Origin of the sequence: Streptomyces sp. NPDC127092 (assembly GCF_042722475.1) — a bacterium.
In the GTDB taxonomy this organism is placed as follows: Bacteria; Actinomycetota; Actinomycetes; order Streptomycetales; family Streptomycetaceae; genus Streptomyces.
The window spans coordinates 1-56,964 of the sequence record NZ_JBHXFE010000025.1; the positions used below are offsets into that span (position 1 = coordinate 1).

Here is a 56,964-nt window from a genome sequence, read left to right on the forward strand (position 1 = left end):
GTCGTCGAGCGTCCGCTCCTCCAGGTCGCCAAGCGCCTCTCGATGGCGCTCGTCGTCCTGATCATCACCGTCCTCATCGTCTACCTGGACCGCGACGGCTACGGCGACGGCGCCGCACTGCCAGAGACCGACGGCGGAGTTGTTGGCCGTGGCCTCGCTGAACACGTTCACGCACTGGTCGGGCTTCACCGCGCTGGCGATCGTGGTGCCGTCGTAGTTCCACTTCTGCTCGGCTCGGCCGTCGCAGGGCTCGGCCGTCAGACGGGAGGTCTGCGGGGCGCCGGGCTCGGCGGTCAGGCAACTGGTGCCGTTGTTGGTCCGCAGCTCCTTGGCCGCGGTGTAGTCCCACTGCTGGTTGGCACCGCCCCAGCAGTCCCAGATCACGGCGTTGGTGCCGTTGAAGTCCAGGCAGCGGCCGGACTGCTCACCGCGCAGGCTCAGGCTGCTCCACCGCGGGCCGCCCTCCTTCCAGCGCACGGTCAGGCTGCCGTTGGCGTCCAGGGTGGCGTAGGAGCCGGCACCGTTCCAGGTGCTGGTCGACCACAGGGCCCCGCTGCCGTTGCCGGTGCCCCGCTTGTACTGGACGAGGTTGCCGTCGTTCTGCATGTGCAGGTACGAGTACCAGTCCCAGGTGTACTTGCCCCACAGCTCACGTCCGGTGGCCAGGTCACGGATCAGGACGTTGCCCTGGATGTCCATGATCAGCGCCTGCTTGCCGTTGGTCAGCCAGGACCCGGGCATCAGCTTGCCGTCGGCGGGGAGCTTGTCCCCGCGCGGGTAGGTGTCGGAGTGCCACAGGTGGCCGCCGATGCCGTGGCCGCCGTCCTTGGTGTAGACGACGAGGTTGGCATCCGCCTGCAGCTCCAGGCGGGCGTCAGGGTTGTTCCAGGTCCGGGACGACCACAGCGCACTGGCGGCGTCGGACTCGCCGCCGCCCTTCTTGTAGACCACGAAGTTGCCGTCCGCCTGCATCTTCGCGAACGCGCCCGGGTTGCCGCCGGTGCCCGACGCCCACAGGGCGCCGCCCTCGTTCTGGCCCCCGGTGGTGTGGTAGATCGCCAGGTTGCCGTCGGTCTGCATGATCAGCTTCGCGTTGTCGGAAGCGATCGTGTCCCCGGGCTGGAGGGTGTCGCCGGCGCGCAGGACGGCCGGGAGCCGCTTGGTGGACTGGAGCCACGGGCCGAGGCCGTCGACGCGGGCGGAGATGGCGCCGGTACGGGTCTCGGTCGCCGCGGTGCCCAGGCAGCCGCCCTGCCAGGACCGGGAGTTGACCCCGACGATCTCGCCGGCGGCGTCGAGCAGCGGGCCGCCGGTGTCGCCCTTGCAGATGGCGTCGGTTCCCTTGCCGGTGATGCTGAGCTCACCGGCGGTGGTGGAGTCGAGGGTGAACGAGCCGGTGCGGAGCTTGTCCGTGACCCACTCGGTCTTGGTGCGTCCGAACCCGGCGGCCGTCAGGGTGCCGCCGGCGGCGGGGACGGAGCCTGCCAGGGCGGCGGTCTTGATGCCCTTTGCGGGCGCGGCCAGTCGTACGAGTGCGGCGTCCCGGTCGTCGCGCGGGGCGATCTCCGTGACGCGGAAGACCTTGCCGTCGCTGAGGGTCGCGGTGGCAGCGAGGGCCGGCTTGCCGGCCGGGACCGGGCTTCCGGGAGTGGTGGCGAAGCAGCTGGCAGCGGTGAGCACCCACAGTTTGTCGACCAGCGTGCCGGTGCAGCCGCGGCCGTCGGCCTCGCCGCCGATGCTGAGCTGCACGGCGTAGGGGTGAGTGCCGACCGCCGGTTCGGCGCCGGTGGCCGCAAGGGCGGGCGTGGCCGGGAGCAGACCCATGGAGGTCACGGCGGTGACGGCCAGCAGACCGCTGATCCGCGCGGCGCGCGGACGGGGTTCGGACATTTTCTTCCTTCAGGAGAACGGGCGTCGGCAGGCCGCCGCGCGTGGGCGCGGACGGTGAGGGCCGACGGTCGAATCGTCTGGCGTGAGCGACGCCGAGGGTCGTGATCCTCAGGTGCGCCGCTGTTCGGGCTACTTGGTGACGCGGATCTCGACCAGGACGTGCTCCCGGCCGTCGACGGACTCGCCGACGCCCTCCCAGGTCTTCGCGGGGATGTCGTACTCGACGCGGTCGTTCTCGGCGGTCATCTCGAGGTGGGTGTTGCCGGCATCGCTGGTCCGCACTCCGTGCACCGACGCGAGCTCCAAGGTGAGGAAGCCCGTGGCGCCGGTGACCTTGAAGCAGACGTCCGCCCGGTCGCGGGCCAGGAATCTCAGGAGGTTGGTCTCGCTCGCGCAGTCGGCGAGCAGGATGTGACCGTCGCCGCGCTTGAGGAGGAAGCCCTGTTCGGCCAGGATCTTGTCGGCGTTCGGGTAGTTGTAGTCCTCGACGGCGTACCCGGGCCCCGTCTCGGCGACGGGCTCGCTGGTCGGGGCGGCAGAGGGCTGGCCCGCGGCCACCGCGGCCCATGCCAGCGCACCGGCCGCGATCGCGGTTCCCAGCGTGCGCGTCCATGCCTTGCGTGCGTTCATCACAGTCCTGAATTTCCTCAAGTCGGTGTCGATGGAGGCAGGGGAGAGTTCTCCGCGGCCCCGTGGTCAAAGCTGCTGAGAAAGAGAAGGAAGTCGGCTGACGTCCGAAGTCCGGAAGGGGCGGGCAGCCGCTACGGCGCTGCCGCTTTGGTGAGCTTCGAGGAGGGCGGTCCGTCCGGATCCGGACGGAACTCCATCGTGTTCCCTCCGCTGGGGTAGAGCTGGATGCCGGCGACCTTGCCGAGCGCGCCGCTGTCGACCGACAGGTAGACGAAGTCGCTGCCCGCCTGGTCACCGAGCCACTCCCACCGGCCGCTGAAGTCGGCGGGGTCGGAGGATCCGTCCGTCACCACGTCCACGGCGGAGAACGTCCCGTCGGGCTCGAGCCGCAGCTCGGCGCCCGTCCCGTCGTTGCGGTACACGCCGGGCAGTTCGCCGGGGTCGACGGAGCCCGTGCACCCCGAGACGAGCGACACGACGGCGGCCAGGAGGGCGATGAGCCGCCCGGCACCCGCCCTTCCGGGTTCCACCGGCATCACGGGCCCAGCGTGACGTCGAATTCGATGACCTGGGTCTTGGGCGACATCGGACCGGAGTCGCCGACGATCTTGTCGACGAGCGAACCGACGTTGTTGCTCCACCAGTCCGTGTAGCCGACGACCGGGGGGTGGGTCGCGGACTCGATGTCCGACTCGTTGTAGGCGGTGTACCGCCACACGACGGAGCCGTCCGCGTTCTTGCGGGTCGGGGTCATCCGGACCTGGTGGGAACCCAGGAACGTGTACGCGAGGTTTCCCGTGAGACCGGCCGTGGAGAGCGTCCCGTAGTCCTGGAGGTACTTCCACGCACCGTCGAACCCGCCGAGGGAGTAGTCGTACTTGAGCGTGCGGCCGAGTTCGTACTCGCCCGTGCGCGTACGGTTGGCGAAGAAGGCGAGCGCCTCCTGGGTGTGCTGGTGCTCACGGTAGATGCGGGTGAAGTCGTCGTTCGGGCCGAAGCACTGCGACGTGGGGCCCTTGCCGGTGAGCCAGCTCCAGCCCAGCTCCCACGGGTTGGTGCCGTTGCCGGACTCGACGGGCTTGCCGAACGGCGTCAGACAGCTCTCGGCACCCTCGGGCAGGCCGTTCGTGCCCGGCTTGATGGGGGTCGTCGCGTTGTCCAGCGCCTTCTGGATCGCCTCCTGCCTCGCGGCCTCGATGACGAGGTGCTTGGCCTCCAGTGCCGACTGCGCGGCTGCGTCGGCGCTCGCTCCTGCCGCGAGCGATGCCTGGCGGGCTGCCGCAGCCGAAGCCGCGGCGTTCGCGGCGTGGGAAGCGGCCTCGGTGGCGGACCGCACCGCGCGGGTCGCCGCGCTCCGGGCCACACTGCTGGCCTGACGCGCCGCGGCGGCGGCCTGACGCGCGGTCTCGGCGGAGCGGGCGGCCTGGGCTGCGGAGCCCTCGGCGGCCTCGGCGTTCTTGCGCGCTTCCTGGGCGGACAGCGTCGCGGCTGCGGCGTACCCCTTGGCGAGCTCGGCCCACTCGGTCGCCTTCGCGGCGGCGTCGCGTGCGAGGGCGGCGGCCTCGGAAGCCCGTGCCGCGTTCTCCTGCGCCTCCTGGGCCGTCCTGGCGGCGCCCGCGATCATCGCCCGGACCGCGCTGATGTGCGTGGCGTGGTCATGGTCGATCCGCGCGAACTCGTACTGCGTGGTGCCGATGAACTGGCGCAGCATGTGCGTGTCGCCCTCGAGGGCGATCGTGGCGGCTGCCCTGACGTAGGGGCCCCCGTTCCGCAGCAGTGTGGTGGCCGCCACCCGGTCGTCCTCGTGGACGGCCTTCGTGCGCTCGACGTGCAGGAAGTCGTGCAGGGCCTGCGCGGTGCCCGCCTCCAGTGCGGCCACGGCGGCACGCCGCACCGCGGAACCGGTGGTCCCGTCGGCCAGGACCGTCGTCACCTCGACCCGGTTGTCCTCCTTGGCCGCCTCGACCGCCCCGCTCTCCAGGAACGTCCTGACCTTGGCGTGGTCCTCGGTCTTGAGCACGTCCACCGCGGCCAGCGCCACGTTCTTCGTGGAGATCGCGGCCATGGCCGCGACGTTCTCGATGTTGTCCTGCTGCAGGGCGATGAGACGGTCGGCGTCGATCCAGTGGACGACGTCCTCGTCCGAGCCGGCCAGCGCGAACTCCGCGGCCTGCCGGGTCCACGTGCCGGACCGGTCAATGAGCCTGATCGCGGCCTTGCGCCCGGCTGCCACGGCCTCGGCGGTCCTGCCGTCCTTCAGCGCGGCCTCCGCGGAGGCGATGAGCGCGAGCAGCTCCGCGGACAGGCGCGCTTCCTGCGTACGCTCCCGGTTGAACCGTTCGAGCCGGCCCGTCTCCGCGGCCGCCTCCAGCCGCGCCCGCTCGACCGCCTCGGCGGTCTCATCGGCCAGCCTGGCGGTCTCGGCCTCGCGGGCCGCCTGCTCCACCTCGCGTGCCTTGTCGACCGCCGCGGCGGCCTTGTTCGCCGCCTCGACGGCCGCGTTGGCGGCCTCGGTCGACCGGTTGGCGTAGTCGACCGCCTGGCCGGCGTGGTTCGCCGCTTCCAGAGCGCGCGCGGCAGCCTTCTCGGCGTGATCGGCGGCACTCTCGGCTGCTTCGCGCGCCACGTGGGCGGCGGCTGCCGCCTGCCCGGCCAGGGTCCGGGACTTCGCCGCGGCCTGCGTCGCCCTGGCGGCGGCGGCCTCCGCCACGGCGGCCTCCCGCTGCGCGACGGCGGCCTCGGACTGCGCGGCGCCGGAGGCCAGGGCCGCGTCGGCCGAAGCCCTGGCGGCCGACGCCGCGTTGAGCGCCGAGCCGGCGGCGGCCGCGCCCGCGGCCTCGGCCGCTTCGGCGGCGACGGCCGCGATCCCCGCCTTCTGGGCCACCGTGCGGACGTACTGGACCATGGCAGTCGCCGCCCGCGCCGCCGTCCGGGCCGCCTCCGCCATCGAAGCGTCCTTCGAGGCCCCGATCGCCGCATGGTAGGCCTGAGCCGCGGCGCGTCCCGCCGCTGCGGCTGCTGCGGCAGCGGCCTGCGCGGCCGCCACGCAACGCTGCGAGGCGGCCTGCGCGGTCCGCGAGGCCGACACCGCGGTCGCCGCGGCCGCCGCGGCGCCCCTGGCGGCCTGAGCCGCCTTGTTCGCAGCCTTGGCAGAGCGCTGGACGTCGTTCTCGGCGGCCTCGGCCTCGACCTTCGCCTCCAGCGCCGCCCTCTTCGCGTCCTCGGCGGCCTTGACCGCCTGCTCGGACAGCTCGACGGCCTCGTCCGTCTTGCGGCCGGCGCGCTGCCCTTCCGCCTCGACGACCTTGACCAGCTGCTGGATCGTCGCCTTCTCCTCGTCACGGGCGCGGGCGATGTACTGGCCCGTCTCCAGGAACCACCGGATCGCCCGCGGCGTCCCGTCGTCCAGCGCCCGCTGCGCGTACTCCCGTACCTGCGGCGACGCCGTCACGAGGATGGACGTCACCCGCACCCGCTCGTCCTCCTCCTGAGCGGTGAACTGCCTGCCGCTCAGGAAGGCGCGGAGAGCGAAGTCCGACCCGGCGTCCAGCGCGGCGGCACCCTCACGCTTCACGGCACGGCCACCGTGCGCCATGACCGTGGTCACGGCCACCCTGAGGTCCTCGCGCACCGCGGTCTGGAACCCGCCCATGAGGTACGCCTCGACCGCCGCCGTGCCGCCGGACAGCGCCGCGCCGATGCTCTCGCGGGTGGCCCTGCCCGCCGTCACCAGGGACCTTGTGAGCGTGAACCGGTTGTCCTCGGCCCGGGCCGCGGGCAGCCTCTCCTGGAGGAAGGCCGTCACGCCCGCCGCACCCCCCACCAGGGCCGCGGCCGCCGCGGTGCGGACGGCGCGCCCGCCCGTCCGGTACGCCCAGACGACCCGGCCCCGCTCGGTGTCCGGCAGACCGGAACCCGCGGGCAGGGAGGGCGCACCGCCCGCCGCGTACGCCGGGAGGGAAAGCCCGGTGCACTCCGGCAGCACGCACGCCGCCGCCACCCCCGTGAACACGCCGAGTATCTGACGTCTGCTGAACTGTCGTGGACGCTGAGCCATCACGACTCCCTTCCCCTGCGGTGTGATCCCTGCCAGGACGTGCTCCCGGCCCGACGGACCCTCGTGGTCGGTGGCCGCAACCCCGGTACGTCGCGTCGGACTCCGGATACGAGTCCCGCGGTGACGTGCCTGCGGCGTGCCGGCCGGGTCACGCTGCGCTCCCTGGCGGCGATCACCACTCTCGGCGCGCGGGGAACGCGGGGGGAAGGGGATACGGGTGGCCGGAAGCGTCCCTGGCCCGATCTGGCCGATCGCGGTTCGGGCCGGAGGGCGCCCGGGCAACACGCCGCGGCGCCGCTCACCTCCGCGCCGTACCAGGAGTCATGGACCGGGCAGGCGGGCTGCCGGGGTCACGCCCCGCCTGGGCTGGACACTTGCGGTCCAGGCCCCTTCAGGCCAGCGGGCCCGGCTTTCCGAGGACGGTGGGATGCGGGAAGACTGGAGTCGCCCGCCGTGCCGACGAGACGGCGGCACGGCCCGCAGCCCATGAACCGCTCATTCCGCCACCACCCGTTCCGGGATCACGATGCCTGCTCACCCCTCAGCGGCCCGCACGAGCCGCCCGCCGGCCGACCGGAGCGATCTCCCGGGCCCGGCGCAGTCAGCGCGGTCGTGCGGGCAGCCATCCGTGCTGGACGGCCCGGACGCCCGCCTCGAACCGGCTGCGCGCGCCCAGCCGCTCCATGAGGTCGTTCGCGATCCGCCGGGCCGTACGCGTGGACACCCCCAGCCGCTTGCCGATCGTCTCGTCCGTGTGCCCCTCGGAGAGCAGGGAGATGAGGGCCGCCTCCTGAGCCCTCAGGCCGTGGGCGTCACGGACGGGGGTCTCCCCGAGTGGTTGCGCCGCGGCCCACACGCTCTCGTACAGCGCGCACAACGCGGTCAGCGTTCCCTGCCCGGTCAGCACGACGGCGCCGCCCGCGGTGTCGTCGCTGCTCACGGGTATCACGGCGGTCGACCGGTCCACGATGATCAGCCGGGTGGGCAGGGAAGCGGCGGTGCGGACCTCTCCGCCCGACGAGGCCATCCAGCGCGCGTACTCCACGGTCGGCCTGTGGTGGCGGACGCTGTCCAGGTACACCACCCGGGACCGCACCCCGCGTCCCAGCAACTCGGCGTCCAGCGGCCGGGACGCGGTGATGTTCTCCTCCGTCTGAGGCCCTCCGGGCGCGAAAGTCATCACCTCGTGGCGGACTTCACGCGTCAGCTGCGCGAGACGGTCCCTTATCCGGTCCAGGCCGATCAACTGCTCGACTCCCGGGCTGGCGCCGGCAGGGCGCAGGTCGGCGTACTCCGAGATCAACTGGGCGGCCGCCGCGCGGGAGGCCTCCAGCCGCTGCTGCTGGGCGGCGATCCGGGCCTGCTGCCGGGCCATCAGGACTTCCATCCCGAGGTCGGGCGAGACCGCGCGCAGTCCCCCGTTCTCGGCCGACGGCCGGACCAACGCGAGCTCGCTGAGGACATCGAGTCCGTCACGTACCTGCTGTTCGCTCGCGCCGACCCGGGCGGCCAGGGCCGCGACGCCGTCTCCCGGAGCGGCCAGCATGGCGCGGTAGACGGATTCCGCCATGGTGTCGAGACCCAGCGCAGACAGCATGCGATTCCCCCCGGAACTGCTCATCTCCAGCACAAAAAGATCATCATATGCCCGCAGCGGGAGGGCAGGAGGATGGGGTTATGTACCTCGTACACGCGCACTTGCGACCGCCGGCCTCGGGCGGTGAACTGCCCTCCGACGTGCGCGCTCTCGTCTACGGATGCGCCCGTCCCGAGGACGGCGTGGAGCACGTCAGCGTGCACGGTGACCCGCCCTCTGCACCGGTGCTGGGCCTCTTCCTCGTTGACGACTCGCTGGCCCGGGCGGAAGCGAGCGCGGCAGCCGTCTGCGCCCGGCTGCTTGCGAGCCGCCCCGAGTTGTCGGGCTGGACTCTCCTGCGCGCGGAAGCCCCGCTGATCGTCCTCGAAGGACAGTGACAAGAGCTGCCCCGCAGCAGGTGGACACAAACGGCCGCTGCCGTTTCCGTCCACTCGTCGGCTCTTCCACCTCCCCTGACGTGCGGCGAAAGTAGTTCTTGCCCGAACGGACACTCATCCCGAAGACGCTCGGACCGTAAAGCGCCACCGCGGGGCGCGACCGGTCCGGGACACGTGTCCGACGTGCCGCCCACGCTCAGGAACGGAAGAACCCCATGTCTCGCATGCGCATCGCCCAGGCCGCCGCGGTCCTCGCACTCGCCCTCGTCGCCCCGCTGTTCGCCGCCTCGACGTCAGCTGCCGCGCCCGCCCCGTCCGTCCCCACCGCCACGGCACAGGAAAACATGGGCTGGCAGTAGGGAACGCGGTCGCCCTGACCTCCGATCGGTGCCGCTTCGTCTCGTCAGCGGCCGAGGGCGTCGAGGGCGTCGAGGGCGGCCAGGATGTCGGCCGGTTCGGCCCGGACGGTGTAGTCGGTGTCGACGAAGGCCCAGCGGATGGTGCCGTCCTGGGCGATGACGTACGTGGCCGGCAGCGGGAGGGTGCGGGCGTGGCCGCCGTTGGCGTGCTGGAGGTCGATGCCGAAGCCCTGGTAGACCTCGGCCAGGTCGTCCGGGAGGTCGAAGGCCAGGCCGTACTGCTTGGCGACGTCGGAGCCGAGGTCACTGAGGACGTCGAAGGCGAGTTCGTGCTTCTCGGCGAGCGTGAGGGACTCGTCCGGGATCTGCGGGGAGACGGCGACGAGGCGGGCGCCGCGTGCCGCGATGTCGCCGTGGTGCTGCTGGAGGGCGCGCAGGGCGAGGTTGCAGTACGGACACCAGGCGCCCCGGTAGAAGGTGAGCACCACCGGCCCGAAGCCGAGGAGCGTACGCAGGGAGACCGGGTCGCCGGTGGCGGTGGGCAGGTTGAAGCCAGGGGCCAAGTCACCGACGTTGAGGGCTCGTTCGGCCTGGCCGGACTCGGCGAGTTCCCGGCCGGCCCGGTTCATGATCTCCCGGACGTGGGCCGGGATGTGCTCCTGCCGGCTCTCGAAGAAGGCGCGCAGCTCGGCGTTGAGGCTCATGGAAGCTCCTTGGGAACAAATCTTGAAACAGTCGTTTCAAGATAGCGGGCCACGCAGCCCCCTGCCAGAGGTATCTTGGAATTGTCGTTACAACTTGGAGGGCGTGCGGTGGCGGACATCAAGCATTTCGATCCGGACGCGGTCCTGGACACGGTCGTCCGGCTCTTCTGGCGGCAGGGCCTGGCCCCGACCGGGATCCAGGACATCGTGACCGCGACCGGCATCAACCGCTCGAGCCTGTACGCCACCTTCGGCAGCAAGCAGCAGCTCTACATGGCCGCCCTGGAGCGCTACACCGAGGAGCGGGCCCCGAACCTGCGCCGTCTGGCCGAGGAGGGGCGCGGGCTGCCCACGGTCGAGGAGTTCTTCGAGAACCTGATCACGACCCGGTGCACGGGCGAGTTCGCCGGCTGGGGCTGCATGGTCTCCAATGCCCACGCCGGCACCGAGCAGCAGGAGGCCGGCGTCCGCGCCGTCCTCGACCGCCAGCACCAGCGCCTCCACGACGCCCTGCGGGACGCCCTCGCCACGGCGAAGGCGAAGGGGCAGCTGGGCGAGGCCGTCGAAACGGAATCAGTGGCGGAGGTGCTGGCTCTGCTCGCCCACGGTGGAAAGATCTGTCCCCGCACCGGTCCAGACCGGAGGAGGTCCAGCGGGGGTGGGGGGTCGGCGCTGGCTGCGTCCCCCGTGGGAGGAACAACGTGTGTGGAGGGGCGCCCGACACCCGGGCCCCCCTCGACGCATGGCGAAGGTCAGCTGGCTTCCTCGTACTGGTGGAAGACTTCGGGAATCTGCTCCGCGATGACCAGGGCCGGAGCCCCGCCGACCATGGCCGCTCCGGAGAGCCGTTCCACAGCGATCACCTCGAAGGATTCCGGCGCCTCGTCCACCGCTCCCCGCAGCGTCAGGTGCCGGCCGAGGACCTGGCTGCGGATCCACCCAGAGGTGTACTCATCGGCCGGAACACCAGGCCGGAGCCGTACGGCGAGACACAACTGCTCGTCGGCCGTGCCCTGGTTGACCAGCATGACCTGTGCCTCGGCCACGTCCTCCTCCCCGCATGCCAGCGCGACCAGTTCCTCCGCGGCGAACGTGCGGCTCCGGAAGGTGAGCGCGCTGCCGCTCTGCCCGCGCAGCCGGACGGTCGGCTCGGCTCGACCGCAGGTGCACGTGACGAGGTCGACGAGTCCGCCCGTCTGGAACCGCAGGAGCGGGAAGGCGGAGTCCGCGTGCATGTTCGTGACGATGAGCCGCTCGTCCTCGACCTCGACGTACTGATGAGGCAGGACATGGAAGGTGTCGGCCGGACATTCGGGCGTGTTGTGCCCGATGGGACCGGAGGCGGGCGAGCAGTAGAGGCCCCAGATCCGCGCCTGCGGAAGGTGGAGCCTCACCAGTTCGGCCGTGCCCGTGACGTCACCACTGCTGCTGAGGAGAATCTTGTGGAGCCACGGCAGCGAGCGGCCCGAGGCCGCGGCCATCCGCACCACACGGGCGATGACGGCGGACGGCGCGGCCAGGGCCGTGACACCGCGGTTCTCGAGGAAGTCGAGCCACTGCCCCAGCTCGTCGTCGTTCAGGTGCCCGATCGGCACGGTCGTGGCACCGCACAGCGCGGCGTACACGTTGAAGAAGTGGAAGGCGGACTGCAGCCGGCCGGCCGGGAAGAGGTTGGCGACCACGTCACCGCTGCCGAGCGGCTTCCATCGCGCGAGCAGCTGCGGCGCGAACATGTCGTCGGGCAGCATGCTCAGTTCGGGATGCGTGAGAGTGCCGCCGCCCGCCGACAGAATGGCCCCCTGGCGATGGCGCGGGTCCTCCAGCAGCTGACGCACGGTCTCGTGGTACTCGTCCTGGGTCAGGACAGGCACGTCGGCCAGGTCCACGGGACGCGACAGTCCGAGCAGGTGGGCGTACTTCCCACGAAGGGAGGGAATGGCGGCGGCCACATGGAGCATGTCCTCGACCTCGGGGGAGGACGGACTTCGACCAATCGACAGGGACGACCCCACGGCCTTCGGCATAGTGGCAAACCTCTCGAAGTGAGACCCAAGGTGTGATGGAGGCCACTTCGAGCTTTGACTTCCCCCGCCCGCACCAGCCCCCCAGGCGCAAGACCTATTCAAGTCCTTCACGGGCGCGACTGTCAACGAGATACGACCGCACACGAACCATCGGTTCATCCGATTCGGCGCCCTCCGTTTCGTGGACATTAACCAGATTGAGGCACGCCCGGCCCGTAAGCAGGGAAACGGAAAGTTCAATTCCGAACACTGGCCCGCAGCACCGGCTGCTGGACCAGAATATGGACGCTTCAATACCCCCCGCCCCTATCCAGGTGTACCGTAAGAGACCATATTAGTATCAGATCTCGAACGGTGGAGGGCACGATGCACACACGGAACCTCGGAGGACTGGAGGTGTCCGCGACCGGTCTGGGCTGCATGGGCATGTCCCACACGTACGGGCAGGCCGACGAAGCCACCTCGATCGCGACGATCCGCCACGCGCTCGACATCGGCACGAACTTCCTCGACACCGCCGACGTCTACGGCCATGGCCACAACGAGCAGCTGGTCGGCCGCGCCCTGAGCGGCCGCAGGGACGAGGCCGTCGTGGCCACCAAGTTCGGCTTCACCTTCGGCGGAAGCGGCGCACCGGGCACCGTCGACGGCCGGCCCGAGTACGTGACCCAGGCATGCGAGGCATCGCTGCGGCGCCTGGACACCGACCACATCGACCTCTACTACCTCCACCGCCGGGACCGGAGCGTGCCGATCGAGGACACGATCGGCGCCATGTCGGAGCTGGTGAAGGCAGGGAAGGTGCGGCACATCGGGCTTTCCGAGGTCAGCGCGGAGACACTGCGGCGGGCACACGCGGTCCACCCCGTCACCGCCCTGCAGAGCGAGTGGTCCTTGTGGGAACGGGGCATCGAGCAGGAGGTCAGGCCCGTCGCACGCGAACTGGGAATCGGCCTGGTGCCGTGGTCGCCGGCAGGACGCGGATTCCTCTCCGGGACGATCACGTCGCTGCGGGACCTGCCCGAGGGGGACTACCGGCACAACGATCCGCGCTATCAGGGCGAGAACCTCGCGAAGAACCTGGAACTCGTGGAGCGGCTGCGTGCGATCGCCGCCCGGCTCGGCCACACGCCCGTGCAACTGGCCCTCGCCTGGCTGCTGCACCAGGGCCAGGACGTCGTCCCCATTCCCGGGACGAAGCGCATCGGATATCTGGAAGAGAATTCCGAAGCAGCGGATATCCGCCTCGACGAGGAGACGCTCGGCGAAATCACGCTGCTGTTCGACGTGGGCGTGACGGCCGGCCCCCGGTACGCCGAGGCGGCACTCCGCTTGGCGAACGGCTAGTCGCGGCTTTTCGGACCCGACCGCGAGAGGGGTGACCCGAATGGGGCACCCCTCTTCCCCTTTTCCGCCCTGTTTCCGCGACCGCCGATTTTTCGCCGCCGGCGCGATACGGCCCGCAAACGGCATGGCATACGCCGGAAACACGTTCGGCGAATCAGGTCCGGACTTTTGACCGGCTACCCAGGTGTCGACCCCGGCGGCGCGAACCACTCCCCCGACCGTCGACAGCTCCCGCGTACGACCCCGTGACCTGCCGCTTCGGTCCCGGCGGGCAGGCCAACGGCCGGCATGGCCCGCACCCGGGCGGCGCGCCACGGGCGACTACGGCCAAGGCATCCCCGGTTACGAAGTGTGAGTGCACTCCAAGTGGCCGGACGGATTCCGATCAGGCCACAATTAGTCGGGCTCGTATACAGGTAAGACACCTGACATTAAGGTGTCCCTATGCGGCTTCCCATTGACCAGCGACTCGGCCACCACCTGAAGCGGGTGGAGCAGGAACTCAGTGCGGCCAAGCACAGCTGCTTGCGGCCCTTCAAGCTGAACGTTCCCCAATACAGCGTGCTGCTGACGCTTTCCCATGAGCCCGGCCTGTCCGGCGCCGTCCTGGCCCGGCGCTGCATGGTCACTCCTCAGACGATGTCGTCCGTCCTGGCGACCCTCGAAGGCAGAGGCCTGGTCGAGCGCAAGCCTCATCCCGTGCACAGCCACATCCTTGAGGCGCGACTGACCCGGACCGGCCAGAACCTTCTGGCGAAGGCCGACGAGGCGGTGACGGAGGTGGAGCTGCGGCTCACCGAGGAGTTCACCCAGGCCGAGGCCCAGGGGTTGATCACCAGTCTGGAGCGCTGCTCCAGCGCCCTGGCGGGGGCCGCGTCGCCCTCCGGGCGCAAGTCGTCCGCACGCTGACCCGGTTCTGCCGTGCCCCCGCAAGGGGGCGAGCCGTTGCCGCCGGCTCGCAACGCAATGAAGACCTTGCCCGAAGGGGCAAGGTCTTCACCTTTTGCTCGGACCGGGTGCCCGGCGCCTGTCGGGGGATTGCAGGCGCCGGAGGTTCGGCCCGACGGTGCGGCCCGCCGCACGGGGCGATGGGCCGCACGTCGTGATCAGGCGGTGCCGTTGATGTACCGCATCGCCGTGTTGTAGGTGTCCTGCGCGACGGCGCGACCGAGCTTCTGGCCCTCGGTGTTGTCGAACGGCCAGTGGACGCCGCCGTAGATGCGCGAGATGCCGTCCTCCTCGGCCGCCTCGGTGAAGGTGTTCCACTTCAGGGTGACGTCGGCGGCGGGGGTGACGCCGGGCTCGAAGGTCGACGTGCCGGCCTTGAAGGTGAAGGAGTCGCCGAAGGCGTCGCTGCCCGTCCACAGCTTGAGGGACTCGGCGGCCGTGGCGCCCCAGACCGCGTGACCCGAGACATACGCGGCGAAGGCCGGCGTCGTGACGTAGGAACGCCACTGGGAGCCGTCGATCTCCTGCGTGCCCTTGCCCGGGACGTAGCCGCGGATCGTCTTGCCGGCCTGGTCGTAGCGGATCATCGAGATCGGGCGGGCGTAGTCGTGCACGACCTTGCTGTTCCAGGCGGCGATTCCGGAGTCGCCCATGGCGAGGTTCAGCGCGAAGAACATCTTCACGTCCTCGCCGAGGGTGTGGCCGTCGCGGTGGGAGACGAACTGGGCCCACTGGTTCTGGTGGCCGGTCGGGGTCTCGGCGCGCTCCAGCCAGAACTCGGCGATGACCTTCTTGCGGTCGTCGAGGTTGGCGTTCTCGTCCATCATGAGCTTGATGGCGGCGTCCGACTCGGGGGTGCCGTAGGCCGGGGGCTTCGGCGGCAGGTAGTCGTTCGGGTTGGTACCGGCGAACGGAGTGATCTTGCCCCACTGCGGGGTGGCGAACGCCGGCGTGACACCGTTGGTGGTGAGCGGCATCCAGTGGTTGGGGTCCACGACCTTGGACTTGTCGAACGCGTTGATGTCCTGCGCCGGGTTCACGGCCTTGTAGCCCGTGTTGTCGACGTAGTTGTTCTGCTGGTTCGAGCCGTCGTTCTCGCGGACCTTGAGTACGGCACCGCAGGCGACGTTGCCCACGCCGGCCGGCGTCCGCACATCGGTGGAGGCGTTGGCGGGGTCGTAGCCGAGGCTCTGCAGCTTGGCGTCGAACGTCGCCTTCTGGTCGGGGAAGATCGCGATCAGCGCCTTGTGGGCGGCGTAGCTGAGGGCGGCCTTGCGGTTGGACTCGGTCCGCTTGTACCAGGGCTGGCGCAGGTCATCGCCGAGCTGGGTGCCGACCGCCTTGTAGTCGTACGCGGCCCAGGCGTCGTAGATGCAGGTGTGCAGCGTGGCGAAGGTGCGGCTGCCGAGCGGCGGCCGAGTGAGGTTGTTGGTCGGCTTGGCGGCGGTCACCTGGGCGTCGTAGGCGACCTTGTTCCACTGGATGACGAGGTTGTCACCTGCCTCCGCCTCGGCCGCCGGGGCCGTGTCCGCCGTGGCCGCCGCGGAGGCGGGGCTCACGGAGAGCACCGCGGAGCCGAGCAGCGCGGCGGCGACGGCGGTGGAGATGCCGACGCCCCGTCCGCGGCGCATCGACTTCATGGCAAGACTCATGGTGTCTCCCGAGAGGAATTCGCGACGACTGGCCACGCCCGAAGGGCTCCGGCGACTGGTCGCTGACGTGTTCGGTGCGAGAAACATAGGCCGAACGAGCACGTCCCGCCCGTTACGGAGAGTTGTCAACTCCTCCGCCTTTCAGGCACGTTGTCACGCTGCGTGGCACACCCTGAGTCAGCCATGTCCGGTTAAATACATGCTTCTGGTGTTATCTTCACCGAGGAATCAAGGATCTGATGGGTATACGAATCCCGATGCACGGAACCAGCAGCCGGCGACATCCGCTTGTTCTTTGTCATATCGCCGGGCCCAGCGGTGCGCGGGGACATGCGTGAAGGGGGGCACCCGGCACGGGTGCCCCCCTTCACGTGCGTGCCGCGACCGCTAGGCACTCAGCAATTCGTCTGCCACTCCGCGGTGTTGCCCGAGCGCCGCGATCGCGTAGGCGATCGAGCAGAGCGTGACGTGCCGGTGCCAGCCTCCGTAGCAGCGCCCCTCGAAGTCCTTCAGCCCCACACGGCCGCCGATCTCCTCCATGTCGTTCTCGACACGGCGCAGGAGCCGCCCCAACTCCAGCACCTCTCCGGGCGAGGCCGCGAAGAGGTTGGTCAGCCAGAGTTCGCCGGCAGTCGCCTGCGAGTCGGCCCAGGCGGCCACCATGGCCAACGGGGTGCGAAGGGCACGGCGGCCCGGGTCACGCAGGACGACGGGCACGCGTGCCGCCAGGGGCTGCGGCTCCCCCTCCGGTGCCCGCTCCGCCCACCGGACGGGCAGCGCGGCGGGCCGGGCTCCCTGCGCGATGCGCCACGCCCCCGGACCACGCCGCTCGCCCCCGGCCGACGGCGCGTCGGCCGGGGCGAGCGGGGCCGACTCCCGGATGCGGACCACGAACGGAAGGCCGGCCTCGCGCATGCCGTCGACGAGACCGACCAGGTCCTCGATCTGCCGGGCGTCCACGACGACGGGCCGAGGGCGCGACACCCAGCCGTCGACCGTCCGCCGGACGGCGTCGAGGACGGCCCTGTCGGCATCCACCTCGGCCAGACCGTCGGGGATCTCGGCCCGCCTGCGCCGCTCGCCGTCCGCCACCCATCCCGGCGGCAGCAGCAGATGCCAGTCCACGGGCGCGCTTGCCGCGTCGCCGACGCACCAGACCCCGTACGCCTGCTGGCTGTTGGCCATGCGCCCCAAGGAGGCCACGTACGACTCCTGCACGCCGACGCTGTGCCGCCCCAGCTTCGGGATGGCGAGGGGATGCACCACCCACGCCTTCGGCACCAGGGCCTGCTCCACGAAGCGGCCCAGGTCCCGGCGGACCGGGGACCAGTCCCACGACGACTTGCTGATGAAGTGGTGCACGCTCTGCTCGGCGGCGCCCCCGCCGGCCACGGCCGCGATGGCCCGCATGGTCTTGCGGCCCTGGACCCTGAGCAGCCCCTCGACGTACCTCTCCCCCTTCGCGCGCTGGTCACGGCGGGGCAGCGACGCGAGCAGCCTGCCCGCGACCTCCCGCGCCACCCCGTCACGACCGGCGAGTTCCCCCGAGCCTCTCGACCGCCTGACGCGCATCCCGTTCACATCCCCCTCCACGGTTCCACCCGACTTTCGCGGCCACCGTATATCAAAGATCAGATACATGTAAGACTTCTTATGGTCTCCTGGTCCGCGCGGCGACCGGACAGCCCGAGGGCCCGCGTCCCGGAGACGGGATGCGGGCCCTCTGCTTGCGTGCGTGTCAGTCCTGCGGCTTCGCGTGCACGACGGGGAAGTCGATCTCGATCTCCGCGACGTGGTTGAAGTAGTTCGTCAGGATGTTGAGCACGATGGACACGACGAGGTCGACGACCTCCTTGTCGCCGTAGCCGGCGGCGCGCAGCGCGTCGAGCTCCGCGTCCGAGACGTGACCGCGGTTGCTCAGCACGGACTTGGTGAAGGTCAGCACCGCCTGGTGGGCGGCGTCCTCGGACTTGGCCTCCCGCGCCGCGGCGATCTCCGACTCCGGCAGCTTCGCCGCGTTGGCCGCGATGTACGTGTGGGCGGACAGGCAGTAGTCGCAGCCGTTGTGCTCGGCCGTGGTCAGGGCGACCCGCTCACGGACCGGGGCCGGGAGGCCCGCGCCCACGGCGCCGGAGAGCGCCAGGTACGCCTTCAGCACGGCGGGAGAGTTCGCGAGCGCCTTGGCCAGGTTGGGAACGGTGCCCATGCCCTTCTGCACGGTGTCGAGAGCGTCCTTGAAGTCGCCCTGGGCGTCGGCGGGCTGGATCAGCTGAACCCTGCTCATGATGGTGGTCCTTTCGGAACTGTGTACGGGATAAGGGAATCCCCGGGTGGCGCGGCGACGGCAGGATGGTCCGGCCGCGGACCGCGCCCGCAGGGACGTCTGGGGGTGCGGGATGCGCGCGCCGGCTAGCGCGCGGCTGTCCCGGCGGTGAGGGGAGCCTCCATGGGCTCCGGCGCCGTAGCGGGCTCCTGCACCGGGGCGGGCTCCTGCACCGGGGCGGGCTCGGCGGGGGCGCCCGCCACCGGCCCGGCGGCCGTCTCCGGAGCCGGAACCGGCGACGAAGACGGAGCCGCGGTCGCGACGGCGAGGCAGGCGGCGATGAGGACGATGTTCTTGATGATGTACTGGCCGTCCATCGTCGGAACGAGGGGCGCGGTGGACCACGCCTCGTCGGCGAGGAGGACGAGTGTCGAGAACACTCCGAGCATGTGCACGAAGAAGACGGCGAGTGCCAGACGCAGCAGGACGCCGGTGACGAGGCCGAGACCGATGGCCACTTCCATGGTGGCCAGCAGGGGCCGCGACACCTCCGGTGGCACGGTGTCGAAGGTCATGACACTCATGGCGTGGATCGCGATGTCCTCGGCCGGGCTCATGGCGGGCGAGAACTTCAGCACGCCGAACCAGAGGAAGAGGACACCGACGCTGATCCTGAGGACGGCGGAGCTGCGGCGGCGGTAGGCGGCGGCGAACGACGACCATGCGGCGCGTATGCGTGTGGTGATTCCTGCGGTGCGGGACATGGGGCGGACCTCCTATCTCCCGGTGGCTACGGGGAGTTCGTCCGTTCTCGAGGTCTTCGGGGCGGAGCCGGCGGCCTTGGCGGCCTGGCGGCGGCTGTAGAGGTTGGAGGCGACCAGGGCGCCGATGACCAGGCAGATGCCGGCGATCTCCGGGCCGGTCGGTACGTGGCCGAGGAATGCCTGGACGATGAAGGCGGTGACCGGCACGAGGTTGATGAACAGCGCGCCGTTGGCCGGGCCGAGGGTGCGCAGGGCCGTGAACCAGCCGAGCATCGCGATCACGCTCGCCGGGATCGCCATGTAGAGGATCTGCCACCAGGACGCGGTGTAGTCGCTCGGCGCGGCGTCCGGAATCCAGCCCAGCACATCGGCGAACGCGGTGATGACGACGATGCTCACGGTGCCGAGGAGGCAGGTGATCGAGGTGTACCGCAGGGGTGACCAGTCCGGGAAGTTCGCCGCCGCTCCGGTGCTGTAGACGACCCAGCAAGCCGCGCCGACGAGGGTGAGCAGTCCGCCGAAGCCGACGCCACCGGTCGCGACGCTGACGGGGTTGCCGTTGCCCAGGACGAGCGCCACGCCGAGCAGGGCGACGGCGACGAACAGCAGGGTGGCCGCGCGGGGGCGCTGCCGGCTGCGCGCCCAGATGGCGAGGACGGTGAGCGCGGGCATGGTGGCCACGACGAGGGCCGAACTCTGGGACGGGATGGTCTGCAGGCCGACGTACACGAACAGGTTGAACCCGGCGAAGCCGATGGTTCCGAGCCACCACAGCCTGAGGAGCCTGCCGTCGAAGCTCAGCGCGCTCAGCCCTTCCTTCATCGCGAGCAGGACGACGAACACGAGTGCCGCGACGACGAACCGGGCGGAGACGAGGTGATAGGGGTCGAGGTGGTCGAACCCGGATTTGGCGACGGCGAACATGCCTCCGCCGGCGACCGCGTTGATGACACCGCCGGCGACGCCGCCGGCCGTCTTGGACCTGGCCACGTCAGATCCTTCCTGCGTTGGAGGGTGGGGTGGAGTTCAGGGGAGGGTGGTGAATTCCTGGAAGGCGGGCTGCCGCAGCTTGAGCTGGGCGTGGATGTCCCCGCCGAGGCCGAACCAGCCGATGGCGCCGCCATAGTTCTGCTGGTAGCTCATGAAGAGCACGACGATGTTGACGATGCGGTTCGCACCGGGTGTCCCGGGCGCGGGGAAGGGGTTCGGCATGACGGCCTGGTACGTGGCCCGGCCGCTGTCGTCGGTGACGAAGACGTTGGGCACGCCGAGCGGCCCGGGGCGGGTCGGACCGGCCGGGTCCAGGTCGCGCTCGCGCAGCGACATGATCGTGTAGACACTGTTCGGGATCAGCGCGTCGAACTCGAAGAAGAACCTCGCGGCACGCTCGTCCGGCGTCAGCGCGACCTCCAGGCGCCCCTGGGCCGTGACCCATTGCCCGAGGGTGACGGGCGAGGTGAGCTTGGGCCCGTCCTCCGGCCGCAGGTCGGGAATGGGCACCTGGTGGAACGGGTGGCTGGGCCGCCGTGTCCGATCGGCCCCCGGGCACTGTTCGGGGGCGAAGACCATCGGGTAGTTGGCGCAGGGCAGGGGCAGCGGCAGCGTGTGGAGCACACGGTCGCGGTCCTCCCGGCTGAGTGCCGCCGGGTCGAGCGGAAGCTCCTTGACGATGGTGTAGGGGTGGTTCTCCCCGAACGGCGGGACCGGGCTGTCGGCGGCGACGAGGGCCGCGCCCCATTCCGATCGTGTCCGTCCAGCGTCACCGGCCCTGTTGACGCGGCCGATCACGATGAAGTTGCCGTGCTGGTCCATCACTTCGCTGGGCGGGTACGTGGGGCCCTGGGTGGTGAGACTGAGTTCGTAGTCGCGGACGTGACCCATGAGTGGCCTCACTTCCTGCTCGGTGTCGCGGATTCGATCGGCGTGCCGGTCGCGACGTCGTCGCCGCCGGCAGCCGCTGGGCGGGTGGTGAAGAAGGCGAGCAGGATGGCGGCGGCCACGGCGACGCAGGCCGTGGCGACCACTCCGGTCCATCCCTGTCCGCGCCACACGGGGCCCAGGGCCATCGTCGAGAGGCTTCCGGCGCAGAGGCAGGTGAGCATGTAACTCGACGAGGCGCTCCCCCGGTTCTGCTCGGGCACGGCCTGCGAGAGCAGGACGAGCACGGCGGGCTGGCAGGAGAACACCCCGAGGAAGACCAGCAGCAGCCCGCAGGCGACCAGCGGTGTGCTGGGAGCGAAAGCCAGGACGAGGATGCCGGCGAGTGCGGTGGGCAGTGCGCTGAGGACGACCGTCCGGGCGCCCACCCGGGAGACCATCGCCCCTGACAGGGGTGCCCCGAAGAGCGCCCCCAGGCCGATGGCGCTGACCAGGCCGATCGCGGACGCCCCCAGTCCGAACGGAGGATCGGCGAGCCGGTACGTGAGGAACGTGACGGCTCCCAGGTATCCGAAGAACAGCAGGGCTCCCACGAGGAGCAGGCGGACGACCCGGCCCTGCCCGAACATCCGCAGCGCCTGACCGTACGACCGCAGCGCGGTGGTGTGCGTGGCGTTCGGTTCGGTGCGGGGCAGCGCGAGGAGCGCCGCCAGGCATGCGGCGTTGAGCAGCGCGATGAGCAGGATCGCGCTCCGCCAGCCGAGCCAGCCCGCCACGATCCCCGTGGCGGAACGGCCGACGGTAATCCCCGCCACCGACGCGGCGATCACGACGCCGAAGTACGCGCCGGCCTTGCCCGGCGGGGCGATGCGCGGCATGAGTGCCAGGGTCGCCGCTGGGATCGCCGCCGCGGCCACGCCGGCCGCCGCCAGTTCCGCGATGAACACCCCGAACGTCTGCGCCCGGGAGGCCGCCACCAGGAGGACGACCAGGGCGACCGTCCCCCACAGGGCGAGCGATCTCGCCTGGAAGCGGTCCGAGAGGGGACCGAAGACGAAGAACGACAGGGAGTACGCCAGGCTCACGAAGAAGAACGAGAGGCGGGCGTCCACCGGGTCGACCCCGAGCGTCCGCGCGATCTGCGGGAAGATCGGCGGCGTCATGTAGACCGTGGCGACGACCAGGCAGGTGGACACGGCCCCGATGACCGGCGCCCGGACCGACGAGGAAGCTTCAGACCGGTTCAGCGCCGGCATGTCCTTCTCTCCTTGACGATGTGACGGGTCGACGGTCAGGCTTCGGCGTCGACGCGGACGTAGATCTTGGTGTAGAGGCCTCGCTCGCCGCCGGTGATGTAGCGGTCGCCGGCCTGGCGGACGATCTCCTGGTAGCGCTCATCGGTGAAGACCGCCGTGTAGGCGTCGGGCTCGGCGTTGAAACCGGAGACGAACATGACGCCGGGCTCGGTGCTCAGGACCGAGTGGTAGGCGAGGAAGGCCTCGACCTCGTCCGCACCGCGGACCACGTCGAAGATCGTCTGGTCCCGCCACTCCCGGTACGCCTCGAAGACCGGAGGCTTCACCTCGACGTGACGCATCTGGATGTACGCGGTGTCAGGGATCAGGTCGTCGGTGTTCTTGGGCGCCTCGACGAACTCGAGGACCTGCCGGCGGAAGTCACCCGCGAGAACCGGGGTCAGCTCCGTCCACAGCTTCTGCCACTGGTCACGCAGGCCGGCGACGGCGTCGAGGCCGGCGACCGGCAGTAGCTCCAGGAGCGTGTCGCCGTCCATCGCCCGGTACAGCGAGCGGCCCGGGGCGGGGTGGGCGGCATTGTGCTTGCGCCACGTCTCTATCGCGGTGTCGACGGAGTCCTCCAGGACGGGGACCTCGGTCACCACAAGGGTCTCGGCAGGCATGACGGCTCCTTCGTTCAGCACAGGAAGACTATAAGAGATCTGATGCTTGGCAGAGACCATAGCAACATGCGAGACCTGTCAACAAGCAGGCATCTCAAAGTTCGGTGACATCAGACATCCACCCAACAGTCCGATGCCATATGACCTTTGACAGATATAAGAGATCTGACCTATACAGGGCTGACGTGCCTCGCTGCCCCATGGAGCACGCCGCGGCCCTCGTACGCCGTCGAACCCTCATCGAGCGCAGACCCAACGGAGTGGCTTCCCATGACGACCGTTTCGATCGACCCGACACGCACGGACACGACCATGAGCCCGCAGCCGCAGGAGCTCTCCTTCGAGCGCACCATCGACCGCGAGCTGGTCCACCGCGACAGCCTGGGCGAGGTCTTCGTCACCGACCTCCGGCGTGGCTCCGACCCGGGCAGCTACCTGGCAGCCGCCCAGCTTCCCCGCTCACACGCGTACTACGGCGACCACATGCTCCGCCCGCACGCCTACGACCCGATCCTCCTGCTGGAGGCCGCCCGCCAGGCCGCCCTCGCCGGCGCCCACGCCTTCTTCGACGTACCGCGCAGCCACAAGTTCATCCTCACGCACCTGCGCATCCACCTGGCCCACCCGGAACTGACCACGGTCGGCGGCTCGGCCTTCCCGGTCCGCATGGACATCCGCACGGGCAACATCAAGCTGCGCGAGAACCGCACGGTGGGCCTGGACTACGAAGTCAGGCTTTCCATCGGCGACGTGATGATCGGTCAGGCCTCGGTCGGGCTGCGCTTCAAGAGTCCGGAGAGCTACACCCGGCTGCGCACGAGCAACCGCAACGGCCGCGCCCTGCCCTCCTCGGCCTCCCCCATCGGTCAGATCACCGGAACGCTGGTGGACCCGACCCTGGTCGGCCGCTGCTCCCCGGAGAACGTCGTCCTGCTCGACGCCGAGTCGTGCGACGCGATGGCCACCGCCACGCTGCACGTACCGGGCGGGCACCCGAGCATGTTCGACCACCCGCAGGACCACATTCCCGGCATGGTCCTGGCCGAGGCCGCCCGCCAGCTCGCCCTGTACACCGCCCTGGACATGTGCGGGATATCGGCCGCCCGCACCCTGCTCACCGACCTGAGCGTCACGTTCACCAAGTTCGGCGAGCTCGACGAGAAGACGACCATGAGCGCCTTCATCGAGAGCCGCCGCGGCGAGGACCAGGACGTGTACTACACCCAGGGAGGACCGCTCCAGAGCGACTCCCTGACGTCGCGGGACCTCGCGGAGCAGATCGTCGTCAACCTCACCGCCCTCCAGGGCGGCGAACCGATCAGCAAGTTCAGCCTCTCCCTCGGCCGGCTCCAGGGCCGCTGATCACCCGCCCGCCGCAGCCCGAGACGAGAGCCCGAGACGAGAGAGGCCCCCATGACCCAGCGCGCCGCCGCCTTCTTCGACGTGGACGAGACCCTCATCAGGGTCAAGAGCATGTTCCGGTTCTTCGAGTTCTACCTCCGGCTTCGGGGCGAACCGGAGTCCACGTACGCCCGGCTGTACGGCGAACTCAGGTCGGCGGCCCGCCTGGGCATGCCGCGCGAGTCGATCAACCGCGCGTACTACCGCTTCTACGACGGCGAGGAAGTGCGGCAGGTCCGGGCCGCCGGGCTCGTGTGGTTCGAGCACGAACTCGAGGAAGGGCTCTTCCACCAGGATGTCGTGGAAGAGCTGCACCGTCACAAGGAGGCGGGTGACCGGGTCCTGCTCGTCTCCGGTTCCTTCTTCGCCTGCCTGGACCCGATCGCCGCCCGGCTGGGCGCCGACCGCGCCTTCGGCAGCCGGCCGCTGATCCGCCGGGGCCAGTTCACCGGCGACGTTCTCACGCCGATGATCGGCGCGGCGAAGGGAGCGGTGGTACGGGCCTCCGGCGCCGTCGCCGGCATCGACCTGACCGTCTCGTCGGCCTACGGCGACCACATCAGCGACCTCGACATGCTGCGCGCGGTCGGCCGGCCGGTGGCCGTCGGCGAGGACGCCGTGCTCGCCGACCACGCCGCGCGCCACGGCTGGCGAAGGCTCGCGCTCGCCGGCGTCCACTAATCAGTCGTCCCTGCCGCTCGCCCGTCGCGGCGAGCGGCACGTCCGGAGGAGAAGATCGTGCCCCCTATCGGCATCGTCAGCACCGGCTCGTACGTCCCGAGCACCGTCGTCACCAACGAGGAGATCGCCGGCAACGCCGGTGTCACCGCCGAGTGGATCGTCCGCAAGACCGGCATACACGAGCGGCGCAGAGCCGCCGACCACGAAGCGACGTCCGACCTGGCGGCGCACGCCGCCCGTAACGCCCTCGCCCAGGCCGGGCTGCACCCGGAGCAGCTGTCCTACATCGTGCTCGCCACGTCCACGCCCGACCACCCGCAGCCGGCCACCGCCAGCATCGTGCAGGGCCTGATCGGTGCGACGAACGCCGCCGCGTTCGACGTCAACGCGGTCTGCAGCGGCTTCGTCTACGCGCTGACGGTCGCCGAGCGGCTCCTCGCCGGTGGTCGGCAGTTCGGTCTGGTCATCGGCGTGGACATCTACTCCCGCATCCTCGACTACACCGACCGCAAGACGTGCATCCTCTTCGGCGACGGCGCCGGCGCGGTCGTCCTCGGCCCCGCCGAACAAGGACAGGGACAGGGGCAGGGACAGGGCATCCTGGAGACGGGCCTGATCACCCACGGCGACCAGCACCGCCTCATCAGCGTTCCCGCGGGAGGCAGCCGCATCCCGCCCTCGACCGAGAGCGTCGAGGCCGGACAGCACTTCTTCCGCATGGACGGCCGCGGCGTCCGCGGCTTCGTCCACGAGAACCTTCCCGCCGCACTCCACCGGCTGCTGGACCAGGCCGGCGTCTCCGCCGACGAGGTCGATCACTTCATTCCCCACCAGGCCAACGGCGTGATGCTCCACGAGGTCTGGCCCGAACTCGGCCTCGACCGGGCCGAACTGCACCTCGCACTCAAGCGCTACGGCAACACCGGCAGCGGATCGGTTCCCATCACGCTCGACCTCGTCCACCGCCAGGGTCTCCTCGCGGAGGGCGACGTCGTCCTCCTCACCGGCTTCGGCGGCGGCATGAACGTCGGCTCCGCGCTCCTCCGCTGGGGAGCCACCGCCTGCGCCGCCCCTGCCCGGAGGACCGAGCGCCTGTCGCTCGCCGGCTGACCACGGAAGGATGCCGACCACCATGGCAGACCAGAACGCACCGGCCGACGGCCCCACCGCAGCCGACGGCCCCGGCCTCCACGGCCTCCACTTCTCCGGCGAGCCGGTGGCCGCCTGGGCGGTCGGGGCCGGCGAGAACGCCTTCGCCTCGCTGGCCCGGGCCTCCCTCCTGCGTGACTACGCGAGATGGGGATTCACCGGCACCCCGGCGACGCACCACGAGACATCCGAAGAGGCGGACCTTCCAGGAACCGCCGCCTAGAACACACACGACGGCGCCCCGGGCACATGACGTGCTCCGGGGCGCCGTGTGTTCCTGGATCCGCCTCTTCAGGTGAGGCCATGACGTCAGGCCGGCAAGACGGCCACGGTCAAGGTCAGGGCTGAGGGTGAACCCCTGAACGGCACCGGCCGTTCGTGGGGTTCACTCAGCCGCGCTTGACGGTGAAGGAGCACCAGGCCGTCCAGGCGGAGGACGTGTCGCCGTCCTTCACGCGGACGCGCCAGCGGTAGGCGCCGTCGGTGAAGGTGCCCTCCGGCACCTCGAGAGCGGCGTCGTGGCTCGTTTCGCTGGTGAGTTGCCGGTGGAGCACGGGCTGACCGGCGGCGGTGTCGATCTCGAAGGTCACCTTCCGGCGCGGGCCCGGCCGGGCCGGCTCGACGGTGCCCGGCGGGGCGACCGCCTCCAAGGTGGCGCCGAAGGTCGGGGAACCTGTGGTGACGACCGGGTCGCCGTCGCGGGCGCCGCAGAACTGGGAGCCCGCGTAGGGGCCGTTGGAGATGCGCGGCGCCTGGGGGACCGGCAGCAGCCGGTCGTCGGCCGCAGCTGCCGCGGGGGCCTGCTCGGGCGAGGCGGCGGCGAGGGCGAGCGGGGTGGCGACGGCGCCGAGGGTGCACGCCGTGACCAGGAGGATCGTGGCCCGGCGGCCCTTGCGGGGCCGGCCCTTGACGGAGTGGTTCCGCACACGCATGTCGCGCCTCACTTCACGTAGAGGATGTGGTCGGGCTCGGGCGCCTGCACCTGGGTGCACTGGTACGAGGTCCAGCGGTGCTCGGCGACGAGGCGCTTGCCGACCTCCTGGCATCCGGTGAGGTTGTGCAGCGTCTCGTACGCGGTCCAGTTCGCGGCCGTGTTCGGCTTCAGTTTGTTCGCTGCGACGTACGCGCCGGCGTTGCCACCGGCGGCCAGGCCGTCGGTACCGTCCCAGCGGTAGTGGACTCCGAGCCACACCCGGGCGATCGCGTTCTCGGTGGCGGCCGCGGAGATCGAGGTGAACGTCCGGGTGACGCCCTTCGCGTTCGGGTCCTCGGTGGTCGCGGTCCAGGTGATCCGGTCGGTGCCGAACCACGCCTGGGTCACCTTCGACCAGGCGCCCGCGAAGGTGGCGTGGCCCGAGACGTAGGCGGGGAACGCAGGTGTGAAGTGCCCGCCCTCGCGGTTCTGGGAGAGCGGCTGCCAGTCGGCGTCCGCCGCCGTGTTCGCGTTCCCGTCGCCGTCGAGGTTGATCGCGCTCACCGGCCGCCACAGGTCGATGTCGGTCTGGTACTTCTGGTCCCAGGCGACGACGGCAGCATCCGCCATGGCGAAGGCGGTGAGGGCGAAGAGCTTGGCGTTGCCGGAGACGGTCGTGCCGTGCTGCCTGGAGAGGATCTGGGTGTGCTCGAAGAGCTGGCCCGGCGGCTTGTAGGTCATGTCCAGGTCGTTGGCCCAGAACAGCGCCGCCTGGGTCTGGTCGGCGGTGCGCGCGGTGGACTCCGAGCCGCCCAGGAGCTTCACGTCGTTGACCTGGTCGGCGTAGGTCTGGCTCGTGAGCAGGCTGCTCATCTGCGTCTGTCCGCCGGGGCCGGAGGAGCGGAACTGGCTGCCGGACAGGATGCCGAAGGGCTTGACCAGACCCCACTGCGGGGTGGCACCGTCGCCGGTGCCCGTGGGGCGCCAGTAGCCGGGCTGCGTCGAGCCCGTGTACGGGCCGATGGCCGCCGAGCCGTCGCCCTGACGCGCGTTGATCATCGCGGCGGCGGCCTTCTGGCCGACCTCCGTGCCGGCGGCGCGCTGGGCGGCGGTGACGGCTGCCGGGATGGTCTCGCGGGCGGCGGCGATGTCCGCGTCGAAGTTCTGCCCCGGGTACACCGAGCGCAGGACGTCGAAGGCCGCGTGGTCGATGGCGCTGTTCACGTCGGGCACCGCGCCGTTGGAGGCGGTGGCCTTCACCAGGTACGGGTCGCCGAGGCACTTGAGGGCGCCTTCGGCGCAGCGGGCGGAGTTGGCGGCGTCGTAGATCGCGCCGTGCATCATCGCGCCCGCGCGGGCGAGCGGGCCGGGAGCGCCTCCGGCCTGGATGAAGGCCTTCTGGAGGATGTCGTTCCAGTAGACGACGTGGTCCTTGACCGGGTCCGCGGGGGTCTCGTAGGTGACGAGGACCGAGGGCGCGGTGCTGGTCTGGGCGGACGCGAAGATCTTGAACGCCGTGACGTCGCTCTCGTCGGTGGCGCGCAGACCGACGGTGTCGACGGTGTTCGTGGTCTTCGACCACTGCTTCACCAGCGGGGTGATGTCCTCGGATATCCAGCGCGGGCCGCAGTTCGTGTGGCCGTGCGTCTGCGTGGAGGAGGTCACCTTGGAGCGCCAGGCGGGCTGGCTGCCCCAGCGGGTGGCGGCGGAGGCGTTGCCGGTGTCCCAGATCTCCCAGGAGCGCGGCTCGCAGTTGTCGGACCAGGTCGCGTAGAGGTTCAGCTCCGCGTTGAGGATGTCCTGGCCGGTGACGGCGGGGTTCCGGGGGAAGTTGACGAAGGAGCGGGCCTCGCCCTTCTGCCACTCGCGCCCGACCCGCAGGTCGACTCCGGCGGAGAAGTCGGCGGTGTCGCCGTTGCGGACGTAGGTGTCGAAGTCGGTGCCGAAGTAGACGGCCGGGTCGATGGTGACCGGGTAGCGGGTGGCTTCGTCGGCCAGGAACTCCCGGTCGGTCGTGACGGTGAGGTCGAAGCCGTGCGCGCGCTCGGTGACATCGAGGTCGACGCGGGCGGTGCGGGCGCCGGGAGCGTTCTCGCCGCCGGCTCCGGCATCCCACATGTACGGGGTGGAACCGCGCCCGACCGTGGCACCGGTGCGGGAATCGGTCAGGGTGAGCGTCTCGTCCTCGCCCTGGCGGGCCTTCAGCCCCTGGGAACGGACGGGCAGCGTCAGAGCTGCCGCGCGCTCGGCGGCCTGCCGGTCGGCGACCACCAGATACTGCTCGAAGCCGGTACGGGTGGCCTCGAGGACGAGGTCCGTGCCCGGCATGACGTTCTCGTACGTCGCCTTCGAGCCGCTCAGCCGCGGCTCGGGCAGTGCGCCCTTCCAGCCGAGGGCCAGCTCCTGCTCGCCGCGCCCCAGGACGGCGAGGTCGCCGCCGGCGGCTCCGGTGCGCCCGGCAAGACGCAGGCCCCGCGGGTGGGCCTTGGGACGGACCGTGCCGTCGGCGTTCTTCACGAGCGTGAGGTCGACGCCGACCCAGCGGCCGTTCTCCCGGTAGCGCACGGGACCGGCGAAGGACTCCACGGACATGGTGCCGTCGGGGTTCGCCCACAGGGTCGTGCTCTCGGTACGGGCACCGACGACCTCGATCCGCCGGCCCTGGGCCTGGGCGGTGAGCCTCGCGTTCACCTCCTCGCGGGAGGTCGGGGAGGGCGTCGCGGCGGAGGTCTTCGTGACCTTCGTGCCCGGGGATGCCGCTGCCGGGGACGCGGGGCCGAGCGCCAGCACGCCCGCCGGGGCGAGGAGGGCCAGAGCGAGAGGCAGGGCCAGGGCCCCGGCCCGGCCGCGCCGAGCCGGTCCGAGGGACCGGCCGGTGGTTCTGTGCACGCTGTACTCCTTCTGATCAAGAGGAAACAGACGCGCGGCAGCCTGACAGCCGTGATCTTGCTGTGTCCACGCCGTGTCTCACGGTGACGGTGTGATGATGTCGGCGGCGGAACCCGGAACTCCCCTGCCGCTGGCGGACGTTGGCGGGGGACATCCCGAACACCTGGCTCGTACGGTGTCAGGTGCGGACGATCTCCGCGGCACCGAACGAGACGCCGAAGCGGTCCGGGCGCACACCGGCGCCGGGCCCGAGCGTCCGAGCGGTGTCATCCGCGAGCAATCCCCTACCCCAGTCGCGCCGAATCCAGGGTGAAAGGGACGAAATGTCCGGACGCGACCCGGCCCGAGCCGGTGAACCTCCCCGGAAGGGGATGCATCGCGATGACAAGCAAGCGCTCAACCCGTCTCACCACCCTCGCGGCTCTGCCCGCCGCCCTCACTCTCGCCGTGGCAGCTCCGGCCCTGGCCCATGACGGAAACGACGGGAGCCCCCGAACGCAGCACGGCCGGAGCTACCAGGTCGATCTTCGGCAGCTGAACGACTCCGGGGCCCGCGGAACCGCGCAGCTCAGCCTGCAGGGCCGCCAGCTCACCGTGAAGATCGACGCCCAGGGCCTGGTACCCGGCCAGCCCCACGCCCAGCACATCCACGGCTCCACCACCGGGCACGACTTCACCTGCCCCGACGCCAGTGCCGACAAGAACGGCGACGGCATCGTCACCACCGCCGAAGGACTGCCCGCCTACGGAGACATCAACATCTCCCTCACCACCAGGGGCGACACGACCAAGGCCAGCGGACTGGCCGTCGACCGGATGCCGGTCGCGGACAAGAACGGCAACCTGTCCTACTCCCGCACGATCACCGTCTCCCAGGCCGTCGCCGACAACATCACCTACCTGCACGTCGTCCAGCACGGCATCGACCCCAACGGCAACGGGATGTACGACTTCGGCAAGGGCAAGAGCGAACTCGACCCCAAGCTGCCCCAGGAAGCCACCGCACCGGCAAGCTGCGGCACGATCGAAGGCCACGCCGGCAGCTCCATGAACCACGACTAGTCCCCACGGGCGACGACGCGTGCTCCTTGGACCGCGGCAACGCCTCCCCACCACGGCGGCCCCGGCGTCCCGACGCCGAGGCCGGTCGCCGCGTACGCGGGACACGCCGTCAGGCGGCTTGTCCTCGTAAGTCCGTTGTGCCTGCCCCACCCTCTGAGGTGTACGACGACATGGGAGACGAGGTGGGCGTGACAGGGCCGATGCCGCAGCCGCCGTCCGTTCGCGTGCCTCCGGTGCTGTCGACGGCACACCGGTGGGGACGCGCGGCCGCGTGTGCTTCGGCCGGCGTGCTGCTGCTGGTCCTGTCGCTCTGCGGGTGCGTGAGCTCTTCGCGCACCGACACGGACTACCGGAACAAGGCGGCGAACTCGGCGGAGGCGGTCCGCTCCTCGGTCGAGACGGCACGTCTGCTGGTTCGCGCCGTCGACGCCGGCAAGTCGCCTGGTCCCTATACCTCGCGGACGCTCTCCCAGCTCGAAGGCGCGGTGGGCAGCGTCAGTACGCAGTTCGGCTCCGTACAGCCGCCGACCCGGGAGTCCGTCCGGCTCCGCACCGGCCTGATCGATCTGCTCGACGAGGTGGAGAGCGTGCTGAGCGAGTTGCGGATCGCCGCACGTCAGGGGCGGTTGCAGGCGCTCCCCCGGCTGGCCGAGCCCCTGCCGGGGCTTTCCGAACGCCTTCGGCGCTTCCAGGAGCTGGTGCCGACGTGAAGCGGGTACTGTCGCTGCTGCTGGGCGTGTTCACCGCCATGGGCGGATTCATGGACATCGGCGACCTCGTCACCGACGCCCTGGTCGGGGCTCGCTTCGGGCTGGGGCTGGCGTGGGTGACCGTGGTCGCCGTGATCGGCATCGCCCTCTACTCCGAGATGGCCGGCCGGATCGCCGTGGTCACCGGCCGCACGGTCTTCGACCTGATCCGGGAACGTACCGGGGCCCGCATGGGGCTGAGCACCGTGATCGCCTCCTACCTCGTCAACGCCCTCGCGCTGATCGCGGAGCTGTGCGGTGTCGCGCTGGCGATCGAACTGCTCGCCGATGTCCACTACCTGCTGTGGGTGCCGCCCGTCGCGTTCCTCGCCTGGCTGGTGGTGTGGCGGTTGCCGTTCGCCTACATGGAACGGCTCTACGGGCTCCTCGGCCTGGCGCTGTTCGTCTTCGTCGCCGCCGTGTGGTGGTTCGGCCCCGACTGGGGTGCCATGTGGCACGACGCCACCCACCCCACCGTCCCGCAGGGGGAGGGCCACGCCACGTACTTCTTCTACGCCCTGGTCCTGCTGGGTGCGCAGATGAACCCGTACGAGGTGTTCTTCTTCGCCTCGGGCGCCGTGGAGCACCGCTGGCGTGCCCGCAACCTCCTCGAAGTACGGGTGAACGCCTGGCTGGGCTACCCCGTGGGCGGCATTCTCGCCGTGGGCATCCAGGCGACGGCGTACCTGGTGCTCCGACCGGCCGGCATCCAGGTGGAACAACTGAGCCAGACAGTACTGCCCGTCCTTCTCGCCTTCGGCCAGGTGGGGTTCGCCCTGGCCGTTCTCGGGATCGTGGCGTCCGTGTTCGGGGCGACCCTGGAAACACTGCTGTCGTCGAGCTACACCGTCGCCCATCACTTCGGCTGGACCTGGGGCAAGGAGACGCAGCCCGCCAGAGCCGCGCGCTTCCACACCCTCCTGCTGGTGACACTGCTCGGCGCGACGGTGGTGGCCCTGACCACCGTCGACCCCGTCACGGTGACGATCTACGCCGTGTACCTCGCGGTCATGGTCCTGCCGCTGACCTTTCTGCCCATCCTGGTCGTCGCCAACGACCGGCGCTATCTCGGCGAGCGGGTCAACGGCCGCCTGAGCAACGCGCTCGGCACGGTGTACCTCGTCGTCGTGACCGTGGGTGCCGTGGCGGCTCTCCCCCTCCTGATCGCAACCAAGGCAGGCGCATGACCGTGCACACGCTCGATGTCGGACTCGACCTCCTGGACCGCCAGGTCCTCGACCGCGACGGAAGGTTGCTCGGCAAGGTCGACGACCTTCGCTTCGACGACCCCGGGGGCGACTCGGCGCCGGAACTGGCGGCCCTGCTGATCGGGCAGCGTGCCTTCGGACAGCGCCTGGGAGGCCGCCTGGGCCGATGGTGGGTGGCAGTGGCCGGCCGCGCGGCCGGGCGTGCCAGGCCGGTGGAAGTGTCCTTCCGGCACGTGCGGGAACTCGGCCCGGCCGTCGAGCTCGACGTACGTGCCGAGAGCCTGCCCGGCCTCGGCCGTGCCGAACGCCTGCTCAGCCGCGGTTTCATCGGCAGGATCCCGGGGGCCCACCGTGAGGGCCGGTGACCTGCTGAACGCCGAAGTCGTCGACGAGGACGGCCGACACCTCGGGAAGGTCCACGACCTGTGCGTCGCGCGCCCCTCGGACTCCTCACCCTGGCAACTGCACGCGGTCGTGGTGGGGTCCACGGGCCTGGCGCACCGCTTCGGTTACGCCACCGGGGAGGTCCGCGGGCCGGCCGCGCTGACCAAGGCCGCGAACTGGCTGATCCGCCGGCGGCAGATCATCCCGTGGTCCCGCGTCATCTCCCACGGCCAGGGCAGGATCACCGTCCGCTCATCGGACCGGGGCAGGGAGGAGCCGTGACCGAGGGCCTTGTCGTGTTCTTCGCCTGGCTGGAACTCCTTGCCCTGGTCGGCCTGCTGGTCTGGCTCGTCACCCGCCGCCCACCCGGAGGCTAGACCGGCTCTGCAGCCACGCCTCAGGTACCACTGCCCAGGCATCGCCCCGGGCCTTGCGCGCCCTTCACCACAGACGGCCACGCAGAAAGGCGCACCCGACCAGAACGGCCGCCCGCGTCGGTGCGCTGTCGGCGAGGGCGTGCAACGCCACGAAGTCGTGGATCGTGCCGAGGAACCGCACGGACAGTGCGTCGACCCCCGCCTCGGTCAGCCTCCGCGCGTACTCCTCGCCCTCGTCGCGGGCCACGTCGGCCTCGGCGGTGACGACCAGGGCGGGCGGCAGGCCCGCCAGCTCCTCCGGGCGGGCGCGCAGGGGTGCCGCCGTGGCTTCGGTCCGCCGGGCCGGGTCGGGGACGTACCGCGCCCAGTAGGTGCGGAGCGCCCGGCGGGTCAGCAGGTAGCCGCTGTCGAACTGCCGTTGCGAGGGGCTGTCGCAGCGGGCGTCGGTGAGCGGGTAGTAGAGCAGCTGCGCGTCGATCCGCGGCCCGTGGCGCTTCTTCGCCAGCATCGTCACGGCCGTCGCCAGCGTGGCGCCGGCGCAGTCCCCCGCCACCGCCAGCCGGTCGGGGTCGAGGGTGAGTTCGTCGGCGCGCGAGACCACCCAGGTCAGCAGGGCGTAGCACTCTTCCAGGGCGACGGGGTAGCGGGCCTCCGGGGCGCGGCTGTACTCGGGGACCACGGCGCACACCCCCGCGCCGGTGACGAGTTCGCTGATGAGACGGGCGTGGGTCTGGGCGTCGCCGAGCGCCCACCGGCCGCCGTGCAGGTACAGGAGGGCCGGGAGCGGGCCGGGGGCCCCGGCCGGGCGGACGGTCCAGAAGCCGAGCAGCCGGGAGGGACCGACCGGTGCCACGTGGAATTCCGCGTCCACGTCGAAGTCCTCGAACCGGTCGGCCTGGGTCTCCCGCAGCGCCCGCCGCGCCGCGGCCGGCCCGAGGTCGTCGAGAGCGGGCGGTGCGGCGGAGGCGCTGACCAGGCGCTGTACCACGGGGTCGAGGGTCACGGCCGTGTCCGGTGGCCCGTGCCTCATGGACTCTCCTCCGCCCGGTGCGCCTCCGCCCGGCACACCGGCCCCGTCACCGGTCCCGTACCAGGTCACGGAGTTGATGGCGGCTGCTGACACCGAGCTTGGGATACACGTTGTACAGGTGCGAGCCGATGGTACGGGGCGAGAGGAAGAGCCGCTCGCCGATCTCGCGGTTCGACAGACCGCGTGCGGCAAGCTGGACGATCTGCCGCTGCTGGGCCGTCAGTCGCTCCAGCGATCCGTCGTCCTCCGGGGCGGGCGCGGCGCCGCTGGCGCGCAGTTCGCGGTGGGCGGCGGCCGCGAGGGCGCCGGCGCCCAGCCGTTCGGCGGTCTCCACGACCGCGGTCAGCTGCCGGCGCGCCTCCAGGGTGCGGCGGCAACGGCGCAGCCAGATGGCGTAGTTGAGCCGGACGTGGGCGGTCTCCCACGGCCACCGGTTCGCCCCGTGGTTGACGAGCGCGAGCTGGAAGTGCTCCTCGGCCTCGCCGTCCGGGCCGACCATGGCGCCGGCGTGGTGCAGGAGCAGCGTCATCCTGGTGCTCGGGCGCTCGCCCTGCTCCGCCCGGACCCGCTCCAGGATGGGCAGGGCCTCGGCCGATCGTCCGGTCCGCTGGGCGGTGATCGCGAGTTCGGCGATGCTCCGGGCCGACAGGAAGGGGTGCAGGGGCGCTCCGTCGGCCCCGAACAGGTCGCGCAGCTGCCGCCATGCGCCTTCCATGTCTCCGTGCGCGAGGGCGGCCAGTCCGCGGCCGCGCAGCAGCCGGGCGTGGGTGGCACGGTTCTCGTCCAGACAGACGGCACGCCAGACCGCGGGGGTGAGCGGGGGCTCCGCCGGGAGGGTTCCGCGCAGTGCGCGCACGGTGAGGGCCTGTGCCTCCAGATCGGCCTGGAGGCGGGGAAGGCGCAGCACAGCGGCCTCCTCAAGGGCGCCCTGGATCACGGTCTCGGCCTCCGGGAACCGGCCGATGGCGACGAGGGTGTCCACGAGGGCGAGGACCGACCAGCCGCGCAGGCCGAAGGCGCGGGCGGTCCGCAGCCGGTCGTCGGCCGTGCGCGACTGCCCCAGTTCCACGTCCGCCTCGTCCGCGTGGTGGGCCACCGCGGTGAGGACCGCCCGGGCGGCCGGCGTGTCCGGACCGGCGGGCGGGGCGCCGTGCCGCCGGCCGAGGCCGGACAGCGAGCCGGTGGCGGACCGGGGCCGGGCCACCACGGTGACCAGCGCCTCCAGCGCTCGCCGGGTGTGCGGTGTGTCCAGGTGGACCAGGGGTCCGGCCGCGGCGGAGGGCCGGCGCTCGGGCCCCTCGGCGGCCTGCCGGGCCCGGTCGAGCAGCGTGGCCAGGGCCGCCGTGTGCTCCGGCAGCCCGGACTGGTGGGCGATGCCCGCCGCCAGGCCCACGAGCGCGAGCGCGAGGGTCCGGTCGACCACGGGCAGGAGCTCCGAGACGCCGGTGAGCAGCTCGAAGGCCTCGCGCTGGGCGGACTCCTGGGAGAGCGTGGAGGCCAGGGCGACGGCCGCGGCGCAGGTGAGCTCCGGATCGGCGGATTCCCGGACGACCCGGCCGTACAGCTCCCGCACCCAGCCGGGGTCGCCCACGGTGTGCGCCGCCGTCAGCGCCTCGGCCAGCCGGCGGGCGCGTTCCTGGCGCCCGGTGCTGAGCCGGGCGGCCCGCTCCAGCGCGTGCGCGGCCTCCACCGCGTCCCCGCGTCGCCAGGCGGACGCCTCCAGTTCGGCGGCGACGGACGCGTCGGTTCCGACGGTGGTGGCGGCCAGGTGACGGGCCCTGACCTCGGGCAGCGGGGCGGCCTCGGCCAGGGCACGGTGGGCCTGCTGGCGCTCGCCCGCCGGACGCCCGAGGTACGCGGCCGAACGCGCCAGCGGGTGGCGGAAGACGAGCCGGTCCTCGACCAGCGTGACGAGTCCGGCCGCCTCCGCCGGCGCCCACACCGCCAGGTCACCGGTGCCCAGGGCGGCCATGACCGCGGCCACGGGTTCGCCGGGCCCGGCGGCCGCCGCGTACAGCAGGGCCTGGCGCGTCGCGGCGGGCAGCGCGTCGAGTCGTACGCCGAAGCGGTGCTCCGCGAACGGGTGCCGCTGCCCCTGCGCGCTCCGGCTCAGTTCCCTGAGGGCCAGGGGGTTTCCCTCGGCCTGCGCCAGGATCTCCAGCCGGTGCCGGCCCGTGGGCGGCGCCGGCTGGCGGTCGAGGAGCGCGGCGGCGGCGGTGCTGCTCAGCGGGCCGAGCCGCAGCGTCTCGGTGCCCGGCGGCGGGGCGGGGAGGGCCGCCTCGTGGCGGGCGGCGAGGAGGATCGTCATCGCGCGGCCGGCCAGCAGCCGGGCCGCGGCGAACAGCGACTCCAGGAAGACGCGGTCGCACAGGTCGGCGTCGTCCACGCACACCAGCAGCGGTCGGGCCGCGGCGAGCCGGTCGAGGAGCGCCGTCACCGCCGCGTGCAGTTCCGCCTCGTCCGGGCCGTCGTCTCCGCGCGACACGGCCGTCAGCACCCGGTGGTACGCGGCAGGCAGGGCGGCCAGCTCTTGCCGCACCGGCGCCAGCAGTTGCTGCAGACAGGCGGGCGCGTGCCGTGGGTCACCGGCCCAGCCCTGGGCGGACAGCACCAGCACGCCGTCGGCGGCGGCCCGTTCCCGGACGTGCCGGAGCACGGTCGTCCGTCCGATCCCCTCCTCGCCGAGGAGCAGCAGGCTCTGGGGACTGCCGGGCTCGCGCGACACGCACCGCAGGATCCGCTCGATCTCGCCGTCCCGGTCCAGGACGGTGTCCTCGTCGCCGATCCCGGGCTGCCGGGATGGGTGGACCGTCATGCGCCTCCTCCTGTGGCGGTGCGTGTTTTCCCTGGTCAGGTACATCATCGCGGAGGTCGGGGCAGGTCGCTTCTGTCAGATGACCAGTCGTCCCCGGTGCCGGTCCCGCCGGTCACCCCTGGCAGGATTGCCGCATCAACGGCCCGACGCCAAGGACGGTTCATGTACGCCGGCACCGACCCCACCTCCGATCCGGGCATCCTGGGCCGGGCCGCCGAACTGGCCCGCCTCGACCGTCTGCTCGCGGCCGTGGACGGCAGCGGTCCGCAGGTGCTGGTGCTGACCGGGGAGCCGGGAGCAGGGAAGACGACCCTCGTCGACCGGACGGCCGAGCGGGGCCGGGCCCGGGGCCTGGGGATCCTGCGGGTGCGCGGCAGCGAGGGCGAGAGGGGCCTCGGCCTCTCGGGCGTGCACCAGCTTCTGCATCCGCTGCTGCCCGGAGACGGACTGCCCGCGGCGCAACGAGCAGCGCTGGACCGTGCCTTCGGGCCGGAGGCGGCGCCGTACGAACGGGAACTCGACCAGCTGTCCCTGTGCGCCGGCGTGCTCGGGCTCGTCACCGAGGCCGCCGCACGGCGGCCGCTGCTCCTGCTCGTGGACGACGCCCAGTGGCTCGACCTCGGCTCGGTGGACGTGCTGGCCTTCCTCTCCCGGCGCCTGGAGGGCAGGCCGGTGGTGCTGCTCCTTGCCGCCCGTGAGGAGGGCGTGCCGGGTCGCTTCGACCGGGACTTCCCCCAGGTGACCGTGGGCCCGCTGAGCCGTACCGCGGCCAGGCAGCTCCTGGACGCACAGCCCGATCCGCCCCGGGGCAAGGCGCGGGCCGAGATCCTCCAGCAGGCGGCCGGCAATCCGCTGGCCCTGATCGAGCTGCCGCGCGCCCTGGCCCGGGGCCGTACCGGCGGTGCCGCGCTGCCGCTCACCGCACGCCTGGAGACCCTGTTCGCCGCCGACCTTCCCGGCCTGCCCGCACCCACGCGTGAGGCCCTGCTCCTAATGGCCGCGGCGGGCACGGCGCACCTGGCCGACCTGCTGCGCGCCGCCCCGTCGCTGGACGTCGTCCGGGCACTGGAGCCCGCCGAACGCGCCGGCCTGATACGGGTGGAGAACGGCCAGGCGCTGCCGCGCCACCCCCTGATCCGCTCGGCCGTCTACCACGCGGCCCCCTTCCACGAGCGCCGGCAGGCCCATCTGGCCCTGGCCGCCGCGCTCGCCGGGGAACCGGACCGCCGGGCCTGGCATCTGGCCGCCGCGGCGACCGGCCAGGACGCGGAGGTCGCCGACGCCCTGGCGGCGAGCGCGGAACGCGCCCGCGGCCGGGGCGGCTACGCGGCGGCCGCGGCGGCACTGGAACGCGCGGCGGAACTGACCCCGGCGCCGGAGCTGCGCGCACGCCGCCTGTTGACGGCGGCGCAGGCGGCCATGTTCGCCGGCCACCCGCAGTGGGTCGGCGACATGAGCGAGCGCGCCGGCGACCTGGCCGGGGATCCCCGGCTGCGTGCCGAGGCCTCGCTGCTGGGCGGCTGGGCCCTGGGCGTCACGCTCCGCCACGAGGACGCGCTGACCCTCCTGCTGGGCGTCGCCGAAGCCGCCGCGGCCGGGGCGCCGGATCTGGCCCTCAGCGCCCTGAGCACCGCCGCGACGTCCGTCTACAACTCCGGGTCGCCGTTCTACCGGGACGAGCTGCGGCGGATCGGCGATCTGCTCGGCGAGGAGGAGGATCCCGCCGCCCGCGCCTGGATCCGGGCGGTCATCGATCCCCATCGCGATCGGCCGCGTCTCGTACGGCACTTGGAGGAGGGACTGGCCGCCCTGTCTCACGAGGAATCACTCGGAGCACTCACGGCGCTCGGCGGCACGACCTGGATCCTGGACGAGACCGAGCAGGCCGTGCGCATCCTGCGGCGGACCTTGGACGTCCTCCGGCGCGCCGGCAGCGCGGGCACGAACGCGACCGTCACCCAGGCGCTCGCCCTCGCCCTGTTCGAGAGCGGATCGTGGACGGCGGCCGGGGAAGCGGCGGACGAGGCGTTCTGGATGGCGGCGGAAGCGGGAGCCGACAACGTGACCGTGGGCGCCCGCGTCCTCCGGGCCACGCTGAGCGCTCTGCAGGGCGACCACGCGGCGGCGCGGAAGCAGGCGATGGAGGCCGTACGAGGCGTGGACCTGCGCCGGTCCCTGAGCCTTCAGGTCCGCCACCGCCATGCGCTGGGCATGGCCGCGTTCGCCGCCGGTGACCACGCGGACGCCTACGAGCACCTGCGCGCGACCTTCACCCGCGACTTCCACCCCGCTCCCGTCCACTACCACACCTCCCTCTACTACCTGGGCGATCTGGCCGCCGCGGCGGTCCGCGCCGGGCGAACGGACGACGCGCGCACGGTCGTCGACGCCGTGGCACACCACCTGGAACCGGAACCGGACCGGTCCCCCCGACTGGCCGCCGTCCTGCACCGGGCCACTGCTCTGCTGACCGACACCGACGACGCCGAGACCCATTTCCGCGCGGCCCTGGCCGACTCCAGGACCGACTGTTGGCCGGTCGAACGGGCCTTCACCCACCTCGACTTCGGCGAGTGGCTGCGCAGGCGCCGCCGCACCGCCGAGGCCCGCCCGCACCTCAGCGCGGCGCTGGAGTGCTTCCAGCGCCTCGGCGCCCGCCCGTGGACCGACCGCACCGCCGCGGAACTCCGGGCCGCCGGAGCCCCGGGAGCGGCGACCGCGACCCCGGCGAGCGAGCTCACCGCGCAGGAACGAGAGATCGCCGAACTGGCCGCCCAGGGCCTGACCAACCGCGACATCGCGGCCCGGCTCTACCTCTCGCCCCGGACCGTCGGCTACCACCTGCACAAGATCTTCCCCAAGCTCGGCATCCGCGCCAGGGCCCAGCTCCGCGACGCCCTCTCGCGGGATCGGCAGGAGTGACCGAGCACGCGGAGCCGTCGCACCGGGAAGCCCGTCCCGCGCGGTCACCCTGAAGGACCGTCAACTTACTGATGCCTCTTGGGTACGCCGTTTGCCAGAGTGGGGGACGTGAGGGCCGCCCCGGGCGGCACGTCTGGGGAGGCCTGTGTGCTGCTGGTCGATCTGAAAACCGTGGAGCCGCGCGAGCGAGCGGACCTGTTTCATCACACGCTGACCGATGCGCGGGTGCCGAACCACGTCGTCCACGAAGAGCCCGACACGGGCATCCACGCCCGCATGGAAGCGTGGCGGGTGGGCGACCTCGACCTCTTCTCCACCCGTAACTCGGGCTTCGAGGTGCGGCGGACCGAGCGGCACGTCCGACACCACCGGAGCCATCCCGTCGTCGCCGTGTCGCTTCAGCCCGAGGGCCTGCACCGCGCCGAAGTAGCGGGCCGGAGGCGGCTGTTGGGGCCGGACGACATCTGCGTCTTCCACGAACTGTCGGCCCGCGTCTACGGCTGGTCCGGCGACGGGTCCTCCCAGGCCATCATGTTCGACATGGACCGCCTCGGCGTGCCGGTGGACACCGTGGTGAAGGCCTCGCTCCAGTTGCGCGCCAGCCCTCTGTACGACCTGGTCCTGCAGCATCTGCGCGGCGTGTGGCGCGATCCGGGCCGCCTGGAGGCCGATCCCGGCGCGCCGGCCCTCGCGAGTGCCACCACCGACCTGGTGCGCGCGCTGCTCCTGTCCGCCGCGCACGCCGAGGAGACCGCCGCGGTCACCACGGCCATGGACGACACGCTGCTCACCCGGGTCCTGGCCTACGCGCGCCGACACCTGGCGGACCGTGAGCTCACGCCCGAGCGGATCGCGGCCGAGCACGCCGTCTCGGTGCGGGGGCTCTACCTCCTGTTCAGCAAGGCGGGCATGAGTCTGGAGCAGTGGCTGATCACGGAGCGGCTGACGAAGGCGCGGCAGATGCTGGCCTCCTCGCGCTACGACCGTCTCACGGTCGCGGCGGTCGCCGCCCGGTGCGGGTTCCGCAGCCCGAGCCACTTCAGCCGCCGCTTCCAGGCGGCGTACGGACTGTCACCGAGCGAGTGGAAGCGGCAGCGGGGCAGCCTGTCCCCGGACGGTCCGGCGGCCGACGCGAAGTGACCGCCCGGGCGGTGCCGACGGGCCACCGGGCGTCCGGCGCGGTCAGACGGCGTGCAGGGCGGCGTGCAAGGTGTCCGTCACCTGGACCCTGGCGGCCCGGGAGGCGTGCGTGTCGCGGAGCAGGTCGAACAGCACGAATCCGTGGATCGTCCCGTGGTAGCGCACCGACACGACCGGGACGTCGGCGGCCCTCAGACGCGCCGCGTACGCCTCGCCCTCGTCGCGGAGCACGTCGGCCTCGGCGATGAGGACGAGGGCCGGCGGCAGTCCTCGGAGCCGGCGGGTGGGCACGCGCAGCGGGGACACGGTGCCCTGCGTCCGGGTCTCCGGGTCGGGGGCGTACTGCTGCCAGTACTCGGACATGGCGGCGCGGGTCAGGAAGTACCCGTCCCCGAACTCGCGGTAGGACGGGGTGTCCATCGCCGCGTCCGTCACCGGGCAGACCAGCACCTGGTGGCGGAAGCCCGGCCCGCCGCGCTCCAGCGCCACCAGGGTGAGGGCGGCCGCGTGATGAGCGCCCGCGCTGGCACCGACGACCGCCATCCTGCTCCCGTCCAGCCCCCATTGCGCGCCGTGGCGGGCGATCCACCGGGCGACGGTGTGCGCCCGCTCGACGGCGCTCGGATGCCGTCCGTCCTCCGGCACGTCGTACTCGGGGACGACCACGGCGGCGTCCGCTCCGAGGACGAGGTCCGTCACCAGGAACCGGTGCGCGTACGCGTCGGTCAGCATCCAGCCAAGACCGTGCAGGTACAGCACGACGGGGAGCTGTTCGTCGCTGCCGGCGGGGCGGAGGATCCGCACCCGGATCCGGCTGCCGTCGCTTCCCGGCAGGGCGAGCCACTCCTCCTCGACGTCGGGCTCCTCACCGCCGCCGCCGTCCCACAGGGCCGCCATGCGCGCCCGGGCCGCGGCGGCGTCGCCGGTCCGGGACGTGGGGCACGCGTACGCTTCGGCGAAGGCCCGCGCCCGTCGTTCGAGGACGGGCGTCGCCCGGTAGGGCGGGACATCTGCTTCCAACGGAACTCCTGCGCGGGGGGGCGGGCCGAGGGCCGGCAGCGGAGCGGCTGCCCGTCCGCGGCCGGGCGGACAGGCATCCGGTGCCGGAGTTCGCCTGCCGGCACGCGCCACCCACCCTAGGGGCCTCCTGGCGGCGCAGGGGCGGAGCCACCGTACTGACCCGTGCCGCTGAGTGCACACTTCGGGTGCCGCCCGGGCCTTCGCCCTCCGTGCGCAAGTGCAGTCAGATGACCTAACGCTTCTGTGACGCAGCCCCGGAGCATGGAGGTGGGCCGAGAAGGGTGCCTCCGTTCCCCCTCTCGCGCACCACGCACCGATACGGACGGCTGAGGGGAGTCCTCATGAGCGCTGCACCAGGAAGGGCCGCCATTTCCGGCACCCGGGCGACCGGAGATGTCGCGAGGGCGCTTTCGCGATGGCTGGCGCCCGTCCTGGAGCGGACGCGGCAGGACGGGCCCGCGAGCGGTTCCGTGGCCCTGCGTCACTTCGGCTACCTGCGGCTGATCATCTGCGAGTCGGGGCCGCTGCACCTCACCCGCGGCGAGGAGTCCGTCGCCAATGACGCCGGGGACGCCATCGCCGTGCTGATTCCGCGGAGCGGGTCCGTGCGTCTGGTCCAGGACGGCCGTGGTACCCGCGTGGAGAGCGGGCAGCTGGCGCTGGTCGACCTGCGCCGGGCCTTCTCGGTCGAGCAGCGGGAGCGGGCCCGGATCCTGTTCTTCCGCCTCCCGGCCCACGCCCTGCACCTGCCGGTGAGTGCCCTGCGCACCGTCACCGCCCGCCCCCTCGCCCTGACGGACGGAGTGACCGCGCTGCTGGCCCCCCTCCTCCTGGGCCTGGACGAGTCGGCCGCCCGGATGCCGGCCGCGGCGGGCGAGCGGCTCGGGGGCATCGTGACCGAGCTGGTGGCCGCCCTGGTCCACGAATTCACCGAGGCCGCCGCGGCGGAGGACCGGTCCGATCGCACGGGACGCCGCCGGCTGATCGGCAAGGTCCGGCAGTACATCGACCGGCACCTCGACGACCCCGACCTCTCGGTGGAGCGCATCGCCGCCGCGCACCTGATCTCGGTCCGCTATCTGCACCGCCTCTTCGAGGGCGAGGACGTCACGGTGAGCCGGCTGATCCTGCGCCGGCGGGTCGAGGAGTGCGCCCGGGAGCTCGCCCGGCGGGCACGCGTGAACCCGTCCGTCTCCGTGGTGGCGTCCCGCTGGGGCTTCCGCAACGCGGCCCACTTCAGCCGCGCCTTCAAGGCCGTCCACGGGTACCCGCCGCAGGAGTGGCGGCGCCGGGTCGCCGGAGCCGGGTCCGCCGCGCTCGCCGAACCGGGCCCGGCCGGCGTCGAGCCGCCCGCGGCCGCCTGAGGCAGGGCCCGCCGCGAAGGTCCCGTCGCCCGCGCGGGCGACGGGACCTCCGTGTCACCCGTCAGTCGTCGGCGTTCCGGGGCTCCCGGGCAGCCGGGTCCGGTCGTCCCGCCACGCGCTGGGCGGGACGCCGTACGCCGCGCGGAAGCTGCGGCTGAAGTGCGTGGCGCTCGCGAACCCCCAACGCCTCGCGACCGCCGCCACCGTGATGTCCCGCGACCCCGGGCGGCCCAGCTCCCGCCGCGCCTCCTCCAGACGGCGGTGCTGGATCCACCGGCCGATCGTGCTGCCGTGGCTCTCGAAGAGCCGGTGGAGATAGCGGACCGAGATGTGCTGGGCCGCGGCGACCGACGCCGGGCTCAGTTCCCTGTCCCACAGATGGGCGTCCACGTGGGACCGGATCCGGCGGACCAGGTCCTGGCGGTCCTGTCCGCGTTCCCGGGGCCCGGAGTCGACCTCCTCGAGGGCCAGCAGGGTCACGAACTCCGCCACGCCGCCGGCCAGATGGAGTGCCGTCCGGGGCAGGTACCCGGGCGTGACGCCGACCAGTTCCCGCAGGAGGGGAACGAGCAGCGGCGCCACGGCGCCGCCGGCGAACGGCGCCCGCCGGCCGAGAGCCCGTGTCTGGGCGTCGGTGAGCGTCAGGGCGCGGCGCGGCATCCGCACCAGGTGCAGCTCGAAGGCCTCGGACTCGTGGAGGGTGAAGCGTTCCGCCGGGTCGCACACGAAGAGCTCTCCCGCCCGGCAGGGTTCGGCCGCGTCCCCGCGGATCAGGGTCGCCTCGCCGGAGGTGTGCAGGCCGAGCAGCAGCCGCGGTTCGGCCGCGTCGTCGTCCGGCTCGCAGACGTACGACCGTGCCGCTCCCCGGATCGTGCTCACCTGGAGGAAGCCGAGTGCGGTGCGGGTGGTGGCGGGTGCGGGTGCCGGGCGCATGGGACCCCCTGGTCGGAGCGTTCGTACGGGTGCCGGAAGCGTCCCGGCGGGCGGGCCCCGCGCGGCGGCACGCGGGTCCGGACGTTCAGCCTGGGGCGCGTGCGCAGCCCGGCAGAAGGCCGTTCGGCCCTCTCTGCGCACAGGGGAACGGACCGTGCGCACGGGGGCATCGCGGCGGTGGCACGCTGGCCGGGCGGCACGAGGAGGCGACATCCGTGGAGAACGGCCTGGACGACGCGGCACTGGTCGGGCGTCGGCGCGAGCGCACGCTGCTCGAGCGGTCCCTGGAGGGGGCACGCTCCTCGGCGGGCGGCTCGGCGATGGTGCTGCGCGGCGACGCCGGCATCGGGAAGACCGCGCTGCTGGACTGGACGGCCGCGCGCGCCGAGCACAGCGGATTCACCGTGCTGCGGGCCAGGGGAAGCGAGGCGGAGGTCGGTATCGCCTTCGGAGCGCTGCACCAGGTGCTCGGCCCCCTGCTGGAGCGGACCCACGCACTTCCCCCGCCGCAACGGGCCGCTCTGGAAACGGCGCTGGGACTGCGGGACGGGCTGCCCTCGGGCGGATTCATGGTCGGCGCCTCTGCCCTCGCCCTGCTCGCGAACGAGGCACGCCGGCGTCCCGTGCTCCTCCTGGTGGACGACCTGCACTGGGTGGACTCGTCCAGTGCCGCCGTCTTCCTCTTCCTGTACCAGCGGATCACCGGCCTGCGGACGGTCATGGTGTGTTCGAGCCGCCCCGGCGACCCCGCGCTCGACGGCTGGCCCGCGCACCCGGTGGACGTCGAGGCGCTGTCGGGCGAGGAGTCCCGGGCGCTGCTGCGGCGCTGGCACCCCGCGCTGGCGGCCGGCACCGCTCGGCGGGTGATGGCCGAGGCCGCGGGCAATCCGCTGGCCCTTGCCGAGCTGCCCGGCCAGTTGGCGGGCGAGCACCGCAGGGGCGTCGTGCCGCTGCCGGAGCGGCTGCCGCTCGGGCAGCGGCTGGAGGCGCTGTACGTACGACGGCTGCGCACGCTTCCCGCGGAGGCGTCGAGGGTGCTGCTGCTCGCCGCCCTCGACACGGCCGGCGGCGCCATCCGGGAGCCCGCGTCCGGCTCGGACCGTGCGGAGCAGGTCCTCGGGCCCATCGAGGCCGGCGGGCTGGCCGGCCTGGATCACACCGGGCGGCTGGTCTTCCGGCATCCGCTGGTGCGCAGCGCCGTGCTCGCCGCCGCCTCGCCGGACCGGCTGCGGGCGGCCCACCGGACGCTGGCGGGGCGGCTGCGCGAGGACGACCCGCGCCGGCTGCTGCACGAGGCCGCCGCCGCCGAGGGGCCGGCCGAACCGCTCGCCGCGCGGCTGCAGGAAGCCGGCACGCGCATCGCGCTGCGCGGCGGTGACGCGGAAGCCGCCCTGCTGCTCGACCGCGCGGCGGCCCTCAGCGCCGACTCCGAGGCGCGGGCGCGCCGGCTGACCTGGGCGGCCGTGATGTCGGCCCGGGGCGGGCGTCTCGCGTACGCCGCGCGGCTGGTGGAGGAGCTCAAGCGCGGGCCGGTGCCGCAGGACATCGCCCCGCTGTTCGCCTACGCGGTCGTGTACGTCGACCAGAGCCACCACGTCGACTTCGCCTCGTCGTTCTCGCTGCTGCCGCGGGCCCTGGCCGCGCTGACCGCCCCCGGCGCGGCGGGGGTGCCGGGCTGCGGGGACCTCGTGGAGCAGATGTTCTTCAAGCTGCTGCTGGCGTCCACGTACACGGGCGACCCCCGGGGCTGGGAGACGCTGGAGCGGCATCGCGATCACGTCTCGCCGGCCGCCCGGCTGTGCCACCGCGCCTGGGCGGACCCGCCGCGCACCGCGCACGGCGCGGAGAAGGAACTGCGGGAGACCGTGGCGCGCATGACCGCCCGGCAGGAGACGGGCAGCGCCTGGCTGCTGCTGTGGGCGGCCGCGGCGGTGGACGGTGCCGATCCGGAGCTGTGGCGCCTGTTCGGCGGGGAGCACGCGTACGCGACGCAGGGGTCGGTCGCGAAGGCGCAGTGCTACGCGGCGTTCCAGCACGGCCGTTGGGACGCGGCGGAGGACTGCCTGCGGAAGGCCGACGCCGCCGAGGAACTCGGCTACCACACCAACGCCCTGCTCTTCCGGCACTACTACGCCCACTTCCTGGCGGGCCGCGGCGACGAGCGGGGACTGCGGGAGGTGCGGGAGCGGATCGAGCCGATCGCGGCCCGGGCCCGGCTGCGGTTCGTCACGGACCACCTGGACCACCTGGAGGCGCTGGCCGCTCTGGCGCACGGCCGGCACGAGGAGGCGTACGTGCGGCTGCGCCGCATGATCGCGCCTGGCGAGCTGCCCGGCGAACCGGCCTGGTTCCACCTGCCGTTCTTCGATCTCGTGGTCGCCGCCGTGCGGTGCGGCCGCCGTGCGGAGGCGCGCGCGCAGGTCGCGGCGGCACGGGCGGCCCGGATGGACGAGATCTCGGCCCACCATGCCTTCCTGCTGGCCGCGGCGGCCGCGCTGGTGGCCGACGGCGACGAGGCGGACGCGGCGTACGCGGCGGCCTACGCGGTGCCGGGCTCCGGCCGGTGGGTCTTCGAACGGGCGCGGTTGCGACTGGCCCACGGTGCGTGGCTGCGCCGCCGGGGGCGGCGGGCCGAGGCGGACGAGGTGCTGCACGCCGCGTTGCGGACCTTCCGCGAGCTGCGGGCCGCGCCCTGGGCGGAGCAGTGCCGGGCCGAACTGCGGGCCGTGGGCGGCCTGCCGGAGGACGCCCCGGCGGCCGAGGCCGGCGCGCTCACCGCCCAGGAGCTGCGCATCGCCCGGCTGGTGGCAACCGGACTGACGAACAAGGAGGTCGGCGCCGTGCTGCACCTGTCGCCGCGGACGGTCGGATCGGCCCTCTACCGGATCTTCCCCAAACTGGGGATCACCTCGCGGGCGGCCCTTGCCCGGGCGCTGTCGGGCCTGCCAGAGCGCGCGCCACTCCGGCACGGGTCGTGATGCCCAGCTTGGGGAAGATCCGGTAGAGGTGCGCGCCGACGGTACGGGGCGACAGCCCGAGCCGCTCGCCGATCTGGCGGTTGGTCAGGCCGTCGGCGGCCAGCGCGGCGATCCGCGACTCCTGGGCCGTGAGCAGCGGATGCGGCCCGGCCGCGGAGCCGGGCGGTGCGGTGCGCGCGACCGCCGCGTCGTGTTCCCGCGCGGCCTGTTCGGCCCAGGGGGTGGCCCCGAGGCGGGTGAAGCCGGCGAGCGCGCTGGCGCAGTGCGCGGCGGCGGCCTCGTCCCGGCGGTGTCGCCGCAGCCGTCTGCCGTGCGCCAGCCGGGCCCTGGCCAGGAGAAAGGGCCGGCTGTCGGCGCCGGGCGCGGCGTACACGGCCGCGTAGCGCTCCTCCGCGTCCTCGTCGTCCGCGGCGAGCGCCTCGGCGACGGCGACGAGGAGGGCGTGGTGAGGCGAGACGCCGGCGATTCCGGCGGCCCGGACCGCCCGCAGATGGTGCCGGGCCTGCGCCTCGCGCCCGCTGTCGACGGCGGCCTGCACCCAGTCGACCAGCGAGAGGTGGAAGCCCGGGCGGCGGGACGGGACGACACCGGGCAGGGCGAGGGTCCGTGCGTGCTGCCAGGCCTCCTCGGTCCGGCCGTGGGCGAGGGCGCACGACAGCGTCGAGGCGGTCAGCCGCTCGGTGACGGCGCGCAGCCGCCGCACGCCGGCCGACGCCCCGAGCGCGGCCTCCAGCTCGGCGAGCCCGGCCCGGTCGCCGCGGGCGGCCAGGACCTCGGCCACGTTCATCAGGAACAGCGTCTCGTTGAACACGTGCCCGCAGGCGGCCGAGGTCTCCGCCCCCTGGCGGGAGACGGCGAGGCACGCGTCCCAGCGGCCGTGCAGGAAGTCGTCGTGGGCCCGGACGACGTCGAGGAACGCCTGCGTCGCGTACGCGCGGGGCCGCGCGAAGCGGCTCCACAGCTCGTCGTGCTCGCCGACCGCGTCCAGGGCGGCGGCCGTCCACATCAGCAGCCAGGCGGCGGGGGTCTCCCGGTCCCGCGGCAGCGCGGCGATCTCCGCACGCAGCCGGTCCCGCACGTCGTGGACGGTGTCGTACGGCCCTGCCCAGGCGCGCCGGCACAGCACCGCCGGCTCGGACCCGTCCGCGGCGCGGTGCTCGACGGCGTCCCACGCCCGCTCGTCCCCGGTGAACACGGCGACGACGACGAGCAGGAAGAACACCGCGTCGTGCAGGGCCGCGGACGGCGACCCGGCCTCCGGTGCGGCCGTCTCGTCCAGGGCTCCGGGGAGCAGTTCGATCGCCCGCGCCGGGTCACCGTCGAGCTGGAGCCGGGTGTAGGCGAGGGCGAAGGAGTGCGCGGCGGCGGGTTCGGGCCTTCCCGGGCGGGCCTCGGCCTCGGCCTCGGCGGCGAGTTGCACCGCCAGACGCAGCTGTCCGCTCCGTGCGGCGAGGGCGGCGGCGGCGAGGAAGCGCGCCACGCGGCTCGCCGTGTCCGGGCTGAGGCCGGCCGCCCGCGCCATGGTGCGGGCCGCTTCCGTCTGCGCGCCCCCGGCGGCCATCCGGTCCGCTTCCTCGTGCAGCAGCGCGGCGAGTTCGCCGTCGGTGCCGACGGCGGCGGCCGCCAGGTGCAGGATCCGCCGGGGACTCGTGGCGGGCAGGACGTCGGCGAGCAGCCGGTGTGCCGCCCGGCGTTCGGCGGGCGGGGCGAGGTGGACGAGACCGGCCCGCACCAGCGGATGGCGGAACACCAGGCGGTCGGAGTCCGGATCGGCGTACGCCAGCCCCGCGGCCTCGACGTGGCGCCGGAACTCCGGCCAGCCGGCGCCCTCCACGCGGTCCGCCGCGTCCCGCAGCACCGTGGTCCGCCGGGCGGAGGAGCCGCCGAGGGCCGCGGCCAGCAGCAGACGGCGGCTGCTGCCCGGCAGCGCGCACAGCCGGTCCTCGTACAGACGCCCGAGGCGTTCTCCCAGTGGGAGTTCGCCGAACGGCCCGGTCATGCCGCTCGCCGACGGTTCCTCCAGGTGGGCGGGATCCTCGGCGACCGCCGCGCGGATCCGTGCCGCCAGCTCATGCAGCGCGAGCGGGTTGCCGCCGGCCGTGTGCAGCACCCGGCGGCGCGCCTCGTCGGGCAGCCATGGCTGGAGGGTGCGCAGGAGCCGTTCGGCCTGCCGCTCGTCGAGCGGCTCCAGGTCGATCACGCGTCCCGGGAGCGCCTGCCCCGCGTCCGGGTCGTAGGGGCCGGCGGCCCCCGCGTACCGCGTCGCCCCGATGAGGACGACGGGCAGCCGGGACAGGCGCGCCTGGAGGTGTCCGAACACGGCGGCGCTGGACGGATCCGCCCACTGGAGGTCGTCCAGGAGCACGACGACGGGGCGGCGCGCAGCGGCCTGGGCGAGCAGGGTCAGCGCGGCGCCGGCCACGGCGGGTCCCGCGGGGGGTGTGCCCTCACGCAGACCCAACGCGCCGTCCAGCACGTCGCGTTCGTCCTCGGTGAGCGTCCGGACGTCGTCGAGCAGCGGCCAGAGCACCTGGTGCAGCGCGGCGTACGGGAGGCGCGACTCCGCTTCGGCGCCGGCCATCCGCAGCACGCGCAGCCCCGCGCGCCGGGCCGCCGCATCGGCCGCCTTCAGGAGCGCGGTCTTCCCCATGCCGGGGTCGCCGCGCAACAGGAGGGATCGGCCGGTGGACCGGATGTCCGCCAGCGCCGAGTCGATGACCGCGAGGTGCGCGTCCCGCCCGGTCAGGACCGGTACGGCCCTGCCGTCGTCGGGCATGCTCACGGCACTCATGATCCCGTTCCCCGCCCTCCGCGCCGATCGTCGCGGCCCCCGCCCTGTCCTCCGGCCGCCTGACCAGTAGACCAGACGGGGAGAAAAGAGCGGGAATCACGCGGCCCGGGGCCAGGGCGTCACTTCGCCAGGAAGGCGAGGAGGGCGGTGTTGACCTCCTCGGCGTGGGTCCACAGCAGGCCGTGCGGGGCTCCCTCGATCTCGACGTAGTCCGCGGAGGGGAGCGCCTTGTGGAAGGGGCGCGCGGTGCCCTCGGCGGGCAGGATGCGGTCGGCCGTGCCGTGCAGGATCAGGGCGGGCACGTCGATGGCGGGTATGTCCGCGCGGAAGTCGGTGTACCAGGTCGACGGCGCGGCGGAGGCGGCGAAGGAGCCGCCGCCGGCCGCGGTGTTCCAGCTGTTGCGGACCGCTTCCTCGCTGATCCGGGTACCGAGGTTCTCGTCGAGGTTGTAGAAGTCGCCGAAGAAGGCGGTGTAGTAGGCGTAGCGGTCGGCCTTGACGGCGGCGACGACCCCGTCGAAGAACTCCTTCGGGGCGACGCCGTCGGGGTTGTCGTCGGTCTTGAGCAGGCAGGGCTCCAGGGAGGCCAGGAAGGCGACCTTGGCGACGCGGGCGGAGCCGTACGCGGAGACGTAGCGGGCGACCTCACCGGTGCCCATGGAGAAGCCGACGAGGACGGCGTCGTTCAGGTCGAGGGTCTCCATCACGGTGTTCAGGTCGGCCGCGAAGGTGTCGTAGTCGTAGCCGGTCGTCGGCTGGGAGGACTGCCCGAAGCCGCGGCGGTCGTACGTGATCACGCGGTATCCGGCGTCGAGCAGCGCGGCGCTCTGGCGCTCCCAGGAGTGGCCGTCGAGCGGGAAGCCGTGGATGAGGACGACCGGCTGTCCGGCGCCGTGGTCCTCGTAGTAGAGGTCGATGGGGGTGGTGTTCTCCTGGCCCACGGTGATGTACGGCATGGGTGTTTCCTCGTTTCGCAGTGGATGGTCCGTGACTTGGTGCGGTACGGAACGCCCCGACGCTACGGTCGGGGACGGACCGCCGGTTGTCGTGCCGCGCACGACGTCTTGCCCAGGAGTGCAGCGTCCTCACGAGCGGTGGTCGGCACCGCGACGCGCCGGACGCCCTGGCTGTGTGTCAGGAGGCGGTGGACCGGACCGCCTCCTGGATCAGCTCGGCCACGGCCTTGGGCTGGGCGAGCATGACCAGGTGCGACGAGTCCACCTCGACGGTGGTCATGCCGGCCCGCTCGTAGCCGTAGCGCTCCACATCGGGGTTGATGGTCCGGTCGGCGGAGGCGACCAGACCCCACGAGGGCTTGCTCTTCCACGCCGCGACCGGCGCCGTCTCCGTGAAGGCCCGTGCGGCGAGGGGCCGCTGGGAGACGGCGAGCACCGCGGCGAGCCCGGGTTCGACGTCCGCGGCGAACAGGGCGGGGAAGCGGTCGGCGGCCACCGAGACGTCGGTGCCTGTCTCGGTGGAGCCGGGCACCGGGAACGGCGTGTAGACGAGGGCGTCGGCGAGACCGGAGTCGGGGAAGCGGCCCTGCAGCTCGCCCAGGCTCTCGCCCTCCTCCAGCGCGTATCCGGCCAGGTAGACCAGCGCGCGGACGTTGTCCTCCGCACCGGCGAGGGTGATGACGGCGCCGCCGTAGGAGTGCCCCACGAGGATCACGGGGCCTTCGACGGCACGGACCACGGAGGCGATGTACGCGGCGTCGTCGACGAGGCCGCGGTTGGGCACGGCCGGAGCCACCACGTCCAGGCCGGCGGCGGTCAGTTCGGGGATGACGCGGGCGAAGCTGGAGGCGTCGGCGAAGGCGCCGTGGACCAGGACGACGGTGGGGCGGGCGTGTCGGGGCATGGGTGAACTCCTCGGTGAGTGGGTGCGGAAGGTGGTCAGGGGTCGGTTCACAGGCCGAAGCGGGCGCGGCGCCCCTCGGGCACCAGGTCGGCGTACTCGGGGTGCCTGCCGATCCAGCCGCGGATGAAGGGGCAGTACGGCAGGACGCGCAGGCCGCGGTCCCGGGCGTCGTCGAGGGCGCCGCGGGCGAGCAGCCCGCCCAGGCCCCGGCCGCCGAAGCGGGGGGCGGTCTCGGTGTGGATGAAGGCGATCTCGCCCTCCGAGAGGTGGTACTCGGCGAAGCCGGCGGTCTCGGTGGCGCCGTCGCCGGCATCGGCGTCGACGACGATCTCGTAGCGGGACTTCTCGGGCCGGTCGATGACCTGGGGTTCCATGGGCGTTCCTGTCGGGTCGCGGTGGTACGGGGCCGGGGCCGGGGTCAGAGCGTGCGGCGCACGCCCGCCTGGCGTTCCAGGTTGCGGAGCTGGACGCCGAGGTCGCCCTCCACGGCGAGGTGGGCGGGGCCGCTGCGGCCGATGGGCAGGACCTGCTCGCTGCGCATGTCCTCGAGCATCAGGGCGAACGCCGTGTACATCGCGACGAGCGCCACCACGAGGCCGAGCGCCCCGGACGTGCGCGTCAGCCAGTCGGCCCCGGTGACGCCCGCGAGGCCGGTGGCCGCCCAGCGGGGCAGGGAGACCGCGAGGACGAGCCACAGCGCCCGCTTGGGCCCGGTCACGGCGGTCATCAGCGCGCCGAAGCAGAGGAGCGCCAGGTTGAAGACGCCGAGGACCTTCGGGCCGTCGGCCGCGCCGCTGAGCATGATGAGCGCGTAGGGCAGCCAGCTGCCGGCGAAGACCGCCATCAGGGTCGCCGCGATCACGTCACGGGCACCGAAGGCCAGGTAGCTGACCAGGAGTTGGAGGACGAAGGCCGGCAGCACCGTGAACGCGACGGCGGCACGGGCCTCCTCCCCGAGGATCCCGAGCTGGAGGCATCCCGTCATCACGGACGCGAGGGCGATCGTGAAGAAGCCGAGCGGCATGGGCGAGGCGATGGGGCGCAGGTTGATCCGGGTCATCGACCGGAGGTCCGGCTCGAAGCGGCGTCCCGGTGGCGCGGCCGGGTCCTGTTCGCCGCCGTCGGCGGCCGGGGAGGCGGCAGTCATCGGATGTCTCTCTTTCAGTGATCGAAGCAGGGGTCGACGAACGACGGCTGGGCGTCGGGAACGGAGCCGCGCGCGACGCGCCACCGGCGGTGCTGCTCGGACTCGGCGACGGCCTCGGCCACCAGCGAGGCCTGACGGGCACCGCTCTGGTAGCCGCCGAAGCGGGCCACGGGGCTCCACTCGGGACTCACCGGCGGGACGGCCTCGTCGAGGCCCTCGTACTCCCCGGTCGCGTAGACGATCCGGCCGCCGACGACGGTCAGGACGGACTCGATGTCGGGAATGACGTCCTCGGGCACGGTGAGGAAGTCGTCGGAGAGGATCGCGAGGTCGCCGTAGCAGCCCTCCCGCAGGGTTCCCTTGACGTCCTCCTCGCCGGTGAGCCGCGCTCCGCCCCGGGTATAGAGGCCGAGGGCGGTCTCCCGGTCGATCAGGTTCCCGGCCGGGTAGAGCGCGGTGCCGCCGACGGTGCGCCCGGTGACCAGCCAGTGGAGCGCGACCCACGGGTTGTACGAGGAGACGCGGGTGGCGTCGGTTCCGGCGGCGACGGGCAGGCCGCGGTCGAGCATGGCCCGGACCGGCGGGGTGTGGGCGGCGGCCTCGGCGCCGTAGCGGTCGAGGAACGCGGCGCCCTGGAAGGACATCCGGTTCTGGACCGAGACGGCGCCGCCGAGGGCGGCGATCCGGTCGAGGCTGGCGGCCGAGACCGTCTCCGCGTGGTCGAAGAGCCAGCGGTTGCCGCCGGGGAAGAGCCCCTCCGCGGCGAGCTTCTCGAAGACGGCCAGGTCGCGTCGGATCGTCTCGTCGTAGGTCGCGTGGAGCCTGAATCCCCAGCCGTGCTCCAGGAGGAGCCGTACGGCCTGCTCGAACTCGGTCTCGTAGCCCGCGGCGAGCTCGGGCCGGGGCTCGGAGAAGTTCTCGAAGTCGGCGGCGGACCAGGTCAGGTTCTCGCCCGCGCCGTTCAGCCGGAGCCACTCGTCCCCGTCCCCGGGCTTGACCATCTCGGTCCAGCGCCTGAGGTCGGCGAGCTCCTGCCCGGCCGTCTGCGGGAAGAGGTGGTAGGCGATCCGGAGCGTCAGCTCCCCCGACCTGGCGAGGTCGACGACCGTGGCGTAGTTGTCGGGGAAGTTCTGGAACCCGCCGGCGGCGTCGACGGCGGACGTCAGCCCGAAGCGGTTCAGCTCGCGCAGGAAGTGGCGCGTCGACGTCCTCTTGTCGGCCTCGTCGAGGGCCGGCGCCTTCGCCAGCGTCGAGTAGAGGATGAGCGCGCCCGGCGCCGCGAGCAGCACACCGTTGGGTTCGCCGTCCCGGCCCCGGACGATCTGCCCGCCGCGCGGGTCGGGGGTGTCGCGGGTGAACCCGGCGGCCTTGACGGCGGCCCGGTTCATCAGCGCGGACTGGTAGAGGTGCAGGACGAAGACGGGGGTGTCGGGGGCGGCGGCGTTCAGCTCGGCGACGGTCGGCATCCGGCGCTCGGCGAACTGTTCGGCGGTCCAGCCGCCGACGACCCGGATCCACTGCCCCTTGGGCGTGCGGCCGGCCTGCTCGCGCAGCATCGCCAGGGCCTGGCGGAGGCTGCGTACGCCGTCCCAGCGCAGTTCCAGGACGTAGTTGAGGCCGCCGCGGATGACGTGGAGGTGGGAGTCGTTCAGGCCGGGGATCACCCGGCGGCCGAGCGCGTCGACCACCCTGGTGCCGGGCCCGACGAGGTGGGCGAGGTCGTGGTCGTCGCCGAGGGCCGCGACCCGGCCGTCGCGGACGGCGACGGAGCGGGCCTCGGGACGGTCGGGGTCACCCGTGAACACCTTGGCGTTGCGGACGAGGAGATCGGCGTGTGCGTGCTCCCGCCGCGGGGCGGGGACGAGGCCCGCCACCGGCATGCTGGTCGACGGCCCGGTCATGCCAGCGCCTTGCGGAGGACGTCGGTGGCGAGGCCGATGGCGAGGTCCGCGGCCCACGTGTCGCGCAGCGCGTTCAGCATCACGAAGTCGTGGATGGTGCCCTGGACGCGCAGGGCGGTGACGGGGACGCCGGCGGCACGGAGCTTCGCCGCGTACGCCTCGCCCTCGTCGCGCAGCACGTCCGCCTCGGCCGTGATGACCAGGGCCTGCGGCAGGCCGGTGAGCTGCTCGGTGGAGGCGCGCAGCGGGGAGGCGGTGATCTGGGCGCGCTCGGCCTCTTCGGTCGTGTACTGGTCCCAGAACCACTTCATGGCGTCGCGGCGCAGGAAGTAGCCCTCGGCGAAGGCGTGGTACGACTCGGTGTCGAAGCTCGCGTCCGTGACCGGGTAGAAGAGGACCTGCTGGACGAGCGTGACGTCGCCGCGCTGCTTGGCCATGAGGGTGAGGGCCGCGCTCATGTTGCCGCCGACCGAGTCGCCCGCGACGGCGATCCGGGTGCCGTCGAGGTCCTTGTGGTGGCCCTCGCGGGCGATCCACTGGGCGACGCCGTAGTTCTGCTCGATCGCGACGGGATAGCGCGCCTCGGGCGAGAGGTCGTACTCGGGGAAGACCACGGCCGCCCGGGTGCCGACGGCGAGTTCGCGGACGAGCCGGTCGTGGGTGTGGGCGTTGCCGAAGACCCAGCCGGCGCCGTGGATGTAGAGGATGACGGGGAGCGGGCCGGTGACGCCGCGGGGGCGGACGATCCGGGCGCGGACGTCGCCGGTCGGGCCGCCGTGAACGGTGATCCACTCCTCGTCGACCTCGGGCAGGGGCACGCCCTCGCCGCTCTGGACGTCGTCCACGGCCTTGCGGCCTTCGGCGACGGGGATCTCGTAGAGGTACGGCGGCTGGGCGGTGGCGTCGGCGAACGCCTGGGCGGCGGGTTCGAGGACCGGACGACTGCTCATGAGGGGCTCTCCTTCGGGAGGTTCGGGAGACGGGAGAAAGATGGGAGATCGGGGGGAGTTACGGGAGGGGCAGGTCCGAGGGCTCAGCGGGTCGCCCGCGCGGCGGCGAGGATCACGTGGGTGACCACGGCCGGGCGGGAGACGGCCACGGCGTGCGACGCGTCCACCTCGGTGACGTGCGAACCGGCGCGCCAGGCCATCCACCGTTGGGCGGCCGGAGGGATGTTCCTGTCGGCGGTGGCGATCAGCGCCCAGGACGGGATCGTCCGCCAGGCCGTCTCGCCGGCCCCTTCCTCCAGCGCGGCGGCGGCGACCGGGCGCTGGGTCACGGCCATGACGGCCGCGTCGGCGGTGGGGACGTCGGCGGCGAACTGCCGGTGGAACTCGCTCCGTTCGATGACGAGCTCGGTGCCGGTGCCACCGCCGGGCAGCGGGTACGCCTGCGGGCGCACGGTGTCGCCGAGGGTGGAGCCGGGAAACCTGGCGGCGAGTCCGGCCGCGCTCTCGCCCTTGGCGGGGGTGAACGCGGCGATGTAGACGAGGGCCTTCACCCGGCTGTCGCCCACCGCGGCGCCGCTGATGACGGCGCCGCCGTAGGAGTGCCCGACCAGGACGACGGGTCCGTCGACGACGGCCAGCACGCTGCGCAGGTAGGCGGTGTCCTCGGCGAGACCGCGCAGCGGGTTGGCGGGGGCCAGGACGGGGTAGCCGGCGTGCTGCAGCCGCCGGATCGCGCCGCGCCAGCTGGACGCGTCCGCGAACGCTCCGTGGACCAGGACGATCGTGGGCTTGGGACCGTGCCGGTCGGCGCCGGCGGGGACGGGGGCCGGGGCGGGGCGGCTCGCGGGTCCGGCGCCGACCAGGGCGGCGAGCGTCGCGGGCAGGGCGAGAC

Annotated in this window: 44 protein-coding genes and 4 pseudogenes (1 of these 48 only partly in view); 19 read left to right on the forward strand and 29 right to left on the reverse strand. The window is 72.5% G+C overall.

All coding sequences use genetic code 11. The features are described 5' to 3' along the window. Window positions 1-114, forward strand: a pseudogene (locus ACFWJO_RS21185) (Ion channel protein); the annotation flags it as partial. Between the two features lie 60 nt (window positions 115-174). Here the strand turns inward: ACFWJO_RS21185 and ACFWJO_RS21190 are convergent. The 5 genes and pseudogenes from ACFWJO_RS21190 to ACFWJO_RS21210 form a co-directional block, all read right to left on the reverse strand. Then, window positions 175-1,890, reverse strand: a pseudogene (locus ACFWJO_RS21190) (trypsin-like serine protease); the annotation flags it as partial. A 129-nt stretch (window positions 1,891-2,019) separates the two neighbouring features. After that, window positions 2,020-2,520 carry a hypothetical protein gene (locus ACFWJO_RS21195; RefSeq protein ID WP_386867264.1) on the reverse strand — a complete coding sequence of 167 codons (501 nt, stop codon included), beginning with the start codon at window positions 2,518-2,520 and terminating at the stop codon, window positions 2,020-2,022. 131 nt (window positions 2,521-2,651) lie between these two features. Then, on the reverse strand, window positions 2,652-3,056 hold the full coding sequence (locus ACFWJO_RS21200; protein ID WP_386867420.1) for a hypothetical protein: 405 nt from the start codon (window positions 3,054-3,056) through the stop codon (window positions 2,652-2,654). Next, entirely contained in the window at window positions 3,056-6,577 is a 3,522-nt protein-coding gene (locus tag ACFWJO_RS21205) for an ALF repeat-containing protein (protein ID WP_386867266.1), read from the reverse strand. The genes ACFWJO_RS21200 and ACFWJO_RS21205 overlap by 1 nt, the downstream gene beginning before the upstream one ends. 601 nt (window positions 6,578-7,178) lie before the next feature. Further along, entirely contained in the window at window positions 7,179-8,174 is a 996-nt protein-coding gene (locus tag ACFWJO_RS21210; RefSeq protein ID WP_386867268.1) for a helix-turn-helix transcriptional regulator, read from the reverse strand. A gap of 80 nt (window positions 8,175-8,254) precedes the next feature. On the opposite strand from ACFWJO_RS21210, the gene ACFWJO_RS21215 reads away from it, so the two are divergent. Next, entirely contained in the window at window positions 8,255-8,551 is a 297-nt protein-coding gene (locus tag ACFWJO_RS21215; RefSeq protein ID WP_386867270.1) for a hypothetical protein, read from the forward strand. A gap of 215 nt (window positions 8,552-8,766) precedes the next feature. Then, entirely contained in the window at window positions 8,767-8,910 is a 144-nt protein-coding gene (locus ACFWJO_RS21220) for a hypothetical protein (protein ID WP_386867272.1), read from the forward strand. Window positions 8,911-8,954: 44 nt separating this feature from the next. On the opposite strand, the gene ACFWJO_RS21225 is transcribed toward ACFWJO_RS21220, so the two are convergent. Beyond that, complete coding sequence (locus ACFWJO_RS21225) at window positions 8,955-9,614, reverse strand: peroxiredoxin-like family protein (protein WP_386867274.1); 660 nt, start codon at window positions 9,612-9,614, stop codon at window positions 8,955-8,957. Between the two features lie 108 nt (window positions 9,615-9,722). On the opposite strand from ACFWJO_RS21225, the pseudogene ACFWJO_RS21230 reads away from it, so the two are divergent. Continuing rightward, window positions 9,723-10,163: pseudogene (locus ACFWJO_RS21230) on the forward strand (TetR/AcrR family transcriptional regulator); the annotation flags it as partial. A 203-nt stretch (window positions 10,164-10,366) separates the two neighbouring features. On the opposite strand, the gene ACFWJO_RS21235 reads toward ACFWJO_RS21230, so the two are convergent. After that, window positions 10,367-11,638, reverse strand: coding sequence for a hypothetical protein (locus tag ACFWJO_RS21235; RefSeq protein ID WP_386867427.1), 1,272 nt, complete (start codon window positions 11,636-11,638; stop codon window positions 10,367-10,369). A 366-nt stretch (window positions 11,639-12,004) separates the two neighbouring features. Between ACFWJO_RS21235 and ACFWJO_RS21240 the strand changes: the two genes are divergently transcribed. Together ACFWJO_RS21240 and ACFWJO_RS21245 are read left to right on the forward strand one after the other, a co-directional pair. Beyond that, window positions 12,005-12,985 (forward strand): aldo/keto reductase, encoded by a 981-nt coding sequence (locus ACFWJO_RS21240; RefSeq protein ID WP_386867276.1) that lies wholly within the window; start codon window positions 12,005-12,007, stop codon window positions 12,983-12,985. Between the two features lie 444 nt (window positions 12,986-13,429). Then, window positions 13,430-13,894 carry a MarR family winged helix-turn-helix transcriptional regulator gene (locus ACFWJO_RS21245; RefSeq protein ID WP_386867277.1) on the forward strand — a complete coding sequence of 155 codons (465 nt, stop codon included), beginning with the start codon at window positions 13,430-13,432 and terminating at the stop codon, window positions 13,892-13,894. A gap of 197 nt (window positions 13,895-14,091) precedes the next feature. On the opposite strand, the gene ACFWJO_RS21250 is transcribed toward ACFWJO_RS21245, so the two are convergent. From ACFWJO_RS21250 to ACFWJO_RS21285, 8 genes are all read right to left on the reverse strand, one after another. Next, the gene (locus tag ACFWJO_RS21250; RefSeq protein WP_386867279.1) at window positions 14,092-15,585 is read right to left on the reverse strand and encodes a vanadium-dependent haloperoxidase; all 1,494 of its coding nucleotides are present in this window, start codon (window positions 15,583-15,585) and stop codon (window positions 14,092-14,094) included. A gap of 387 nt (window positions 15,586-15,972) precedes the next feature. Next, window positions 15,973-17,157 carry an IS701 family transposase gene (locus ACFWJO_RS21255; RefSeq protein WP_386867422.1) on the reverse strand — a complete coding sequence of 395 codons (1,185 nt, stop codon included), beginning with the start codon at window positions 17,155-17,157 and terminating at the stop codon, window positions 15,973-15,975. A gap of 166 nt (window positions 17,158-17,323) precedes the next feature. Next, the gene (locus ACFWJO_RS21260; protein ID WP_386867281.1) at window positions 17,324-17,869 is read right to left on the reverse strand and encodes a carboxymuconolactone decarboxylase family protein; all 546 of its coding nucleotides are present in this window, start codon (window positions 17,867-17,869) and stop codon (window positions 17,324-17,326) included. Between the two features lie 125 nt (window positions 17,870-17,994). Further along, the gene (locus ACFWJO_RS21265; protein ID WP_386867283.1) at window positions 17,995-18,612 is read right to left on the reverse strand and encodes a DoxX family membrane protein; all 618 of its coding nucleotides are present in this window, start codon (window positions 18,610-18,612) and stop codon (window positions 17,995-17,997) included. Between the two features lie 12 nt (window positions 18,613-18,624). Continuing rightward, window positions 18,625-19,602, reverse strand: a complete 978-nt coding sequence (locus ACFWJO_RS21270; protein ID WP_386867284.1) for a DMT family transporter — start codon at window positions 19,600-19,602, stop codon at window positions 18,625-18,627. A gap of 36 nt (window positions 19,603-19,638) precedes the next feature. Beyond that, a complete protein-coding gene (locus tag ACFWJO_RS21275) occupies window positions 19,639-20,493 on the reverse strand; it encodes a hypothetical protein (protein ID WP_386867286.1) in 855 nt (284 codons plus the stop codon). Window positions 20,494-20,501: 8 nt separating this feature from the next. Beyond that, window positions 20,502-21,746 carry an MFS transporter gene (locus ACFWJO_RS21280; protein ID WP_386867287.1) on the reverse strand — a complete coding sequence of 415 codons (1,245 nt, stop codon included), beginning with the start codon at window positions 21,744-21,746 and terminating at the stop codon, window positions 20,502-20,504. Window positions 21,747-21,781: 35 nt separating this feature from the next. Continuing rightward, on the reverse strand, window positions 21,782-22,408 hold the full coding sequence (locus tag ACFWJO_RS21285) for a hypothetical protein (protein WP_386867289.1): 627 nt from the start codon (window positions 22,406-22,408) through the stop codon (window positions 21,782-21,784). 270 nt (window positions 22,409-22,678) lie between these two features. Here ACFWJO_RS21285 and ACFWJO_RS21290 point away from each other — a divergent pair, with 270 nt between their 5' ends. From ACFWJO_RS21290 to ACFWJO_RS21305, 4 genes are read left to right on the forward strand one after another with little or no spacing between them, the layout of a single operon-like run. Beyond that, entirely contained in the window at window positions 22,679-23,770 is a 1,092-nt protein-coding gene (locus tag ACFWJO_RS21290) for a ScbA/BarX family gamma-butyrolactone biosynthesis protein (protein WP_386867291.1), read from the forward strand. Window positions 23,771-23,821: 51 nt separating this feature from the next. Further along, a complete protein-coding gene (locus ACFWJO_RS21295) occupies window positions 23,822-24,490 on the forward strand; it encodes an HAD family hydrolase (protein WP_386867292.1) in 669 nt (222 codons plus the stop codon). Window positions 24,491-24,547: 57 nt separating this feature from the next. After that, window positions 24,548-25,600 (forward strand): 3-oxoacyl-ACP synthase III family protein, encoded by a 1,053-nt coding sequence (locus ACFWJO_RS21300; protein ID WP_386867294.1) that lies wholly within the window; start codon window positions 24,548-24,550, stop codon window positions 25,598-25,600. 22 nt (window positions 25,601-25,622) lie between these two features. After that, a complete protein-coding gene (locus tag ACFWJO_RS21305; RefSeq protein WP_386867296.1) occupies window positions 25,623-25,862 on the forward strand; it encodes a hypothetical protein in 240 nt (79 codons plus the stop codon). A gap of 166 nt (window positions 25,863-26,028) precedes the next feature. On the opposite strand, the gene ACFWJO_RS21310 is transcribed toward ACFWJO_RS21305, so the two are convergent. Together ACFWJO_RS21310 and ACFWJO_RS21315 are read right to left on the reverse strand one after the other, a co-directional pair. After that, window positions 26,029-26,571 carry a hypothetical protein gene (locus ACFWJO_RS21310; protein WP_386867298.1) on the reverse strand — a complete coding sequence of 181 codons (543 nt, stop codon included), beginning with the start codon at window positions 26,569-26,571 and terminating at the stop codon, window positions 26,029-26,031. Window positions 26,572-26,579: 8 nt separating this feature from the next. Beyond that, window positions 26,580-29,441: a DNRLRE domain-containing protein gene (locus tag ACFWJO_RS21315; RefSeq protein ID WP_386867300.1), complete on the reverse strand. Its 2,862-nt coding sequence runs from the start codon at window positions 29,439-29,441 to the stop codon at window positions 26,580-26,582. Between the two features lie 381 nt (window positions 29,442-29,822). Here ACFWJO_RS21315 and ACFWJO_RS21320 point away from each other — a divergent pair. The 5 genes and pseudogenes from ACFWJO_RS21320 to ACFWJO_RS21340 form a co-directional block, all read left to right on the forward strand. Next, window positions 29,823-30,491: pseudogene (locus tag ACFWJO_RS21320) on the forward strand (hypothetical protein); the annotation flags it as partial. 182 nt (window positions 30,492-30,673) lie between these two features. Beyond that, window positions 30,674-31,213, forward strand: a complete 540-nt coding sequence (locus ACFWJO_RS21325; RefSeq protein WP_386867302.1) for a hypothetical protein — start codon at window positions 30,674-30,676, stop codon at window positions 31,211-31,213. Beyond that, the gene (locus ACFWJO_RS21330) at window positions 31,210-32,439 is read left to right on the forward strand and encodes an NRAMP family divalent metal transporter (protein WP_386867304.1); all 1,230 of its coding nucleotides are present in this window, start codon (window positions 31,210-31,212) and stop codon (window positions 32,437-32,439) included. The genes ACFWJO_RS21325 and ACFWJO_RS21330 overlap by 4 nt, the downstream gene beginning before the upstream one ends. Beyond that, a complete protein-coding gene (locus ACFWJO_RS21335) occupies window positions 32,436-32,825 on the forward strand; it encodes a hypothetical protein (RefSeq protein WP_386867306.1) in 390 nt (129 codons plus the stop codon). Before ACFWJO_RS21330 ends, ACFWJO_RS21335 begins: the two co-directional genes overlap by 4 nt. Further along, complete coding sequence (locus ACFWJO_RS21340) at window positions 32,812-33,126, forward strand: PRC-barrel domain-containing protein (RefSeq protein ID WP_386867308.1); 315 nt, start codon at window positions 32,812-32,814, stop codon at window positions 33,124-33,126. The genes ACFWJO_RS21335 and ACFWJO_RS21340 overlap by 14 nt, the downstream gene beginning before the upstream one ends. Before the next feature lie 159 nt (window positions 33,127-33,285). On the opposite strand, the gene ACFWJO_RS21345 is transcribed toward ACFWJO_RS21340, so the two are convergent. Together ACFWJO_RS21345 and ACFWJO_RS21350 are read right to left on the reverse strand one after the other, a co-directional pair. Further along, window positions 33,286-34,251 (reverse strand): alpha/beta hydrolase, encoded by a 966-nt coding sequence (locus ACFWJO_RS21345; protein ID WP_386867310.1) that lies wholly within the window; start codon window positions 34,249-34,251, stop codon window positions 33,286-33,288. A 46-nt stretch (window positions 34,252-34,297) separates the two neighbouring features. Then, on the reverse strand, window positions 34,298-37,066 hold the full coding sequence (locus ACFWJO_RS21350; RefSeq protein WP_386867312.1) for an AAA family ATPase: 2,769 nt from the start codon (window positions 37,064-37,066) through the stop codon (window positions 34,298-34,300). 162 nt (window positions 37,067-37,228) lie between these two features. Between ACFWJO_RS21350 and ACFWJO_RS21355 the strand changes: the two genes are divergently transcribed. Then, the gene (locus tag ACFWJO_RS21355) at window positions 37,229-39,988 is read left to right on the forward strand and encodes an ATP-binding protein (protein WP_386867313.1); all 2,760 of its coding nucleotides are present in this window, start codon (window positions 37,229-37,231) and stop codon (window positions 39,986-39,988) included. Between the two features lie 147 nt (window positions 39,989-40,135). Further along, complete coding sequence (locus tag ACFWJO_RS21360) at window positions 40,136-41,128, forward strand: helix-turn-helix domain-containing protein (RefSeq protein WP_386867315.1); 993 nt, start codon at window positions 40,136-40,138, stop codon at window positions 41,126-41,128. Window positions 41,129-41,170: 42 nt separating this feature from the next. On the opposite strand, the gene ACFWJO_RS21365 is transcribed toward ACFWJO_RS21360, so the two are convergent. Then, complete coding sequence (locus ACFWJO_RS21365; protein ID WP_386867316.1) at window positions 41,171-42,148, reverse strand: alpha/beta hydrolase; 978 nt, start codon at window positions 42,146-42,148, stop codon at window positions 41,171-41,173. Between the two features lie 341 nt (window positions 42,149-42,489). Between ACFWJO_RS21365 and ACFWJO_RS21370 the strand changes: the two genes are divergently transcribed. After that, on the forward strand, window positions 42,490-43,512 hold the full coding sequence (locus ACFWJO_RS21370) for a helix-turn-helix domain-containing protein (RefSeq protein WP_386867318.1): 1,023 nt from the start codon (window positions 42,490-42,492) through the stop codon (window positions 43,510-43,512). Between the two features lie 54 nt (window positions 43,513-43,566). On the opposite strand, the gene ACFWJO_RS21375 is transcribed toward ACFWJO_RS21370, so the two are convergent. Continuing rightward, window positions 43,567-44,445: an AraC family transcriptional regulator gene (locus tag ACFWJO_RS21375; protein ID WP_386867320.1), complete on the reverse strand. Its 879-nt coding sequence runs from the start codon at window positions 44,443-44,445 to the stop codon at window positions 43,567-43,569. Window positions 44,446-44,660: 215 nt separating this feature from the next. Between ACFWJO_RS21375 and ACFWJO_RS21380 the strand changes: the two genes are divergently transcribed. Beyond that, entirely contained in the window at window positions 44,661-47,423 is a 2,763-nt protein-coding gene (locus ACFWJO_RS21380; protein WP_386867321.1) for an AAA family ATPase, read from the forward strand. Here the strand turns inward: ACFWJO_RS21380 and ACFWJO_RS21385 are convergent. From ACFWJO_RS21385 to ACFWJO_RS21420, 8 genes are all read right to left on the reverse strand, one after another. After that, window positions 47,350-50,199, reverse strand: a complete 2,850-nt coding sequence (locus ACFWJO_RS21385) for an AAA family ATPase (protein WP_386867424.1) — start codon at window positions 50,197-50,199, stop codon at window positions 47,350-47,352. The two genes, ACFWJO_RS21380 and ACFWJO_RS21385, sit on opposite strands and share 74 nt — an antisense overlap. Window positions 50,200-50,333: 134 nt before the next feature. Then, complete coding sequence (locus ACFWJO_RS21390) at window positions 50,334-51,170, reverse strand: alpha/beta fold hydrolase (protein WP_386867323.1); 837 nt, start codon at window positions 51,168-51,170, stop codon at window positions 50,334-50,336. Between the two features lie 178 nt (window positions 51,171-51,348). Further along, entirely contained in the window at window positions 51,349-52,074 is a 726-nt protein-coding gene (locus tag ACFWJO_RS21395; protein ID WP_386867325.1) for an alpha/beta fold hydrolase, read from the reverse strand. 47 nt (window positions 52,075-52,121) lie between these two features. Then, on the reverse strand, window positions 52,122-52,448 hold the full coding sequence (locus tag ACFWJO_RS21400; RefSeq protein WP_386867327.1) for a GNAT family N-acetyltransferase: 327 nt from the start codon (window positions 52,446-52,448) through the stop codon (window positions 52,122-52,124). A gap of 44 nt (window positions 52,449-52,492) precedes the next feature. Next, window positions 52,493-53,221, reverse strand: coding sequence for a GPR1/FUN34/YaaH family transporter (locus ACFWJO_RS21405; RefSeq protein ID WP_386867329.1), 729 nt, complete (start codon window positions 53,219-53,221; stop codon window positions 52,493-52,495). Between the two features lie 14 nt (window positions 53,222-53,235). Continuing rightward, window positions 53,236-55,122, reverse strand: coding sequence for an amidohydrolase (locus tag ACFWJO_RS21410; protein WP_386867331.1), 1,887 nt, complete (start codon window positions 55,120-55,122; stop codon window positions 53,236-53,238). Continuing rightward, window positions 55,119-56,072 carry an alpha/beta hydrolase gene (locus ACFWJO_RS21415; protein WP_386867332.1) on the reverse strand — a complete coding sequence of 318 codons (954 nt, stop codon included), beginning with the start codon at window positions 56,070-56,072 and terminating at the stop codon, window positions 55,119-55,121. Before ACFWJO_RS21415 ends, ACFWJO_RS21410 begins: the two co-directional genes overlap by 4 nt. An 83-nt stretch (window positions 56,073-56,155) precedes the next feature. Next, window positions 56,156-56,964 carry the 3' portion of an alpha/beta fold hydrolase gene (locus ACFWJO_RS21420; RefSeq protein ID WP_386867334.1) on the reverse strand. It continues 31 nt past the right edge of the window, so only the last 809 of its 840 coding nucleotides appear in the window; its start codon lies beyond the right edge, outside the window; it ends in the stop codon at window positions 56,156-56,158.

Excerpts from the sequence above, each read along its gene's own strand:
- ACFWJO_RS21195 (WP_386867264.1), bottom strand. The coding sequence starts at position 2,520 with ATGAACGCACGCAAGGCATGGACGCGCACGCTGGGAACCGCGATCGCG.
- ACFWJO_RS21200 (WP_386867420.1), bottom strand. The coding sequence starts at position 3,056 with ATGCCGGTGGAACCCGGAAGGGCGGGTGCCGGGCGGCTCATCGCCCTC.
- ACFWJO_RS21205 (WP_386867266.1), bottom strand. The coding sequence starts at position 6,577 with ATGGCTCAGCGTCCACGACAGTTCAGCAGACGTCAGATACTCGGCGTG.
- ACFWJO_RS21210 (WP_386867268.1), bottom strand. The coding sequence starts at position 8,174 with ATGCTGTCTGCGCTGGGTCTCGACACCATGGCGGAATCCGTCTACCGC.
- ACFWJO_RS21215 (WP_386867270.1), top strand. The coding sequence starts at position 8,255 with ATGTACCTCGTACACGCGCACTTGCGACCGCCGGCCTCGGGCGGTGAA.
- ACFWJO_RS21220 (WP_386867272.1), top strand. The coding sequence starts at position 8,767 with ATGTCTCGCATGCGCATCGCCCAGGCCGCCGCGGTCCTCGCACTCGCC.
- ACFWJO_RS21225 (WP_386867274.1), bottom strand. The coding sequence starts at position 9,614 with ATGAGCCTCAACGCCGAGCTGCGCGCCTTCTTCGAGAGCCGGCAGGAG.
- ACFWJO_RS21235 (WP_386867427.1), bottom strand. The coding sequence starts at position 11,638 with ATGCCGAAGGCCGTGGGGTCGTCCCTGTCGATTGGTCGAAGTCCGTCC.
- ACFWJO_RS21240 (WP_386867276.1), top strand. The coding sequence starts at position 12,005 with ATGCACACACGGAACCTCGGAGGACTGGAGGTGTCCGCGACCGGTCTG.
- ACFWJO_RS21245 (WP_386867277.1), top strand. The coding sequence starts at position 13,430 with ATGCGGCTTCCCATTGACCAGCGACTCGGCCACCACCTGAAGCGGGTG.
- ACFWJO_RS21250 (WP_386867279.1), bottom strand. The coding sequence starts at position 15,585 with ATGAGTCTTGCCATGAAGTCGATGCGCCGCGGACGGGGCGTCGGCATC.
- ACFWJO_RS21255 (WP_386867422.1), bottom strand. The coding sequence starts at position 17,157 with ATGCGCGTCAGGCGGTCGAGAGGCTCGGGGGAACTCGCCGGTCGTGAC.
- ACFWJO_RS21260 (WP_386867281.1), bottom strand. The coding sequence starts at position 17,869 with ATGAGCAGGGTTCAGCTGATCCAGCCCGCCGACGCCCAGGGCGACTTC.
- ACFWJO_RS21265 (WP_386867283.1), bottom strand. The coding sequence starts at position 18,612 with ATGTCCCGCACCGCAGGAATCACCACACGCATACGCGCCGCATGGTCG.
- ACFWJO_RS21275 (WP_386867286.1), bottom strand. The coding sequence starts at position 20,493 with ATGGGTCACGTCCGCGACTACGAACTCAGTCTCACCACCCAGGGCCCC.
- ACFWJO_RS21280 (WP_386867287.1), bottom strand. The coding sequence starts at position 21,746 with ATGCCGGCGCTGAACCGGTCTGAAGCTTCCTCGTCGGTCCGGGCGCCG.
- ACFWJO_RS21285 (WP_386867289.1), bottom strand. The coding sequence starts at position 22,408 with ATGCCTGCCGAGACCCTTGTGGTGACCGAGGTCCCCGTCCTGGAGGAC.
- ACFWJO_RS21290 (WP_386867291.1), top strand. The coding sequence starts at position 22,679 with ATGACGACCGTTTCGATCGACCCGACACGCACGGACACGACCATGAGC.
- ACFWJO_RS21295 (WP_386867292.1), top strand. The coding sequence starts at position 23,822 with ATGACCCAGCGCGCCGCCGCCTTCTTCGACGTGGACGAGACCCTCATC.
- ACFWJO_RS21305 (WP_386867296.1), top strand. The coding sequence starts at position 25,623 with ATGGCAGACCAGAACGCACCGGCCGACGGCCCCACCGCAGCCGACGGC.
- ACFWJO_RS21310 (WP_386867298.1), bottom strand. The coding sequence starts at position 26,571 with ATGCGTGTGCGGAACCACTCCGTCAAGGGCCGGCCCCGCAAGGGCCGC.
- ACFWJO_RS21325 (WP_386867302.1), top strand. The coding sequence starts at position 30,674 with ATGGGAGACGAGGTGGGCGTGACAGGGCCGATGCCGCAGCCGCCGTCC.
- ACFWJO_RS21335 (WP_386867306.1), top strand. The coding sequence starts at position 32,436 with ATGACCGTGCACACGCTCGATGTCGGACTCGACCTCCTGGACCGCCAG.
- ACFWJO_RS21345 (WP_386867310.1), bottom strand. The coding sequence starts at position 34,251 with ATGAGGCACGGGCCACCGGACACGGCCGTGACCCTCGACCCCGTGGTA.
- ACFWJO_RS21350 (WP_386867312.1), bottom strand. The coding sequence starts at position 37,066 with ATGACGGTCCACCCATCCCGGCAGCCCGGGATCGGCGACGAGGACACC.
- ACFWJO_RS21355 (WP_386867313.1), top strand. The coding sequence starts at position 37,229 with ATGTACGCCGGCACCGACCCCACCTCCGATCCGGGCATCCTGGGCCGG.
- ACFWJO_RS21370 (WP_386867318.1), top strand. The coding sequence starts at position 42,490 with ATGAGCGCTGCACCAGGAAGGGCCGCCATTTCCGGCACCCGGGCGACC.
- ACFWJO_RS21375 (WP_386867320.1), bottom strand. The coding sequence starts at position 44,445 with ATGCGCCCGGCACCCGCACCCGCCACCACCCGCACCGCACTCGGCTTC.
- ACFWJO_RS21385 (WP_386867424.1), bottom strand. The coding sequence starts at position 50,199 with ATGCCCGACGACGGCAGGGCCGTACCGGTCCTGACCGGGCGGGACGCG.
- ACFWJO_RS21390 (WP_386867323.1), bottom strand. The coding sequence starts at position 51,170 with ATGCCGTACATCACCGTGGGCCAGGAGAACACCACCCCCATCGACCTC.
- ACFWJO_RS21395 (WP_386867325.1), bottom strand. The coding sequence starts at position 52,074 with ATGCCCCGACACGCCCGCCCCACCGTCGTCCTGGTCCACGGCGCCTTC.
- ACFWJO_RS21400 (WP_386867327.1), bottom strand. The coding sequence starts at position 52,448 with ATGGAACCCCAGGTCATCGACCGGCCCGAGAAGTCCCGCTACGAGATC.
- ACFWJO_RS21405 (WP_386867329.1), bottom strand. The coding sequence starts at position 53,221 with ATGACTGCCGCCTCCCCGGCCGCCGACGGCGGCGAACAGGACCCGGCC.
- ACFWJO_RS21410 (WP_386867331.1), bottom strand. The coding sequence starts at position 55,122 with ATGACCGGGCCGTCGACCAGCATGCCGGTGGCGGGCCTCGTCCCCGCC.
- ACFWJO_RS21415 (WP_386867332.1), bottom strand. The coding sequence starts at position 56,072 with ATGAGCAGTCGTCCGGTCCTCGAACCCGCCGCCCAGGCGTTCGCCGAC.